This window comes from Curtobacterium sp. MCBD17_008, assembly GCF_003234475.1.
Taxonomy (GTDB): domain Bacteria; phylum Actinomycetota; class Actinomycetes; order Actinomycetales; family Microbacteriaceae; genus Curtobacterium.
Map to the genome: position 1 here is coordinate 1 of NZ_QKTK01000019.1, position 55,895 is coordinate 55,895.

Below are 55,895 nucleotides of genomic sequence, written 5' to 3' on the forward strand. Positions count from 1 at the left end.
TAGCGAGAGGGAAACGCCCGGTCACATTCCGAACCCGGAAGCTAAGCCTCTCAGCGCCGATGGTACTGCAAGGGGGACCTTGTGGGAGAGTAGGACGCCGCCGGACTTCTTTTCACAGAACGATCGAGCCCCTGACCGGGGTGAGCAGCAATGCTCACCCCGGTCAGGGGCTCTTTCGCGTCCCCACACGCCGGCTGAGCGGGCGGTGTCGCGGTCCGGGTAGACCGGAGACATGAAGGTCGTCGGAGTCGGAACGTTCGGAGGGCCTCGAGCCCTCGCCGTCCATGAAGTGCCCGAGGTGCACGCCGGTGCCGGTTCCGTCCGCATCGCCGTCCGGGCCTTCGCGGTCAACCCCACGGACACGGGCGTGCGGGCGGGGGAGCGCGACAGCTCGAAGGCCACGGCTCCGTACGTGCCCGGGATGGATGCCGCGGGCGTCATCGACGAGGTGGGACCGGACGTCGAGGGGTGGTCCGTCGGTGACGAGGTCATGGCGATCGCCCTCCCGCTCACCGGGCACGGCGGTGCGTACGTCGAATACCTCGTCGCCCCGGTCGGGTCGTTCACGCGGATCCCGCGCGGGACCACGATCGAGCAAGCATCCACCGTGCCGATGAACGGGCTCACCGCCATCCAGATGCTCGAGCTCGCCGGGCTCGAGCGGGGGCAGACGCTCGCCGTGACCGGCGCCGCCGGACTCCTCGGCAACTACGTCGTGCAGCTCGCGAAGGCCGCCGGCATCACCGTGATCGCGGACAGCTCCGAGAAGGACCAGGCGCTGGTCCGTTCGCTCGGGCCGGACCACATCGTGCCGCGCGGGGACGACTTCGCTGCCTCCGTGCGAGCCGTCGTGCCCGAGGGGGTCGACGCCCTGTTCGACTGCGCCCTGCAGCGGGACACCGTCGTCCCGGCCATCCGCGAGGGTGGTGTGTTCGTCGACGTCCGCGGCTGGGACGGCAACGGCGCACCCGGTATCCGGTTCGAGCGGGTGTCCGTGTTCAGTGAGTACCGGTCCTTCGACAAGCTCGAGCGGCTGCGCCACGGCGTTGAGAACGGCACGATCGTGCCCCGGGTGGCCGAGGTCCTGCCGGCAGAGCGGGCGCCGGAGGCGCACGAACGCCTCGAAGCTGGCGGGACGCGGGGTCGCTTCGTCCTCACCTGGTGACGCAACTGTCGTGAGCGATTGACGGACGGGAGGTCCGACACCAGCTGGTGCCGGGCCTCCCGTCCGTTCGTCGTGCGTCAGCGGAGGCGGGTCGCCGCGATGCCACCGTCGACGTCGAGCGTCGCACCGTGCATGCCGGAGCGTCGCATCTCTCGCGGGACTACCGGGCAGGCGTACGGGCGGCCGTCGGCGGAGGACGCGACCGGGGCCCGGAAGGCGTCCGCCGCTGCGGGCTGACAACCGGACAGGGGTGTGGTGGCCGCTGCCGAGCGCCGCCTGTGATCCGGTACCAGCGGTCGAGCGTGGCCTCGATCGTGTCCGCGGCCGTCTGGACGTCGTCGTGCTCCCAGACGCGGATGACCCTCCAACCCTCGCTGCGGAGGACGGCGTCGTGCCATGCGTCACGCTGCCGGTTCGCGAGCAGCTTCGTGCGCCACAACTCGGCGTTCGCCTTCGGCAAGTGTGCGTGCTCCTCGCACCAGTGCCAGAAGCAGCCGTCCACGAACACCGCGACGCGGGCACGGGGGAACACGAGGTCGGCACGCGCTCGTGTCCGGGCGCTGATCTGGCGGTCGACGAAGAACCGACGGCCGCGGGCGTGGAGGGTGCGGCGCAGGGCGAGCTCCGGCGCAGTGTCACGGCGCCCGAACCGGGCCATGTGGCGGCTGCGCTCCTCGTCGGCGTCCCAGTGCTGCCTGCCGCGACGCTACCGAGCGAGCGGTGCACCTCGCGGCGCATCGGTGCGATCTGTGGAGGACTCCGGCGGTCAGCCCTCGAGTTCGGCGCGGAGGTACGGCGCCGTGCGGCTCGACGGGGAAGCAGCGACCTCGGCGGGCGTGCCCGAAGCGACGACCTGGCCGCCCTCGTCGCCGCCGGACGGCCCCATGTCGATCACGTGGTCGGCGGCAGCGACGACGGACATCGCGTGCTCGACCACGACGACCGTGTTGCCCGCGTCCGTCAAGCGGGACAGCTGCTCGGTGAGGCGCTCGACGTCGGCCGGGTGGAGGCCCGTGGTCGGCTCGTCGAGCAGGTACAGCGTGTGGCCGGAGCGGGCGCGCTGCAGCTCGGTCGCGAGCTTGATGCGCTGCGCCTCGCCGCCGGACAACTCCGGTGCGGGCTGCCCGAGTCGGAGGTAGCCGAGGCCGACCTGCTGCAGGGCGTTCAAGGCACGTGCGGCGGCGGGGAGGTCGGCGAGGAACGGTGCGGCCTCGTCCACGGTCATGCCGAGGACGTCGGCGATCGTCACGCCGTCGAGGCGGACCTCGAGCGTCTCGTCGTTGTAGCGGGAGCCGTGGCACTCCGGGCACGGCGCCCAACTGCCCGGCAGGAACAGCAGCTCGACCGACACCGAGCCCTCTCCCTGGCACACCTCGCACCGGCCGCCGACGACGTTGAACGAGAACCGGCCGGCCGTCCACCCGCGGGCCTTCGCGTCGTCGGTCGCGGCGAACGCGGCACGGACCGCGTCGAACAGGCCCGTGTAGGTGGCGAGGTTCGAGCGGGGCGTGCGGCCGATCGGCTTCTGGTCGACCTCGAACACGCGGCTGACCTGCGGGTGCTCGGAGGCACGGTTCGCGAGGACGCCACCCACCAGCGACGACTTGCCCGACCCAGACACTCCGGTGACGGCGGTGAGGACGCCGAGCGGCACGTCGACGTCGAGGTCCCGGAGGTTGTGCTGCGTCACGCCCCGCAGTTCCAGGGTGCCGAACCGTTGTCGAGGAGGGCGGGCCTCCAGGCCGGAGGCGCGCGGTTGCAGGAAGCGGCGGGTGACGGACGCCTCGACGTCGGCCAGGCCGTCGACCGGGCCGCTGTAGAGGACCGTGCCGCCGGCGGAGCCGGCACCGGGGCCGACGTCGACGATCCAGTCGGCTCGGCGGACGATGCGCATGTCGTGCTCGACGACGAAGACGCTGTTGCCGCTGGCGCGGAGGTCCTCGAGGACCTGGACGAGCGGCTCGGCGTCGGCCGGGTGGAGGCCCGCGCTCGGCTCGTCGAGGACGTAGACGACACCGAAGAGGCCGCTCCGCAGCTGTGTGGCGATGCGGAGGCGCTGCATCTCACCGGGGGAGAGCGTCGGGGTGGCGCGGTCGAGGCTGAGGTAGCCGAGGCCGAGGCCGGTGAGGACCTCGACCCGGCCGAGGAGGTCTCGCGCGATGGTGACCGCGACCTCGGTCTGTTCACCCGATGACGTGCGGGACGTGGCCGCCGTGGCGTCGGTGAGCTCGGCGACCGGACGGAGGACCTCGGCGACGCCGGACAGCGGCAGCGCGTTCAGCTCGGCGATCGTGCGGCCACCGAACGTCACCGCGAGTGCGGCGCGCGTGAGACCGGTCCCGCCGCAGAGCGAACACGGGCCGGACTCGACGAACTGCAGGACCTTGTTCCGCTGCGTCTCGCTCTGCGAATCGGCGAGCGTGTGCAGCACGAACTGGCGGGCGCTCCAGAACCGGCCCTTGTACGGCTTCGCGACGCGGTCACGCTTCGGGTGCACCTCGACGACGGGCTGCTCCTCGGTGAAGAGCAGCCAGTCGCGGTCCTCCTGGGGCAGCTCGCGCCAGGGACGCTCGATGTCGTAGCCGAGGCCGGCCGTCACGTCGCGGAGGTTCTTGCCCTGCCACGCACCGGGCCACGCCGTGATCGCGCCGTCGCGGATGCTCAGCGACGGGTCGCGGACGGCGGAGGCCTCGGTCACCTCGTGGGCGACGCCGAGGCCGTGGCAGCGCGGGCAGGCGCCGGCGACCGTGTTCGGGGAGAACGAGTCCGAGTACAGCTGGTCCGCGCCCTCCGGGTACGTGCCGGCGCGGGAGTAGAGCATGCGCGTCGAGTTGCTCAGCGTCGTGAGCGTGCCGACGGTCGAGCGGGAGCTCGGGGCGCCGCGACGCTGCTGCAGGGCGACGGCCGGTGGGAGGCCCGTGATCGAGTCGACGTGCGGGGTCGAGCCCTGCGCGATGAGGCGGCGGGCGTACGGGGCGACGGACTCGAGGAAGCGGCGCTGTGCCTCGGCGAAGACCGTGCCGAACGCGAGGCTCGACTTGCCGGAGCCGGAGATGCCCGTGAATGCGACGATGCGGTCGCGGGGGATGTCGACGTCGACGTCGCGGAGGTTGTTCTCGCGAGCGCCGCGGACGCGGATGAAGCCGTCGCGAGTGGTGTCGTCGGGACCGGCAGTGGCGCCGGGACGAGCGGTGGCGCCGAGACCGGACTTGTCTTCGCGGCCCGCAGCGGCGTCGTGGCCCGCGATCTCGTCGGGGGAGGTGGTCGAGGGACGGGTCGTGCGGGGAGCGGGCATCCGTTCGAGCCTAGGCGGGTTGCGGCGGGGCGGTGATGGGGCGGGCCCGGTCCTGACGTGTCGCCCTAGCATCGGGGGCATGAGCAGCGACGTGATGCCCGGCCGGTACCGCCACTTCAAGGGCGGGGAGTACGAGGTCGTGCTCGTCGCCAAGGACGTGGAGACCGAGGAGCCGGTGGTCGTGTACCGGGCCCTGTACGGGGAGCGGGGGCACTGGGTGCGGTCCCTGACGGACTTCACGGCGCACGTCTCGCGTGACGGGTACGAGGGGGCGCGGTTCGTGCCGATCGGGTAGCGATCGGAGACGGGACCCGCGGAGCGTACCCGACGAGAGTCCGCAGTGCTGAGGACCAGCACGCGCGATCTATCATGTGGAGTACCAGTGCCTACGAGACGTGCCCCCGGGGAAAGGAACGCGAACGATGGACCAGGAACCATCCCTTCCGCCGCTCGGCTCCGGCGGGAAACTGGTCCTCATCGCGTTCCTCGGGGCCTCGGTCTTCGTCGTCACCGCGCCGTTGGTGATCGGTGTGGCTTCGGTGGCGCTCATCCCCGACCTCGGCGGACTCCGAGCGGGAGTGTCACCGGTTCTGGTCGCGGGATGGTTGATGGTCACAGTGGTGGTGACGATCTGGTTCGGAGGCCCGCTCGAACGGGTTTCGAGGAGGCCGTTCGGCAGCTACCGCTGGGCAGGGGCCCTTGCAGCGGAGGCCACGTCGCTCGCCTTCCTGTGGTTGCTCCTCCTGCCGATCCTGGCCAGCGGATGGTCTGCGTTGCTGGCCGCCAGCATCAGTGTCCTCGTCTACAAGTGCGCGGAACCGCTCCTCGACCGATGGGCGCGCGAGGAGCGTGCTGACGCCGAGGGATGACCCGGACCACTGGGTTGGCCGGGACGGGAAGGAACGGACGGGAGGGGCGGTGCGCACCGGTGCCGCGCCTCCCGTCCGAAGGGTGCGGACGGGAGGCGCGTGGCGGGCTGGTGCGCTGCCTCCCGGCCGGCCGGTCAGTACGGTGGGTGCGGGGAACGGGGGAGGGACGGTCGACGGCATTGCAGTGGCGGCAGCGTGCACCGTGTACGAACTGCTCGCTGGCGCGCTCGTGGAGTGGACCGGACTCGGGTTCGTGCCGCTGCTGCTGGTCGTGGCGATCAGGACGTGGAACTGAGTCGAGGGGGAAGCATGGCGGAGGACAACGAAACCGCGGGCGGCGGTGCGCCGCAACACGGGCACCGCACGCACGGCGGCGGCTGGATCGCGGGCGGCATCGTCGCGCTGTTCGTCGGCTGGTGGTTGGCGCTGGCGTCGATCCTGTCGACCGCAGGACCGTGGTCGGGCCGGTGGTCGGACGGGGGCATGATGCTCGCCTACGTGATCGCTGCAGCGCTCGGGTTCGGGGTACCGCTCTGGGGCTTCGTCAGTCTTCGTCGGGAGGCGCGTGGCGGCCGGTCGGTCAGCCTCGTCGGTCCGACCGTGTGTCTGCTCCTCATGGCGCTCGGAGGCGTCACGCTCCTGCCGCTGCCCTTCGTCCAGGGGGTGTCTCTGGCGTCCGATGCTGCTGAGCGTGCGCAGCCGCCGACCGACGGGGAGACGGCGCGGACGATCCCGGAGGCACAGGAGGAGCTGCGCGTGCTCGGCGACCGAGTCGTCGCGTCGATGGGCCGGGACAGCTCGGCTCCGGCGGCGGACGTCGAGACAGACTCCTGCCGATTGGACAACCACGACGTGGGCACGATGGTCCGCTACTCGTGGTGGTACGACGGCGGATCGACCGCGGCGTCCCCGTCGCCGTCCGGAGCGGGGTCAGACGCCGAAGGCACCCGGATGAGCGAGCCCGCAGTCCGTCTGCTGCGGGACGAGGGCTACGAGCTGTACCAGCGGTACGACGGCGGTGGCGGCTACCTCTTCGTGCCGGACGACTGGCACGGGCGGGCGACGATCGGGCAGCGCGCCGAGGACGTCCTGCTGGAGAGCGGCTGTCTGGTCGACCCGAACGCGGTCGACGAGGAGTGAGCCGCTCAGCACGCGGTTGATCGTGTTCGCTCGTGCAACCTGCGCTGGATCTGCTCGGTCGAGGGCTCGGGCGGACGCCCCTCGAACAGGTGGTCGCCGCGGGTCACCATCGCGGTGATGATGGTGCAGCGCCGCGCGGGACCGTGGTGCTGAGGAGGAGTGCACGATGCACAACGGCTACGCGGTGATCGACCTGGAGACGACCGGACTCGCTCCGTCGTACGGGCACCGCATCATCGAGATCGGGATCGTCCACGTCACGCCGGACGGCGAGGTGGAGCAGACCTTCGAGACCGTCGTCAACCCGAACCGCGACCTCGGCCCCGTGCACATCCACCGCCTCCGTGGTGCCGACATGGCGGGTGCTCCGACCTTCGCGGACGTCGCCGGTGACCTGGCAGAGCGTCTGCAGGGTCGCGTCGTCGTCGCGCACAACGCCTCGTTCGAGGCGCGGTTCCTGCACGCCGAGTTCGAACGGCTCGGACACCCCTCGCCACTGAAGCAAGCAAGCAGCGCGCTCTGCACCATGCGGCTCGCGCAGGAGTTCCTCCCCGGCTCCGGCCGGAAGCTGGCCGACTGCTGCAGCGCCTACGACATCGAGCTCGTCGACGCTCACGAAGCACTCGCGGACGCACATGCCACCGCCCGGCTGCTCGGCGCCTACATCGGATCGTCCCGCCGTGATCCGCGGTGGACGACCTGGGGCGACGTGGCTGGTGGGCAGCGGTGGCCCGGAGTCCCGCGCAGCGGTCGGGCGTGGATCGCGCGCAACCGCTCGACCGGAGCAGGGCCCCGGACCCGCGTCGACGTGGCGACGGACCGACTGCCCGCCGTCGCCGGCAGCGCGGAGGCGACGCTCTACGCGGCCGTCCTCGACCGTGCGGTCTCCGAGGACCTGCTCGCCGCCAGCGACGCTGATCAGCTCAGCGCCTACGCGACCGAGTTCGGGCTGGACGCGGCTGCCCGTGCGAATCTGCACCAGCGGTACTTCGGCGACCTGGTCGAAGTGGTCTGGGCAGACGGCGTCTTGACCATCCAGGACCACATCCAGCTCGAGCGGGTCGCGCGGTTGCTCGGAGTGACGGACGACGAGCTCGAGCACGCGGTGCACAGCCGGCAGCCCGCCCGCATGGGTGCACGGTCGTTCTCCGCCGCGCAGCAGCCGACGTCGACCGCGGCAGCTGCAGAGCCGTCGATCGACCTGGGCGAGGGCAGCATCGTGACCCTCACCGGTGAGATGCGGCGGAGCCGGCCGGAGATCGAGGCGGACCTCGCGCGGCTCGGCATCAAGTCGGCACCGAACGTCACGAAGAAGACCGCCGTGCTCATCGCGGCGGACGTCGACAGCCTGTCCGGCAAGGCACGAAAGGCGCGGCAGTACGGCATCCCGATCATCGAAGAGGACGTCCTGGAGGCGGCGCTCGCTGCCGCAGGTCAGGGCTCGGCCCGTTAGACGGCTGGCTCCGGTGTCGCCACGGCACCGGCCAGCCGAGCACGCTCCTCGGCGAGCACCTGCGCGATGAGCTGCGACTCGGAGATTTCGAACGCCTGCGCCGACGCGCTCGCCGTCTCGCTCACCGCGGCGAAGTCCGCGAAGGTCCTGGTCTTCCGCGCGAGCATCCGCACGAGCGCAGCGTCGACGCCGTCCTCGGACAGGAGGCGGTGCACCTGCACGACGTCGAGCTGCCCCATCCGACGGGCTCGTGCGATCGCCTGCCACTCCGTCGTCGGCTTGAGCTGCGGCTCGCAGATGACCACGACCGATGCGGCCTGGATGTTGAGGCCGACGCCGCCGGCGATGATCTGCGCGACCAACACGGCTCCCGGAGCTGCTGCGGAGAACTCGTCGATCATGTCCTGACGCCCGGAGGGTGGGGTGGAGCCGCTGAGCGGACCGAAGACGGTCCCGTCGACGGCGGCGAGCACCGCCTCCAGGACGGCGCGGTAGTGGGAGAAGACGATCGTCTTGCGGCCGGTGGCGCGGGCCTCCGCGATGACGTCGCGGAGCGACGCGATCTTGCTCGAGGCGTCACCGTCGAGCATCGCGAGCTGCCGCATGGTGTGGAAGCTGTCGCTGTCGAGCGCCGCGGCGTAGCGCGCGGCCTCGGCCGGGGTGAGGTCGGTCCAGTCCTCGACCTCGACCAGCTCCGGGAGCTAGGTGAGCACGTCCTCCTGGCTGCGGCGGAGGTACACCGGCGCGATCTGCTTCCGGAACGTCAACGGGTCGTCGTCGTCCTCGCCGACCATGAGATCCGGGCGGATGTGGTCGATGAGCACTCGGAACTCCTCGACACGGTTCTCGAGCGGCGTGCCGGACATGAGCAGTGCACGGTCGGCGCGTGCGAGGAGGGCACGGGTGTGCTTCGTGCGCTTGGCGTCGGGGTTCTTGACGTAGTGCGCCTCGTCGACGATGACCGCGGCGAACCGCTGATCCTCGGGCACCTCCGTGCGGAACCACTCGAGCGTCTCGTAGGTGGTGACGGCGACGCCGCCCTCGCGCAGCCAGCCGCTGATGCCGCGCACCCGCTCGTTGCCGTGGATGCGGAACGCCGGCACCGATGTGTGCTTCTCAGTCTCGCGCAGCCAGTTCGCCACCACCGCGGCGGGACACACGACCACGAAGCGGGGCATGCTGTCCGGAGCGGTGGCGGCCAGGTGCGCGATCGCCGCGAGTGCCTCGACCGTCTTGCCCAGGCCCATCTCGTCCCCGATTACGACCCGCTCCTGCACGAGCGCGAACGCCGCACCGAAGCGCTGGTACCCGCGAAGCGATGCGGACAGGAGGGACGTGTCGAGGTGGAACTGCTCGATCTGCTCGATCAGGCCCTCCGGGAGCGACCCGCGGCCGGCCGTCGTCGAGTCGGTGAGGCCGACCTCGTCGAGGAGGGCGAAGTAACTCGCCGGGCGGTCGAGGAAGTCGCTCCAGTCGTCCGTCGTCGCGATGCGGTCGCGGTCCCCAGCTGCACGGACTGCGCGCTGGCGCGCGTCGTCGGCGTCGGCCTCAATCCGCTCGACTGCGCCCTCGGCCGGGTTGAACGAACCGGAGGCCCGTGCGCCCGGCTGGTGCACGATCCCCAGGACGGCGCGCTGCGCGACTGCGTCCGCCAGGGGAGCGAGCTCGTCGACCAGGACTGCGGTGCGGGGGCCGCCGCCGTTCTTCGCGGCCTCCCACTGCCGGAGCGCCGAGACCAACGCGACGCTCGCGGTGTCCTGCCGGCGGGCGTCGATCTGGACGGGGCTGTCCTCGCGGGCCGCGTCCTGCATCGACCGAGCAGCGGCGTTGATGCGCGCGGCCGTGGTCTCGCCGATACCGGGCAACTGGCCGGGGGTGATCGGTGCGCGGAGGAGCTCGCCGACCGTGGTGATGCCCGCGTCGCGGACGGCGCCGAGGCGGAGCTGGTCCCGCGTCACCTCGCGCAGCCGGTCGATGTCCATCGTGTTCAGCTCGCGCCGGGCCGCGACGTCCCGCACACGGTGCCCGGCGTCGAGGACGCGGGTCCGGGCCTCCTGTTCGGTCTCGACGACCGTGCGGAGCGTCGCGATCGTGGTGGGGAGGTGCGACATCGGGGCGAGGTCGATCAGGGCGACCGGGCCGAGGTGTGCGGTGGCGGTGAGGAGCGGGCCCTCGGTGTCGAGCAGGGCGTCGAGTGTGACGTCGGGTCGGGGGACGTGGCGGGTGTCGACGGCCTGGAGCGCGGTGAGGGCGCCGCTGGCGTCGAGCCACGCGCTCGTCTCGGCCAGGTAGTACTCGGCTCGTGCGGCTGCTTCGCGGCGCTCCTTGCCGGCGAAGATGCCGGCGATGCCGGAGGCTGCGTCCTCGTCGGCGAGGGCTAGGGGGACGTCCTTGGACAGGACCGTGAGGACGTTCTCGGCGGGGGCGTCGAGCTGGGGGAGCGTGGCGGCGTGCTGCATCGCGGCGGCGAGTGCGGTGTCGGTGGGGCGGAGGGGGAGGACGGAGCAGGAGAGGGCCGGGCCGGTGATCGTCAGGCGGCGGGTGAGGAGTTGGTCCTTCGCCGATACGGCTGTTTCCTGGATGGAGGCGCGGTGGTGGCGGATCTCTGTGGCCGCCTCGGACAGCGTGTGTAGGCGGTCACGGAGAGCTTTGTCGACCATTGGTGCCCCCTAGGGTCGTTGGTTCATCGTGGCATGGCGGAGATCGACGTCAGACATTCAAAACACGACCGTCAGCCGGTGCAGCCCACCTTGCCAACAGCGCCCACCCACAGCCCGTCGCGCGCCCGGGTCATGCCGACGTAGAGCTCGCGGCGGTCGAGCTCCCGACGCTCACGAACGGCGACGGACTCGGTCTGCGGAGCGTCGGCGAGGAGCTTCGCCGGCACGTGCGGCAGGAGCACTTGCTTGAACTCGAGGCCCTTCGCCCGCTTGATGGTGCCGACGCGGACCTGGTCGGAGCTCTTGCCCGCGTAGTCCTTGAGTGACACCGATGCCACTCCGGCGGAGCCGAGCAGTGCTCGGACCTTGTCCGCCTGCGGGTTGGTTGCCGTGAGGATCCCGACGTCACCACGACCGGTACCGACCAGGCGGAGGACCTGTTCGACGCGAGCCAGCAGCGCCGAGTCGTGGTCCGCTCGGTTCGTGAAGTGGTGCAAGCCGGGTTCTTCGCCGGACCGGGTGACGTCGGAGACCGCGTCACCGACGCCGTCGACGCCTTCGATGTCGACGAACTGGTCGTCGGCCACCATCTGCTTGGCGAAGTCGAGGATCTCAGCGGTGTTCCGGTGGTTGACGTCGAGCACGACACCACGGCCGGCCAGGCTGATGCCGACCTCGCCGAGGGTGTACCCGCCGGGGTAGATCGTCTGCTGGCCGTCACCGATCAGGGTGAGCCCGTCGGGCCGGTCGCCGACGAGCGCGTGCAGCAGCGACACCATGGCGCAGGACAAGTCCTGGGCCTCGTCGATGATCACCGCGTCGAACCGGTCGAGCGGGATCTCGCGCACGGCATCGCGAGCGAGCAGCACCGTGTCCTCGAAGTCGCACACACCACGCTGTCGCAGGTTGCTCGTGTACGCCTCGTAGAGGTCCCAGACCGCATGGCGCACGTCGACGGGCAGCGCGTGCTTTCGGCCAACGCGAGCCAGGTCGGCGTACTCGTCGAAGTGCGTCAACCCCCGGCCCTTGATGACGTACGCGATCTCGTCCTCCCAGTAGCGCCGCGTGAAGCGCGCCGCCTTCAGCGCACTGGAGGCGCTGATCACGTTCCACGCGTCGGAGAAGGCGCGCTCGGCTTCCAGGGTGTCGACGCGGAAGGCGACTTCGCGTTCCTTGAGGAGACGGTTCGCGAAAGCGTGAACGTTGACGAAGTCGACGCGGCCGACCATGTCGGGCGCGAGCCGCTCGAGCAGTGACTCGAGCACCGCGGGGAGGGTTCGGATGTAGGTGGTGAACAGGACGCGGCCGCCGGTGGCGCGCGCGAGGTAGGCGGCGCGGTGCAGGCCGACCACGGTCTTACCGGTGCCGGCGGCGCCGCGGATGCGAGCTGGTCCGTTGAAGTTCCGCCGGACGAGCCTCGCCTGAGCGGGGTCGAGGAAGGCCATCCAGTCCTCGATCGGCGCTTCGAGGACGCCGTCGAGGAGGTGGTCGACGATCTCGTCGTCGAGGGGCTCGACTGGAGGAGTCTGCTGGCGTGGGAGGACCGGTGCGGGCACGACGATCTGCGGTTCGGGCCCCGCGGTGCCGTCGATGACGGGGAAGTGCTGGAGGAGTGCGGCGAGGACCTGGTCGACGCGATCCGAGGAGAGGCGGGCGCCGCGCTTTGTGATGTGACCGATGACGTCGTGGACGCCGAGGACGTCGACCGACGCGACTTGCGCGTGCATCCTCTTCTGGCCTGCCAGCGCCGCGATGGCGTGGACCTCGCCCGGAGCGAGTCCGGTGTTGGCGAGTGCCGCCTCGGTCGAGTACGCGAGGTCGGCGAGGCGGGCGATGTCGTCGGTGACGTCCTCCTGGCCGCGGGTGATGCGGTCGTCGTGGACGGCGACGTCGCGCCAGGCTTTCGTGTCGACGATGAAGACCCCTGCCCTGCCGACGACGACCATGTCGACCTGGGCGGTGCGGCTGCCTGGCCAACGACGGTCGGCGAGGAGGTAGTAGCCGATACCGGCGAGGGGGGCGAGGACGCGGGCGGTCTCGCTCTCGGTGCGTTCTGCAATTTCGAAGCGGGCGGCGCGTTGCTCGGCGTCGTCGGCGCGGCGGTGGTGCTCGGCTGCGAGGGCTCGTTGACGGCGGGCTTCGGTGCCTGCCGATTCTCCGGCCATCGTCATGGTGGTTCCCTGCGGGGATCTTGCTCAGCGCACCGCGCGTCTTCCCCTGGGCGTGCGGTGCTGGATCATCCTCGTGGGTTGCGAGTGTTGCGGGGCAGTACCCGTTCGGGGTGCATTCGGTTGGACCGGAAAGCCTCGATCTCGAATCGGCCGTCTCAGGGTGAGGACGCCCTCGGACCAAGCGGGCCGTGTGCGATCTTCAGCACGAGGTCTGCGGTTCCGTTGGGTCCCGCCTTCGAGGGGTGGAGCAACCTCAACCTCCCGCTTAGGATCGCCCTGACTGAGGGGGACACACATGGACGTGCGTGAGACGACGCTGCAGGAACTGCTCGGCGGTCCGAAGCAGTACCTGGTGCCGCTGTACCAACGGCCCTACGCGTGGGAGGTCCGCCAGCGGAAGCGGCTCTGGAACGACATCCTCGAGCTGGCAGAGACGCGTCGCACCAACCCGAGCGCGACGCACTTCATGGGCTCGCTCGTGCTTTCGACCGGTGCAATCGTGCCGACCGGCATGGAGTTCCTCGTCGTGGACGGCCAGCAACGCCTGACGACGCTGACGATCCTGCTGTGCGCGCTCCGCGACTACCTCCGCGACCACCAGCCGGACCAGCCGATGCTGGCCGACAGCATCCACGAGCAGTACATTGCGGACCGCTTCAAGCCGGGTGACGCGCGCCTCAAGCTCCTCCCAACGCAGGCGGATCGGAACGCATTCCGCGCGATCGTCGACAGTGCTGTTGGCGCAGATTCCTCTTCCGGAGTCGGAGACGCATACTCGTTCTTCCGCCGCGAGCTCGAGCTCGCGGACGACCCGGACGACGCACATGACATCGAGCGGATTCGTGAGGCGGTCCTCGGCGGTCTGTCCTTCGTCTCGATCACGGCTCGAGACGAAGACAACGTCTACCGGATCTTCGAGTCGCTGAACAACACGGGACTCCGCCTGACTCAGGGCGACCTCGTCCGCAACTACCTCTTCATGCGGCTCGGTTCGCGGGGCGAGTCGGTGTACTCGTCGTGGTGGCTCCCGATGCAGCAACGCCTCAGCGTCAACGACTTGGAGCTGATCTTCTGGCTCGACGCCGTCGCAGACGAGCCGCTGCTCAAGCAGGGCGACATCTACAGCTACCAGCAGGCGAGACTCGCCAAGATGGACGACGAGTCCGTCCTGCGCGAGATCGAGCGGTTCAGTCGACTCTCCGAGTACCTCGACCTCGTGCGCGATCCATCTCGTGAAACGGACCCTGCCGTCCGGCGCCACCTGCAGCACCTCGCCGAGTGGGGCTCTGCAACCACCGTTCCCCTGACGTTGCGCCTCCTCGCGCGCCGCGCCGCCGGCACCAGCTCCTCGGAGGAGGTGGCCAGCGCGCTCGCCGCCATTGAGTCCTACCTCGTGCGTCGGACCATCGGAGGCCGTCCGGGGCAGGGCCTGAACCGGACGATCCTGCAGGCGTGCGGCGAGCTCGACGACCGGCCGGTCGACCGCGTGCTGCTTGACTACTTCTCGACGGGGAGGAAGTACTTCGCGACCGACGAGCAGATCCGCGATGCCGTCCGCTCCCAGCCGTTCTACCTCCGGGGGCTCCGCACGCAGCAGAAGCTGATCCTCAAATGGATCAGCCAGTCCCTCAACCCGCGCGAAGAGGTCGACGTCGAACAGTCGACGATCGAGCACATCCTCCCTCAGACAATCACGCCCGAGTGGCGCTCTGAACTCGAGGCCGACCTCGAGGACGGCGAGACCGTCGAGGCGCTCCACGAACAGCTCGTGCACTCCCTGGGCAACCTCACGCTCACCGGGTACAACTCGCAGCTGAGCAACCGACCGTTTCCCGCAAAGCAGACCGACTACCGACGGAGCAGCTTCACCGCCCTCAACGAGCTGGTCCTCGAGGCCGGGCGATGGGGACGACCGGAGATCACCGAACGCGGTGAGTGGTTCGCGGACCGCATCATCGAACAGTGGGTCGGCCCGATCGAGCACGCACAGCCGGTCGCCACCGGACGCGACTGGTCCCTCGTGCACCAGGCCATCATGGCCATCCCTGCCGGACGGTGGTCTTCCTACGGCGACGTCGCGGCCTTGGTCGGGACGCACCCGGTCCCACTAGGTGTGCACCTCGCCAGCACGCCGATCTCCGGAGCGCACCGTGTCCTGCAGGGCGGCGGCACGATCTCGTCGGGCTTCCGCTGGACCGATCCGGACGACGAGCGCGATCCGCGGGTCGTGCTGGAGGAAGAGGGACTCCGCTTTGAGGTGAACGGTGCCGCAGACGAAACTGCTCGGCTCTCGACAGCCGAGCTCGCAGAACGCATCGGCCTCGTCGTGGACGAGGCAACTACCGACCTGGTCGCTGACGGGACGTTCCACGGTCAACTCGCGAGCGCCAACCCACCCGCCGTCGTGGCCGCCGTGGACGCGTTCTTCGCCGAGTGGCGCGAGCTCGGTGGGACGGTGTCCTTCGGCGGTGCGCGAGAGAGCAGCGCGTTCGTCGTGGCTCCGCGACGGTCGGCCACCGGTCTGTCGCACTGGCCCTTCACCGTCTATCCGATCGCCGGTAGCGTCGAAGTCGTCTTCCAACACCTGCGCGTCCGTCCGCCGTTCGACGACATCCCGCTCCGCCAGGAGCTCCGCAGCCGACTCAACGCTGTGCCGGGCATTGACCTCCCGACCAGCCGGATCGACGGACGACCGTCGTTCCCGATCGAGGTCCTCATCAATGAGAGGTCGAGGAACAGTGTTCTCGAAGCGCTGCGCTGGTTTGTCGACCGGGTGCTCGACCGCACGAGCGACGAGGAGCATGCAGCGTGACCAAGAACAACGAGGAGCCCACAAAGTCCGATCAGGTTGAGCTCGTCAGCGACGAAGACGGGATCGCCGTGATCGGTGAGCCCTCAGCGGTCGAACAGTTCCTGCGGACGGAAGGACTCGGCGACATTGGCTCGCAAGCGGTGTCAGACCTGCCGCTTGCTACACTCGGCAGTCTCGGGCAGATCACAGCCGCCGGGATGGCCAGCTCCGGGAAGTGGGTGCAACTCACCGACGAATCCGCTGCCATCGCCCGTAAGTTCGCACTGGTGAAGAACAGCCAGACAGGTCTGAGCATGGGCATCGCGAAGATGCCGGACGGCCGGTTCGTGAAGCACCTGCAGTTCGCATCGGTCGGCTCGGTGGTCAATCCCACGACCATCGCCAGCATCGGCACGATGATGAACCAAATGGCACTCCAGAAGTCGATCGACCGGCTCGGCGAGTACCTCGAGGTGATCGACGAAAAGGTCGAGGACGTCCTGCGCAATCAGCAGGACGCTGTTCTCGCCGACATGATCGGGGTTGACTTCATCATCGAAGACGCCATGACCGGCCGTGCCTCCGCCGGCCGTATGGACGAGGCCACGTGGTCGAAGGTCCAGGGGACCTCTGCCACGCTGGCTCGGACCCAGGCGTACGCGCTCAGACAACTCGACGGGTTGGCGCAGAAGCTTGAGAAGAAGATGAAGTTGAGCGAGCTGGCCGACGCTACGGAGGCCATCGAGCCAAAGGTTCGCGAGTGGCTCGCCGTGATCGCACACTGCCTGCAGCTGCAGGACACCCTCGACGTGCTCGAACTCGACCGTGTGCTCGGCGCGGCACCGGAATATGCAGCCCAGAAGCGCCTCGCGCTCAAGGCGATCCGCGAGAACCGCATGGACCGGATCGCCGGGACCACCAGCCAGCTGATCGAGCGGATGGACGTTGCGGTGACACGGGCCAACTCGAAGGTGCTGCTGCAGCCGATCCCGGCTCGTGCCGTGGTGCGAGCGAGCAACGGGGTCGGGGCTACTGTCGGTTCCTTTCATGAGCGGATCGGGGTCGGGCAGGGGCACGAGAGTATGGACGCCAAGCGTTGGCTGCAGGCCGTCGGGGAGTTGCGTGACCGTGCCGTCGAGGAAAGCGCAGAAGGTCTGGACGCCGCGAAGGTCTTCGGGTCGTTGGCGGTCGGTCGCGCTCGTCTCGCCACAGGGAGAATCGCGGCGGACATCGCGGAGCGGGCGCTGAGGGAGCGAGACGGGGGAGAGCGGGCGTTGTCGGAGAAGCGCGAGGACGGGGAGTAGCGGTCGCTCAGAGCGTCTCACGCTGCTGAGCGCGGCACCCGGAACGCAACCCCATCGATCAGGTGCTGGCAGGCGCTGGGTCGCGACCCAGCGCCTGCAGGGCTACCGCGCGGGCCTGCTGCGTCGTCTCCAAGCAGTCATCTCGGATAAGGACGCCAAGGTAGGGCCGTCCTTCCTGATGCGTGATCTCGACGGCGACGGCGACGGCGTCGACCTGGAGGCCCGGTACGGCCTGGCAGCGCTGCGTCGCCAGGCGACGCCCTCCGTCGCGGACGGGGCCGAAGGTGCCGAAATCGCGGATTGAGCTGCGAAAGGCGGACCAACCGACGTTGTACCGGATGCCGCGCGAGGCCGCGGCCGGTCTCGTCGCCGCGCGGATCGCCGATGTCTCGCCGACCTTTGTCGGCGACGGGTACCGCGTCAGCAATGTGCGGAAGGTTGGCGTCATCCGGATCGCCGGGCATGGCGTGTGGACTCGGCCGAAGACGCCGGTTCGGCGGCTCTTCTCTATGCTCGGCTACGCGCGAGCAGGAAGCGCGATCTGGGAGGACGAGGACTTCTGCTTCGCGGCCGACGAGGACTTCGTGCCGGCGCTGGCGCACGCATTCGAGCGGCAGGCCTCGAGGGCGCTCGCCGGTGGCGCGCTCCGCGGGTAGGTGAGGCGGACCGATGCGCTGCCGCTCGTGCGGGGCCGGTGGCGAATCGGTGATCAACTCACGCGGCGGGGCGGGCAGCCGCTGCCCGTCGAGGTGTCGTTTGACAACTACGGGGAGGACATCGCGGAGAACCGGATCGTGCTGACCGCGGCCGTGCGCTTGCTGCGGCTTCCGGGGGTGCCGGCGGACGTAGTCGGGCGACTGCGGCGGGTGGTGCGGATGCTCGACGAGGTGACGGTGATCCCGGTCAATGCGCCCGTGCCAGCGGTCCGGTCGGACCGTCGTAACGCCCGGTACTCCGCGGTGCTACCGCCGGCCTCGCTGGTACTGTCCGGCGCCTCAATTGAACAGCGCGCCGGGTCGCTCGTCGGTGCCGGGTTCCTCGTCGACATGTGGTCGGTGTTCGAGGACTTCGTAACCGTGGCGCTCCGGGAGGCGTTCCGGCCGCACGGGGGAGAGCTGGTGGCGCAGTACGTGTCGACGTTCCACGTCGAGGGCACGGTGAAGATCGCGCCGGACCTCGTGTGGCTCGTCGACGGAGGGTCCGGGCGTGCATCAACGTGAAGTACAAAGGTCGAGAAGCACGGACAGTACCCGAACGCTGACCTGTAGCAGATGGCGGCGCACTGCCGGAGGTCCGGGTCGGACGTCGGGCATCTGGTTTACGCGGCTGTTCAAGGACCGGAGGAGGGCTCACAGTTCCGCAACGGTCCGTCAGTCCGGCGGCACGCGCTGCGGGTCGACGCTGCCCCTCGTGTCCTGATCGAACAGATCGGTGACCTGGCCCAGCTAGTTGCGCGCCCGCTATGCATACCCGCGTAAACCCTTGGACCGCGATTACAGGGTCACGTTGACGTCGGCATCACCTGGCGGCGGCACCCCTCGGCTCGGCGCATCAGGCGCGCCGCTCGCCGACCCGATCGCTCGGCTGCTCGGCCCGTTCCAGCACCTGAAGACGTTCGGGTGCTGCTTGCCTCTCATTCGCCGTGGAAGCGTCCTTCGCCTGCTGAGGATCAAGCAGGCTTGACTTAGGACAGCCGCATCTGCCGGCGCCATTACCTTGGTCGTCGCCTCCGCAACCGCCTTGCTCTCCGGGGGCGTGACACAGTACTGGCCGTTCGACTGACTCGCCCGCGTGCTCTAAGCCAGCGACTGTCATCTGTTCGCTCCCTTCAAGCTGCGACGAGCATGACCCCCGGACGTTACACCAAGGAGAACGAGGCTCGGCGATTACGCCGTCGGCTGGGGCGCCAACGGCTGCATCGCTGCTCGCGACGCCACAGCCGTTGTTTCGCTGTTAGTTCCACCTCATACGTGAGTGCTGAACTGAGCGTCCGGCGGCGGGGCCGTCACGGCTCGGGCAGATCAACCGCGAGTGACGGTGGCATACCGGCGGATAATGACCTTCGATGAGGAGCAGATTATCGGCATTACGGTGCGCGCCAATACTCGCGAGTCTTTGAGTCGTCTTTTGTATGCGTTGTTTGCGTGAATTAGGCGCCCTACTCCATTGGCTTCACGCGCGCCTCGATAAACTCGACCTCTGCCGCATCGAGTTTGTACTTCGCGTACAGCTGGTGGTCGATATCGAGGATCGAACTGCTCCAATCGATGTCTGATGTCTCCGTGAAGTTCTGTAGCGGAACGTGCTTCCAAACCTTCGCTGGGTTGTGCTGCGTGATCTTCAAGATACCGAGCATGGCGCGGGCAAATTTGGTTTTCACGTAATTGAGGCAGGCTCGGGCGTGGGCATTCTCCTCAAATGCTCCGATCGTTATGAAAGTCTGGGTAACGGCGACCTCGGGCTCCGCCACAAGCGGATTTGAAAGCACTTCACCAAGAGCTCCGGAACCATTCGCTGCCGGCACAACGACCTTGAATCTATGAAAGCTCGCTGGCCCGGTAATGTACTCCTTGCGGATCCAGCGCGTGAGCCGGCGGTTCTTGACAAGACCAAGTACGCGAACATAATCGTTTCCGTTTTCGGGCTGTATTGCCCGATACAGGAATGAAAACTGCTCGAACGTGTTCGTGTTCACCAAAGCTGCGTTGCCATCCGGGCGGAGCGCTCGCGCCTGAGGGTGCTCCGCATACAATGCATCGGTGTAGCGGAAGGAGCGCGAACTTGTGATGGCAGGGGCGATCGACCTGTCGTCGGCCGCGTTCACCTTGTGGAGTATTTGGTTGAGCTCGGGGTAGCTGGTGAACGTGTCAATCGGCTCATCGTCGCGCTCTTCGTCCCAGTAGGTGACTGCGATTCCACCCTTGATGTCGGTCCCCGGAAAGAGGTCGTTGCTGTTGGGTACGTAGTGCGGAACGCTCAGGTGCCGGTCTGCGAGCATCTTCTCGTTCCACGCCTTCGGAGTGAAACCGGCGTTGAAAAGGAAGCGGGCCGGCGTGATGAGGACTGCTTTGCTGGCGACCTCGTAAGCCGCGTTCATGAACTGGTGGTAGACGGGCGTGTCACGAGTACCGTCTCCCTGCGCTTCCTCTTGGTAAGGAGGGTTGCCGATCACGACATCGAACTTTCTGCCCATGATCAATTGCCGTCCTTCAGCATGTCGTCGATTGCTTGGGCGCGCTGCGCGCTGGTCATTTTGGCGAGATTGCCGATTTTGAAGTGGCCGGAGTCCTTGAGCCACCGCTTGCGCTTGGCCACCCCGCCGGAGACCGCCTCGAGGGTGATCTCATGAAGAATTCTGTTGTGGCTCATTTCGAATAGTTGCGAGGTGAGGATGTGCCTGAGCCGCTCGTCTTGGTCCGGTATTCGGTCGGCGAGGCCACCATCGAGGCGACGCACGAGCTCCATTAGGAACAGCCCAGCGGTGGAGAACAGGTCGGCAAAGGTCCTCTCCGGATCCGCGAAGATACCGGGGTTCTCGGCCTCGAGGATGTCGACCATTCGCTTCACGACCAGTTGCGGAGTGAAGACGAGCGAGGTCTTCTGCTGCGGAATGTATGCAAAGATGCTTTGCGTCTGCGCGTCGTCGAAGTAGTCGGCGAGGGCTTCCTTCTTGTCGAGGAACTCCTGGATCGACTGGTCAAACACCGCCTGGTCGAAGAGCCCAGGAATGTTGAAAACGGTGCCGTCCTCCTCGGTCACATCCTGCCCGTCGCGCAGCAGACGGAACTCCGCCTCGCTAATGCCGGTGATCTCCTCGAAGACGTCGTCGGGGGTGTAGTCGTCGAAGTTCGACAGGTGGATGCCGCGGTCACCATAGGCCATGAGGAACATCGGAATCGTACGAGCGAAGCCACGCAGGTGCGAACGGGCATCGTCCATGATCTTGTCGGCGCGCCTTTGCTCCTTCTTTCTCTCCTCGCGCTCGACGACGGTCCGGGTGATTGCCTCGGTCGTCTCCATGAGGATCTTGGCGATGCTTTCCTGGAAAGCCTTCTCCTGCTCGGCCTTCTTCGCGACGAGCACGGCGGCGCCGACCTCGGTGGGAACCTCGGCCAGCTCGTCGGCGAGGTGCTTCGAGGCAATTTCGTACTCGACACGTACGCGTTGATACTTGCGCACGACCTCTGACTCGGTGGCCTTTTCATCGCGTTCAACCTGCTTGTCCGTCAAGCCATATTCAGCCTGGAGTTTGTCGCGAGTGTCGCGCGTCTTCCCGGTGACGAGCTTCGCGAGCTTCGCCGCTACTTCGACTATAGGAGCTTGCGGGTCGGTCGTCGGGACCTCTTCGACGCGCCACACGGGAGCGCCCAGCTCGGCGATCTTGGGATTGATGACGGTCTCGACGTCAACCTCGGCGTTGCCGTCGCGGTCGACGTGCGGCAGCGGTTCGGGAAGGTCGAGTTCTTTCTTTTTGAGCTTGCCCTGCTCGGCGGTCGGGAGTTTGTCGAGGATTTCCTTGACGTGCTCGGAATAGCGGAAGATTCCGGCGACGTTCGTGAACAGCAAGTTCGACAAAAAACCGCGGCGCACGACCTCTCGGGCCTTGAACACCTTGGGAAACGTGAGGATCTGCGAGGCGTCGAGCTCGGCCATCCGACCCTCGGCGTCCTCGCCTAGCACCGGGAAGAAGTTCAGCAGCGTGCGGATGTTTTGTTGCCGCACGGCCGGGTCGCTCGAGGAGTTCGTGTGGAGGTTGTTCGCGAACTCGTCGAAGATCGTGAGCGTGCGCTCGGGAGCGAAGTCGAAGATGTAGGCGTTCTTTTTTTGGAGGACCTTGTCGCCCCGCTCGAAGGTGCACGGGTTTTGCGCGCGGAAGGCAGCCTGCATATACAGCGCCGGCGAAGTTACGTTCGAGAGCATCACGACCGCCGTCCACTCGGGAACGGTCACACCCGTGGTGAGTTGACCGACCGAGAGCGTGATCGTCCGACCGCCGGTCTTTTCGGCCTCGGCGATGGCCTCCCGGACCGTCGTCAGGGATGCCCTCGTGGCCACCAAGTCGCTGTCATCGTCAGCGCCGCGCCCATCGCCGGCGGCCAGGACGACCTGATAGTCCCTGAACACTGGATGCTTATTCAGCAGACGCCGCAGCGCCTTCGCCGACGCCACGCGATCGAGCAGCCAGAACGAGTGCCGAATTTCGTCACGTAGCTCGGGCGTTGAGAACGGGTACTTTTCATTTGCAGACAGCCGGTCGAGGAACACTTGCACGTCGGCCTCGTGCTCAAAGAACCCGTTGTCCTTCGTGCGGAAAAACTCGCCCAGGTCGAAGGCGTAGTCGATGTTCGCCTCATCCTCGGCGATTGCCACGCCCTCAGCGAGACGGTCGCTAATCATTCGCGAGACCTGGTAGGTGAGCATGTTGAGCGTAGGCAGCGCCTCGTAGGGATTCTCCTGGTTTGGATCGTCCCACGTCGCGCGTGCGGTCTGCTCGTCCTCATAGGTCCAGTTGAAGATCTGGTCCTCGTCGAACCTTCCCGAGGCCAAAGCCTTGAACGGCGTGCCCGAGAGGTGCAGCGTCCACTTACGCCTGACCTGGTCGAAAGCAACGTCGGTCTTCGTTGTGTCGACACCTTCGTGAGCCTCATCGATAACGAGCAGGTCCCAATTGAACTGCGCAATGTGCTTGAGCTTGTCAAAGCTCCCGCCGAAGTACATCGAACCCTTCAGATCCTGCAGCGACAGAAATTCGACAATGCGGGGGTCGTCGTCGAGGTGCTCGCGCGCGTAGGAGCGCCATTGCTCCCTCGTCATCGTCGGGCGGCCGCTGAGCGAAGGGGACTCGGACACGAAGCGATAGGTTGTTTGGTGACCGACGAAGCGCAGGAAGTCGTCGAGCCATGCGTTCGCGACAGCCGGGCGATTTGTCACGATGAGCACCCGGCGCGCGTCGAGCTCACGCATTAGGTCGTACGTCGTGAGGGTCTTGCCGAAGCGCGGTTTGGCGTTCCACAGCACCTCGGCCTTCCCGGCGCCGAACGCCTCAAGCGCCTTAGCGACAGCGTCTTTCTGCTCGGGACGGAGCTCGTAGTCTTGGGCCACGACGCCCGAAAGATCCATCTCGAAGTTGCCCGAAGCGAAGTCGAGGAAGTAGTCGCGCGAGCTCCTCGGAGCATCGCTGAAACGGTGCCACTCGGTGCGCTTCGGTCGGCCTTCGGTCGCCGGGACGCCGTCGCGCTCGATGCCTTGCTGCTTGAGGAACGCGTGGAAGTCGTGGTCGGTGAACCTCCCCGCGTCGGGCGTCATGTAGGTCGCTTTGAATACCCACTCGATCTTCTTGCTGATCGACAGTTGCGAGGCCTGCTGTGCGATACGCGCCTGTGCGCCGCCCTCTTGCTCCGTGTAGCCGATTTTTTCCCAGCCGTCGTATTTGGGAAGGTCAGTCGTGCTCCACGAGTAAATCTGCGGCGTGATCTCCCGGAACGTACTAATCGTCGGGTTAGGCATGTGATCTCGCTTTCTTATGAACGTGGCGGACCGGGCACGGTTCGTAGGAGGTATAAACCCGAAAGTCGAAAGTACCGTCCTCGCGCAGCGAATTGAAAGTAAACGGCTCTCTCTTCACCATCGTGGGGTCGTCCGCCTGGCGGGTCCACCATGAGAACTCGATTTCGTCGCCGTTCGGCGTACGACCGGTCAGCGTGTTGCCACGCAGGATGTTCGTTTCGACGAGGAAGGCGGCAGCGCGGTAGAGGTCAGTGCGCGGCGAACAGGGAGTGCCGCTCGAGGCGTGGAACATTACAAACTCGCCCAACAGCGCGGCCTGGGCGTCCCGGTGGTTGTCTCCGAGTAGCTCGATCGCGTAGATCGACGCGAGCGCGAACAGCGATTCCCTCTGCCAGGCTGACGCGTCCGAATAATTTCCGATCGCGGCGAGCTTGCGCTGGAGGATTGCGACGATGAAGTTACCGTCGCCGGCTGCTGGCTCGAGGAAGGTGCTGTCGACGAAGGCCTGGCCGCCCTCGAGATCGCCGCTGACGAGATCGAGCATTCGGTCGACCATCGAGCGTGGTGTGAACACTTCGCCGTACCTCTTGACGCGGTGCCGCGACTTGACGACGAGGCGATCAACGTAGGGCTTGCTCATGGCGATCTTCCATCGGTAGGAAACGACCGACGAGGGAGTGTCGTCGTTCGACGACAGAATATCGCGCGTAGGTGCCGTGGTCGTGCCGAAGCGGCTGTCGGTGCTGCGCCGCTCGTACACCGAAGTCGCCACCGGCGGAGCAGTCACGAGTGCGGTCGGGGGCATGAAACCTTCTCTTCAGGTGTCGGGAGTCGTGCTTGCATGCGCAAGATGATGGAGAACGTCGCTATCTTGATCATGGATCTAGGTGAGCTGCCGGGACGGTGCTGCTCAGGCGCGGGAGATGTTGCGCAGCGATGGGAATGACCCGCCTGAAACTCGGCTGAATCGGTACACGTTAGCGTCTCGAACGGCCGTCCGACCTAGACGTCGGGTGCGACGTGGACGAGACCGACCTCGATGATGCGGTGCCCGTGGACCGGAGACAACCTGGTCGTGCGGAAGTCGGTGGCTGCGTACCCGTCGTGCATTGCGTTCCCCGTCCCGCCAGGTGCTCGCGTTCCCCAAGCGCTCCGCCTTCCATTCTCGTAACGTGACGGGCGCAGCTCGACCACCAGTTCGGGGGGGGGGTAACCATCGGAAGCTACCTGATCCGCTCGACCTCCTCGATGAGGCGCCGACTGCCGCTACAGCAGGAACGTCGGCTCGGCGCCAGATCACAGGCGGATGTGAATGTTCTTCTGCGGGCCGCTCGACTCATCCTCGCGCCGCAGGATCTCCCCGACCGGAAACCAACGTGCGAGCGGACCCTTTCCAAGCGCGTGGGCGTTGACCCAGAGAACTTCGGGCGGGAGGCATAGGCGCACGCCGACCTCGAGGCGCCCACCCGGCCGACTCCTGCTCGGTCGCGCGTACCCGAGGACGATGTCGGCAGCTTCGAGATTCTCCTGGTCGGGCAGGTAGGTCGCGAACTTCTTGAGTAGCACCGCTGAGGCATCTGTGTACGGCATGCGCCACCGTCCTCTCGCGCCGGGGACATGGACGCGGGTGCAACCGATCTACCGGGCGAACGAGGTTCCGATCGCGAAGCGAACCCGACGAAGGCGGCGACGGAGACCCGCGCGAAAACAGCAGACCAGCCGGCGTTGCGGACGAGGTCCGGCAGCTACCAGCCAGACGTACATCAGGCACCCGATGCAGACGTCGAACGCGGCGTTGAGGAACGCGGCGACCAATGCGACGGCAGCGCCGACCGGTGCGGCGTACGGGACGCCGATCAGCGCGAGAACGAGCGCGCCCCCGGTCACCGCGAGCCCGACCCGCTGCGCGAACGTCGGGGCTCGGGAGCCTCGAGTTCTGTAGGCGGGCCGAGCCGCGGGCGCACCAGGCGACGGAACAGGGCGCCGTACGGGTGCAGCGCGATGCCCGCGAAGCCTCGCCGGGCGAAGAGCACGGCCATGACGGCGAGCAGCACGATGCCGATCGTCCGAGTGCTCTCGTTGAGGGTGAGGACGATGTCGAGCGCGAGCAGGACCGTCGTGATCGCGGCGCCGAATCGGGGCGAGCGCGGGTCGATCTCGCGGGACGGTGCGGGAGAGGTGGTCACGGGTGCTCCTCGGTGAGGACGGCGTCGAGCGCGGCGATGAGTTCGGGCTGGCGGGGTGGTCCGCCGAAGCGGGCGCGGACGGTGTGCGACCCGTCCACGAGGAGCACGGTCGGCGTCTGCATCACGTCGAAGCGGCGGGCGAGTTCCGGTCGTTCTGCGAGGTCGATCTCTATTTGTCGGACGCGGTCGGGACCCTGCGCTGTTGATCTCGATATGGCGACCGCGTCGAGCTGCCTCGCGGTGGCGGGGCAGCGTGCGCAGGTGGGCGTGGAGAACTGAAGGAGCGTGGCGGCGGTGCCGAAAACCTCCCGGCTGGCGAGGTCGGCCACCGTCGTCGCGTCCCTGGCCCGGGAAATGACCACGCGTGCTCGACCGGTCTGGCTGCGCAGCAGCAAGCCGAGGACGGTCGCGATGGCAAGGACGCCGGCGACGATCGCGAGGGAGCCGGCGAGGGTCATTTCTGGACCCTACGTCGCACTCGCGCTGAGAGCGAGGGCGTTGAGTCCCGGTACGACGGCGGTGTTGATTGACGCCGTTCACCTCGCGGGCGTCATGAACTGTTCGATACGAGCCCGTTACGTGATGTTGATACATCAATGACTGCTCTACACCAAGTTGGAGGAATGAAGAGCAACACGAAGAAGCGCGGTCTCCCATACCGTCTCGCCCTCACCCTGGCCGCCGGATCAGTGGCGGTGGGTGTGCCAGTGGCCGGGCCAGCAGGTCAAGCTCAAGCGGCCCCTGCCCCGGCCCCGGCGCTGGTCAGCTCAGCTGCGAGCGACGGGATCACGGTCGACCGGTGGTCCTACGTCTGGCAGCGCTGGGACGGCACCAACTACTCGTCGCAGGCGACCTGCCTCGCACGCGGACGCACCATCACGAAGCACTACCGTGACGTCAAAGCGATCTCGTGCCGGAAGCCCTGCGGTCGCTGGTGGCTCCACACCTACCGACAGCAGTGGGTGTGATCACGTGGGGGTGATGCGCGCCGAAGCGTTCTTCGTGCGCCGAGCCGGCGTCGCCGTGGCTGAGCCGACTGGTGGAGTGAACCAGTGGCAACCGTCCGCCGATCCGCAACGCTGGTGGGCAGAGATCGATCCTGACGTGACCTTCGTAGCTACCGAGCATCGCCGCTTGGTCGAGATCGAGGTACCGGGCACCTTCCCTGATCACGGGAGGATCGGGCGGCTGATCCGCGATGCCGGCCGAGCAGCGCCTCGTGATAACGCCGATCGCAGACGCTCGTCGGACGTCGACGGGCTGTTCGACTCCCTGGATCGAGTGCCCGAGTCCTGGCTCCCGTACGAAGTGCGAGTCAGCGAAGTACCGGGGTCAGGGCTCGACGCCTTCGTCGGGACGCTGCTTCCGGTTCCGACGTATGAGATCCGCGACGTCCTGGGAACGGGGTGGTGTGATGTGATCCGGGTCGAGCCCTGGCTCACGCCGAATTGACCAACATGATCGCGGTCACTCCGGGATGCCGAGCGACTCGCACTTCGCCCACTGCTCCGGACGGTGCTGCGCGAGCCACGCTGTGAACTCGGCGTAGCCGCGGTGGGTCGTGTAGATCCGGAACTGCTTCTTCTGCTGGTCGTTCCAGCCCGTGAGGCTGATGTAGACCGTGCCGTTCTGGCTTGACTGGCGCCCGAAGCGGAGCTTGTCCAGGTCCTTCACATCACGGCGACGCTTGCGACCCAGGCCGGGCCGGACGTCGTACCGCTCGTCGTAGACCGTGATGCGGCTGCGGTTGAGGATCAGGCCGATGGGCAGGGTCGGGATGCTGGCGCCGATGAGCATCGCGAACACCGTGCCGTCAGCGTCCGGCGCGATGCTCGACTGCAGGATCGCGCCGAGCAAACCGATCCCGAATGCTCCGAGTCCGAGCCACATGATCAGCGTCGAACTGATCCACGATCGCCGCACGATGAACCGTGGCTTCGCAGCGGCCTTCGTGACGGTTCCACCCCAGGTGTTGACGTTGCTCATCGTTCCCCCTCCGACGAACACGGTACCGGGCGGAGGTCGGCAGTGCTCCGCTCCACGATGGCGGCCACTGGTTGAGTGCGTGTTCGACGCGGTGGACGGTCACGACCGGGTCGTCGTGCTCCCTGGCGCGCGCGACCGGGCAGCCCCCAGCGGACAGGATCCGCTCCGTCGCGGACGTCACGCTGCCCGTTGGCGAAGAACCTGTGTCGCGACAGTGCTGCGATCGCTTGGTCAACCTGACACCGATGCGACCTCGACGTAACGCCGGGCTCGCCGCGAGCTCTGCAGGAGCAGCGGAGTCACCACCGCCGCCGCTACGACGAGCAGTGAGCAGAGAACGCGGCCGATCCAGACGGAGAACATCTCGTCGCGGATCAGCAGCGGCAATTGTGGCCCGATGATCCCGAGGTAGAGGAGCAGGAACTGTCCGAGCGCCAGCGGCTGGTAGACCGCTATGAACCGCGCTTGGTCGAACGCGCGCCAGCCGAGCTCGGAGCCCGCCGGTTCGATCGGGACGCCCGTCTTGATGGCTCGCCCGATCATCTGCCGCTCGGGACGAGGGAGGCCCTGCATCGGCGCCTGCATCTTCATCGCGATGCGGAAGCTCGTCGCCATGACGGAGAAGGCGCCGGCGATGCCGCCCAGCGAGAACGCGAAACCTGTCGTCGTGAACACCGTGGTCACTAGTGACTCGCCGTGGCTCACCAGCCATCCGAAGACCCCGCCCACGATCAGACCGACGGCGACGATGACGGCTGTCCGACGCCATGTCCGGCGCGCGACTCCCTGGTACTCGTCCATTGCTCCAACACTAGGAGGACAGGCGTCGATCGGCGCGTGCTCGAGCCTCGGTTCCGATGATGCCCGCTGCGCATGCCCGCTCGTGAGGGCGCTCCTGGTGCGCGGCAGCGACTCAACGCTGCCCGGCGACTCTCCGCACGCTGAGGGCCACCGCCGCGAGGACGACCACCAGCGGGAACACCCAGTACTCCGGCTCGCTGCTCGTGGTCACCACGCCCGCCCAGGCGGCGGGGTGCCCCGGAGCCTCCCGGCCGAACAGTGCCGCGAGGAACAGGTACACCACGCCCGGGACGGACTGGTGCCGTGCGTCGAGCCACTCCCGAGCCACAAGTGCGAGGCCGAGGAACGTGCCGGTGTTGCGGACCGTCGCCAGCGCTGCAGAGCTCTCGGCACCAGCCGCCAGTGCGATGCCCGACACCGCGACGACGAGCACGAGGACGAGCGCGATGGCACCGAGTTCCAGCAGGTCCGTCCGCCGCACTGCCGCCCGCGCAAACGCTCGATCGAGACACGTCGTCGTGATGATCGCGAGGACCAACGGCAGGACCGCGGCGACGGGGATCGAGGCGAACGGCGTGGTGCCGCCCAACGCGGGGAACAGCAGCGAGAGCGACCCCGACCCGATCGACAGCAGGGTGAGCACGACCGCGGAGACGACCACGAGCGGCAGCCGGTGGACGCGCAGCCACCACCTCATGCTGACGGCACCGGGAGCGGACGAGCCGAACAGGCGGTCAATCGGTCCGTCGTCTGCGTGATCCAGCGCACCTGCTCCTCCAGGGGAGCGCGTTCAAGGGCGGCGAGCGTTCTCGGGTTCTGCATCTCGACGGCGGGTTCGACATCTCGCGGTTCGACGATCCCAACGGAGGCGACGTCGATCAGCCATCGGTCGACGACCGCGGCCTCCTCGAGCCGCTGGTCGTAGTCCCGCTCGGATCCGCAGTAGCTGGCGACGGTGTCGGGCAGCAGCGCAGTCGTGATGCTGTGCACGAGATCGGCCTCGGACATGTCGACCTGCACGACCATGTTCAGCGTCGTGGAGGTCGACGGCTCGTTGCTCGTCCGGATCGTCGCGGGGAGTGACACTCCGGCCGCTTCGAGGTTGCGCGCCGCCGAACGGATCACCCGTTCCGGGTCCGCACGCAGCAGCTGCTCCGGGAACAGGCAGATCGTGGGCCGTGTCCCCGAGCAGGTGGCTTCAGCCCGTGGCCGTTCGACGATCGGACTGGCTCCGAGTCCCGCCCCCGCCAGCAAGGACAGCACCGTGGTCGTGGCCATGAGCGCGCTCCCGACCAGGAGCCCGTGCCGGCGAATGACACTGCCGGTGGCGCGGTCGCTCACGGCGACGACGAGCAGTGCAGCACCACCGAGCACGCTGTAGAACAGCGCGATCGTGGGTGCGCGGCCGTCGAGCGCGGTCTCGACCGAGCAGCAGTCCGACATCGTGAGCCCGGCCAGGTACCGGAGCGGGAAGGAGTCGACGGCCCAGGTGAAGCCCAACCAGCAGTACGAGACCAGGAGTGCGGCCGGCAGGCCGGCGACCGGCGGAAGCCAGCGGCCGCACACGAAACCGAGGCAGTTGTGGAAGAAGATGATGCCGACGTACGCGAGCAGGACGACGGGGGACGGGCCTCCCGGCGAGTCCCAGGAGTGCGCGCTCGCGATCGCGACGCCGAACAGTTGCAGGAGGAGGCCGGCAGCCATCGGCGACCAGAGCAACTGCACGAGGACCGCGGACACCAGCCGCCCACTGGTCCTGACGCCGATCAGCAGTGATCGGTAGCGCCTTCCCTCCCATGCGCCGGCGACCGCCGCGACCGCGCACGAGAAGATGAGGTAGATCGCAGCGGCTGCCGTCGCGGCCGGCCAGTATCCGACGACCGTCGTCTCGGACCCGAACTGCGCGGTGTAGCCGACCACTCCGGCCAGCCCTGGCAGGGTCACCCACACTGCGGCTCGGCTCCGCCAGGGGACGAGCGGGCGCATCAATCCTCCCCGTCCGCGAACTGCGTGTAGGCGGCGACGACCGCAGCCGCCGGATCCCGGCCGTCGAAGGGGCGCGTGAAGTCAGCGACCGTGCCGGTGAACGGCACCCGCCCGTCGACCAGGACCGTCACGTGTTCGATGGTCGCCACGACGTCGTCGGTCTGGTGGGTCGAGATCAGGACCGAGACGTGATCCGGGAGGCCCTGCACGACCTGGGCGAACCGGTTGCGTTGAGCGGGATCCAGCCCCGCGGTCGGCTCGTCGAGCAGGAGCCAGGACGCTCCGGAGACGAGCGCGCTCGCGACGCCGAGGCGTCGCATTTGCCCGCCGGACAGGGTCGAGGCTCGCTGATCGGCTCGCGTCCCGAGATCGACGGCTGACAGTGCTCCTTCGGCACGGTCCCATGCGTCCGCCCGGGTGAGGCCCTTCAGCCAGCCGCTGTAGGCGACGTGCTCGCGGACGCTCAAGCCCGGCATCGCGACACTCTGCTGGGGGAGCCAACTGATTGTCTGTCGGAAGCGGCGGCGGTTGCCCTTCGTCGACGCCGAGCCCACCGGGCCGACGGTGATGGTGCCGCTGCGTGGTCGCAGAGCGTCGGCGATCAGTGCGAGGAGGGTCGACTTCCCGGCGCCGTTCGGCCCGAGCAGGACCGACCTGCCGGTGGGGACATCGAGCGAGAGGTCGGTGAAGAGCGGTGGCCTGCGCGGGTGCGCGAAGGAGAGGTCGCGAAGGGTGATGGTCATGAACACTGATTCCTTGCATTGAAATGTCAGCGAACACTAGCATCGCGACCACTGGGGTCAGCCGATCCCGGACCACGACGGCTCCGGCTGAGCCGCCACTGAAGCAAGGAACACGATGAAGAGCACGATGAACCGCCGCGCGCTGGCGCTGGTGGCCGCCACGACCCTGGCCGGGACCGTCTTCGCCGCGACACCTGCCTTCGCGGAAGGGGCCTGGTCGTCGCGCCTCACCAATTCGGCGATCGGCAAGAGCTCGCGCAGCTGGCAGGACTCGCACAAGGACGCTGTGCGGACGACCACGACGTTCAGCAGCTGCCGTATCTCCGGGAACGCGACGGGGTTCGCCTCAGCGACTGTGACGCTCTACGACGAGCGCGGTCTGCTGCCGGATCAGAGCAAGGGCTCCAAGACCAACCGATGTGGCAAGAGCGACTGGGGCGTGATGACCCGGTCCGATCGCTACCACTGGACGATCTCGAAGCTCAACGGCACGTCGTACGCCCCTGCGCTGCGGCTCTCGGTGAACTCGCTCCGACAGACGTACTGAGCGCGTGCGCCCGGTCGCCGTCATGGTGACCGGGCTGCGCCATTGGCCCGTGCCGCTGACACCTGGCGGCATCGCGCGGAGAGGGACCGGCGCCCAGCGGATACAGCTTCCCTGAGTCAGAGAGCCCCTTATGATGCTCACCAAGGGGGAGATTCGTGGATGTTGACTGGATCGGCGCTCTGATCGGCGCTGTTGCGGGCGCCGTCTTGACGGCATCGGCTGCTTACGTCGTCTATCGATATGAGCGACGGCAAGTCGAGGAAGCCAGCATTCGCGAGTTGATGCTCAACCTCAGCGAACGCCGTGCTTTTCGAATCGAACACCCGGCGGTCGTGCCGGGCGCTGCGGACCTTCAGGACTTCCACCGGCTGAGCCGAAGCGTCATCTCGGCCAGGGAAAGCATCCGCATGACCCGAAGTGCGCTCGTGCGTCACGGCCAAGCGCAGCGCTCGCTCACCCGGATGATCCAAGAGTGCAATCTGTACCTCGAACGCAGTGATGCAGAGCCGGAGCGCTATTGGTTCTTGGCAGCGGATCTGCGAGACACTCTGCATGAGCTTCTGGCTGACACTGGGTTGAAGAGCGCGCAAAACGCTCCCCGACCTGGTGACGACGCCTTTCCCCGCTGACCCGGTCGGTGGCCGCCCCTAGAGTTCGAGGGCACCATCGACACGGACAACGGGAGCGCAGTGCAGATCACCGAGGACGGCCGAGCCCTGCTCAGCCCGAGCGACCTCACCACGTGGGCGACTTGCGAGTGGGCGTTCCTCCGCCGCCTCGACGTCAAGCTCGGCCGCGGCGAACCCCTGCCGGACGAGCACGACGACATGCTCGACCGGACGGCCCGCCTGGGGGACCAGCACGAGCTCGACTACCTCGAGATCCTGAAGCAGACCCACGACGTGGTGGAGTTCGACCGCCCGGCCCCGCCGCAGTACGCCGAAGCCGCCGAACGAGCGCGAACTGCGATGCTGGACGGCGCCGACGTCCTCTTCCAGCCGACGTTCCACGTCCCCGCGTCCGCAGACGGCACGGGCTTCATCGGCTTCGCCGACTTCATCATCCGCAACGACCGCGGCGAGTACGAGGTCTACGACACCAAGCTCGCCCGCCACGCCAAGATCAGCGCCCTGCTGCAGCTCGCCGCCTACGCCGAACAGATGCGGGCGAACGACATCCCGACCGGGCAGCAGGTGCACCTGGTCCTCGGCGACCGGACGACGACCACGCACGACCTGGCCGACATCGTGCCCGTGTACCGCACGCAGCGGGCCGAGCTGATCCGCGTGATCGACGAGCGACTCCACGCACAGGACGCCCTGCAGTGGGGCGACCCGCGCTACTCCAGCTGCGGCCGGTGCTCCGCCTGCCAGCAGGAGGTGCAGCGACACCGCGACCTGGTCCTCGTCGCCGGCATGCGCCTCGACCAGCGGACGAAGCTGATCCGGCAGGGCGTCCGGTCGATCGACGACCTGGCGGTCCGGACCGCGCCGGTGGCGACCATGTCGAAGACGACGCTGGACCGTCTGGTGCGGCAGGCGAGCCTCCAGATCGAGACGGAGCGCGCGGCCAACAGCAGCGACGCTGCCAGCCCGACCCGCGGGCCGGCCTTCGACGTCCTGGACGCACGGGCACTCGACGCGATCCCGGCACCCGATCCCGGCGACGTCTTCTTCGACTTCGAGGGCGATCCCCTCCACACCGAGGACGGCCTGCACTGGGGGCTCGACTACCTGTTCGGCCTCGTCGATGACCAGGCCGAGTTCCGCGCGTTCTGGGCGCACACCATTCGCGACGAGCGCCAGGCGCTGCTGGACTTCCTCGCGTTCATCGCCGAGCGCCGCGAGCGGTACCCGGACATGCACATCTACCACTACGCCGCGTACGAGCGGACGCACCTGCTGTCCCTCGCCGCCCGGCACGGGGTGGGGGAGGACGCGGTGGACGACCTCCTCCGCGCCGGCGTCCTGGTGGACCTGTACCCGATCGTGCGGAAGGCCCTGGTCGTGGGGAGCCGCAGCTACTCGATCAAGAAACTCGAGCCGCTGTACATGGGCGACGACCTCCGCCTGAGCGACGTGACGAACGCTGCCGACAGCATCACCGCCTACGTCGACGCGATCGAGGAACTCCGCACCGGCGACCCCGCCGAGGGGCAGCGACAACTCGACCAGGTCGCCGACTACAACGCCTACGACTGCCGGTCGACACTGCGCCTCCGCGACTGGCTGCTCGGCCTCCGCGCCGAACACGCGCCGGACGCCACGACCACGGTCGAGCTGGAGGGCCTCCCGCCCATCCCGGTCGAGCGCGAGCCGAACCCGGTGACCGTCGCGCTCACCGAGTACCTCGGCGACGTCGACGCCCTCGACCGCACGCCGGACCAGACCGCGCTGGCGCTCGCCGCAGCCGCGATCGACTACCACCGCCGCGAGGCGAAGACGTTCTGGCAGGACCACTTCGACCGGCTCCGCAACCCGGTCGACGAGTGGGCCGACACCCGGGACGTCCTGGTCGTCGAGCGCGCGTCCGTCGAGCGGGACTGGGCGACGCTGCCGCGCGCCCGCTCGCTGTCACGGGAGATCCGGTTGTCGGGGACCCTCGCGCCCGGCTCGCGGCTCCGGCCGGGAGGCTCACCCCACCTCGTCTACGACGACCCACTCCCGGCGTCCATCACCGCCCCGGGCCCCGGCTCGAAGGGCGCGACGGACCGCGCCTCGATCCTGGAGGTCTGGGACAACGGCGACGCCACCGAGGTGCTGCTCCTCGAACGCATGCCGGTCGGCGGGGGAGAACCGCACACCGACTTCCCGGTCGCGCTCGCGCCCTCGTCGCCGCCCCGGGCGAAGCCGCAGCCCGAGGCCATCGCCGAGTGGGGCGCCGAGGTGCTCGACGCCCTGCCCGAGATGCTGCCCGACCCGGCGCTCGACCTCCTCCGGAGGGTGCCCCCGCGCGGAACCCTCGAGCCGGTCGTCGGCGACGACACGGTGGGTTCCGTGGTGACGACCCTGCTCGGACTGGACCGGTCGTACCTGGCGATCCAGGGGCCTCCCGGCACGGGTAAGACGTACGTCGGGTCGAACGTCGTCGCGACGCTCGTCCGCGAGCACGGGTGGCGGGTCGGCGTGGTCGGGCAGTCGCACGCGACGAGCGAGAACTTCCTCGACGCCGTCATCGCCGCCGGCGTGCCGGCGGAGCGGGTCGTGAAGCAGCCGAAGAGCGGTGCCGACGCCGAGGAGATCGAGGCCGCACGGTGGACCCCCGTGAAGAACGGCGCTGCCATCGCGGCGTTCCTGCAGTCCTGCGCCGACACCGGTACCGGGGGAGTCGTCGGCGGGACGGCGTGGACGTTCGCCAACGATGCGACCATCGGCCGGCGTTCCCTGGACCTGCTCGTCGTCGACGAGGCCGGGCAGTTCTCGCTCGCGCCGACCATCGCCTCCGCGATCGCCGCCTCCCGGCTCCTCTTGCTCGGCGACCCGCAGCAGCTGCCCCAGGTCTCGCAGGGGTCACACCCCGAGCCGGTCGACGAGTCCGCGCTCGGGTGGCTGGCGGACGGCGAGCACGTGCTGCCGCCGGAGTTCGGGTACTTCCTCGCGAAGACCCGGCGGATGGAGCCGGCGCTGACCGCGGCGGTGTCGGGGCTGTCCTACGACGGGCAGCTCGCGTCGATGGTGTCCGGGCGGCACCTGGACGGCATCGACGCCGGCGTCCACCCGGTGCCGGTCGTGCACGCGGGCGACACGACCTCGTCGCCGGAGGAAGCGGCGCAGGTCGTCGCCCTCGTCGCGGACGTCGTCGGCCGCACCTGGACGGACGAGCACGGCACGCGGGCGCTCACCGACGAGGACGTGATCGTCGTCGCGCCCTACAACGCGCAGGGGGCGGTGATCCGGGACGCGCTCGACCGGGCGGGCTTCCACGGGACGCAGGTGGGGACCGTCGACCTGTTCCAGGGCCGGGAGGCGGTGGTCTCGATCACCTCGCTGGCCGCGTCCTCCGCGGCGGACATCCCGCGCGGGCTCGACTTCCTGCTCATGCCGAACCGGCTCAACGTGGCGCTGTCACGGGCGAAGTGGGCGGCCTACCTCGTGCACTCGCCGGCGTTGACGACAGCGCTGCCGCCGTCGATCCCGGGGCTGGCGCTGTTGTCGCGGTTCATCGAGTTGGTGGCGCCGCGGGTCTGACCGACCGAGCGGTGGCTCGCCGAGGTTCGCCGGGCGCGCGGCGGGTCACACCGCTCCTGCACCGCCTGTCGCCGCAGCCTGCGCCGCCAGGACCGACTTGACCGCCGGCGCGACCCAGTCACCCTCGGTGATGCGCCGGACGACGGCCCGGTCCACCTTGCCGAACTGCTTGCGAAGCGTGCCGGTGGCGTCGAGCAGGCCGATGAGGGCGGCGGTGAACGGCGTCGGGAGCAGCCTCCCTTCCAGCACGTCCGCGATCCCCGCGCGGAGGGCTCTCTCCGGGCCGCCGTCCCGCTCCGGGTAGACCGTCGACCGGAAGACGCCCAGGGCCCGACGCTCTTCTCGGTCGAGGATGCCCCGCTCGGCCAGCCCGTCGAGGACGGCGATGCGGAGAGGGTTCTTGCCGAAGCGACCCACCCAGAACCCGGCCCGTCGGGTCTTCGGTGCGGCCACGATCTCGGTGAACGGCCCGTCGAGCAGCGGATCGCCGGTCAGCGGTGCCTTCCGGGCGATGACGTGCGGGTGCTCGTACGTGAGGAGCCCGCGGAGCGCGAGCTCGCCGACGACCGCACCGCCGAGCCCGACGGTGATGCCCTGCTCGGTCAGGCCGACCTTGCCGTCCGGGCGGACGAGCAGCAGGGCGAGCGCCTGCGGGAGGGTGAGTTGCTCAGCCATGTCCGCATGCTGCCACACGCGGTCGACGGAGGCCGGTTCAGCTGGAAGACGACATGGGACCCACCGCACCCGCGCCGATCGTCGTGGACGTGTGACGAGTCTGGACGACCGACTTCACCGCATCGGCGACCCAGTCGCCGGTCGTGAGTGCCTTCACGCGCTGGCGGTCCACAGCCCCGAACTGCCCGCGTAGCGAGTTCGTCGCGGAGAGCAGCCCGATGAGCGCGGCCGCGAAGGGCGACGGTGCGACACCGTCGTGCAGGACGTCGGACAGTTCGACACGGAGCAGCTTCGCCGGTCCGCCGTCCCGCTCAGGCCAGCGAACGGAGGGGAAGATGCCGAGCACCCTGTGCTCCTGCCGTGCCACGACACCGCGGCCGACGAGTCCGGTGAGGACGGCTCTCCCGACCGTAGCGTTCGCATACCGCGACACCCACGTCGCCGGCCGACGCGGCGAGGAAGAGGCGTCGATGCGCTCCTTCATCCCGTCGATCACGGGGTCCCCGACAGGAGCGGACTTCACCGGGATGACCTTCCGGCCGTCGAACTGCACGAGTCCGCGGAGCGCCAGGTCGCCGAGGACTGCACCTGCGACTCCGGGGTCGAACGTCTGCTCAGCGTCCGTGAGCTTGCCGTCCGGACGGAGGAGCAGCAGTGCGTACGCCTGGGGGAGCGTCAGGTGGGCGGACACGGTCAGTCCGCTTCGGTCTCGAGCGGAACGGTGCCGCTCATGCCCGCCCGGAGCCCGGCGAGCACGTCGGCCTGCAGGAAGTTCGCCGCCTGCGCGCTGGTCGGGTCGACGACGATCCCGAACTCCTCCGGCAGCGCGGTGACGAGTTCGGCCATCGGCATCGCGCGTGCTTCCAGGCCCGGGAGGCTCGTCCGCAACTCAGACGGGTCGGTGAAGACCGGGACGAACTGACGCTCGCGGATGACGACGTGCGCGACGCTGCCGTCGGCGTCCTCGCCGTCGGTCTTCCACGGCACCCACGCGGCGCTCGCGAGGAAGCCCTCGGCCGAGGCGCTCATGCGCCGTCGCAGCTCCCCGGCGTCGTTGGGTACCGCGTCCTCAGCACCCGGGCCGAAGCTGGACCCGGTCGTTCCGTTGGCGCTCATCGCGTTCCCTCCACCGTCGTGTCACCGGCCATGCTGCCACGCAGGGCGGGCGGAACGGGCGGGGCGCGCCTCCCGTCAGGAAGGCGCGCCCCGGTGACCCGGACCGTGTGGGTCAGTACTTGGCGGACTGCCCGCCGTCGATCGGGACGACCGCAGCGTTGATGTACGACGCGTCGTCGGAGAGCAGGAAGGCGACGACCGCGGCGATCTCGGGGGCCTCACCGTAGCGCTTGGTGGGGTTGACCTGGATGAACTCCTCGGCGGCCTTGCGCGGGTTCTCTGCGTCGATCTGCTTCATCGAGTTCTCCACCATCGGCGTCCAGATCGCGCCCGGGGCGATGGCGTTGATGCGGATGCCGTACTGGCCGTACTCGACGGCGGAGTTGCGGGTGAGGCCGACGACGCCGTGCTTGGCGGCCGCGTAGCCGGACTGGTTGCCGACGCCACGGATGCCACCGACGCTGGCGGTGTTGACGACCATGCCGGAGCCCTGCTCGCGCATCACGGCGAGGACCTTCTCGAGGCCGAGGAACACCCCGCGCAGGTTGATCGACACGACCTTGTCGAACTCGGCGGCGGTGAACGACTCGGTGGGGTTCTGCTTGCCCTCGATGCCGGCGTTGTTGAAGAAGCCGTCGATGCGGCCGAAGCGCTCGCGGGTGGCGGCGACGTACGCGTCGACCTGCGCCTCGTCAGCGACGTCGGCGATGGTGGTGAGGACCTCGGCGTCGGGTGCGGCTTCGAGGACGGCGGCCTTCGTCGCCTCGAGGCCCTGTTCAGAGACGTCGACGAGCGCGAGCTTCGCGCCCTCGGTGGCGAGACGGACAGCGGTGGCGCGGCCGAGGCCGGAGCCGCCGCCGGTGATGAGGACGACGCGGTCGGTGAAACGCGTGCTGGTGGAACTGGTGCTGGTCATGAGGGCCTCCTGCGGTCTTCGACGATGAAGGGCTCGGGGTCCGGAAGCGGTGCGCTGGGTCGCGGCACCGGGCGGCGAGTCCGGTCCGACGGGCGGCCGCCGGACACGACTTACGCTACAGGTGTTGTCTGACCGGGAGTGGTGCGACGAGGCCCCTCAGCAGCTCGAGAGCACCCGCTCCATCGCGTCACGCTCGGCCGGCACGACCCAGAGCCGGTACTCCGCCTTCACCGCGATCTGGTGCTCGACGTACTCGCAGCGGAACCCCTTCGCCGCGGGCAGCCACGTCGCGGCGTCGGACGAGCGCTTCTGCGAGTTCGAATGCCCGTCGACGGCGAACAGGTTCTCCGGGTCGTTCGCCAGCGCCTCGCGTTCGTCCTGCGTGAGCCGCTGTGCACCGGTCCGCCACGCGTTCTCGAGCGCGACGACGTGGTCGATCTGCACGAGGGTCGAGGTCGTGTTGCCGCGCACGAACGCGACCTCGCCGCCGGTGTACGGGGAGACGAGCTTCCCGGACATGACCTTGCACGGCCCCTGCCGGACGATGTCGGTCAGGTCGCGGGCCAGGACGTCGTTCCGGGTGTCGCAACCGTTGTGGTCGACGTCGAGCCAGGCGGTGCCGAAGTCCGCCTCGCGGTCGTAGCCCGTCGCGGGTGCCTTCCCCTTCACCGCGAGCGTGGCGAGGGTCGCACGGGCGGCAGCGGCGGCCTCGGTGCTCCCCGCGTCACCGCTGGCCGGACTGGAGGGTCGGCTCGCTTCCGCCGGATCGGCAGTCGGTGTCGAGGTGGTCGATCCGGTTGTGGGTCGCGTCGTCGTCGCGATGGTCGGTTCGGTGCCGGTGCCGGTGCCGGTACCGGTGCTCGTCGGCTCGCCGGTGGTGGCGTCGGTGCCGCTGGCGAGGACTCCCGACGAGAGGAGCGCCCAGACGCCGAGGGCGACGGCGAGGGTGATGATCGAGGTCTGGACGGTGGTGCGGGTGCGGCGTCGGCGGGACGTCATGTGCAGTGGTGCTCCTGGTGGTGCTCGGCGGACTCGTCGATCCTGGCGGAAGACCCCGACACCTCCCGGCTCGCCGCTCCGCACACCTGGGTCCGGTCGTCGACCGCGGGCGTAGCAAGGGAGCATGACCGACTACGCACAACCGTCCGTACCCGTCACCGGAGGGTCGATGCCGCTCCTCGGCTTCGGCACCTGGCAGATCGAGGAGCCCGACGCTCCCGCCGCGGTCGCCGCAGCGCTCCAGGCCGGCTACCGCCACATCGACACCGCGACCGGCTACCGCAACCAGCGCGGTGTCGGGAAGGCGATCGCCGACTCCGGCCTCGCTCGCGAGGACCTGTTCATCACCACGAAGCTCCCGCCGGACAACGCGGACCGCGTGCGGGAGACGATCGAGGAGAGCCTCGACCAGCTCGGCCTCGACCACCTCGACCTGTGGCTCGTGCACTGGCCGCCGAACGGGGAGGCCCGTCCGGACGTCTGGCAGCAGCTCGTCGAGGCGCAGCAGGCCGGCCTGACGAAGGCGATCGGCGTGAGCAACTACTCGCTCGACCAGATCGACGAGCTCATCGACGCGACCGGCGCGACCCCGGCCGTGAACCAGATCCGCTGGAGCCCGGTCGAGTTCGACCGTGCCGTGGCTGACGGCTTGCGCGACCGGGGTGTCGTCCTCGAGGGCTACAGCCCCTTCAAGGCGAGCAACCTGCAGGACCCGACGCTGGTCGAGATCGCCCAGGCGCACGACGCCGACGCCGCGCAGGTCATCGTCGCGTGGCACGTCGCGCACCAGTTCGTCGTCATCCCGAAGTCGTCGAACCCGGACCGCATCCGGTCGAACGCTGCCGGGGCGACGCTCGAGCTGAGTGCGGACGAGATCGCGCGGATCGACGGCCTCGGCAACTGACCGACCGCAGTACCGTCACCGGCCTGGTGGGACCCGCTCCCACCAGGCCGGTTCTCTGTCTGCCGCAGAGCCGGTGTCCGCGCCTTCGGACCCGACGTGCTCGGAGTCGAGGTCGTCGGCAGGTGCATCGACGACCGGGAAGTCCAGTCTCCGCGCGACGGCCGCAAGCTTCTTGTCGAGGGTCGCGATCGCGGAGCTCGCCCGCATCGCGACGGCCAGGACGGCCGCGTCCGGACCGCGTAACCCGTGCTCAGCGGTCAGGTGGGTCATCGTGCGCACCGCTTCGCCGTCGACGCCGATGAGGTGGACGCCCAACTCGGTCACGGCGGTGAGGCGGTCCTGGTACACGCCCTGCCGGGCGGGCCGGACCAGGACCTCCGCGAGGGTCATCGTGGACGTCGCGAATTCATCCCATTCGTGGGAGTCGAGGATGTCCACCGCAAGGACATGACTGGCGTCTTTCCGGCTCAGCCAGGCGATCAAGATGTTGGCGTCGATCGTCAGCACTCGCCGGTCGTCCGCAGTCGCTCGAGGTAGCCCGGTGGGTAGTCTCCGGCGCCGTTGCCGGCGAAGAGACGGACGCGTCCTCCGTTCGCGAGGAGGATCTCGGTTGCGCCGGCGCTGCGGCGGCGGATACGTCCCGGGCCGGTGGTGGTGGCGAGGCGGTCTGCGGGCCAACGGTCGAGGTCGTCACCGACGCTGATGGCCTCTGTGGAAGGGCTTTCGAGCAGCATGCCGTGACGGTAGCCATGCAGCACCGCCGTCGCCAAGAAGTACGAATGTCGTATTCCGGCCGCCTGTCACGCCAACAGCGACCGGATGTCCTCCGCGCTCAACCCCTCGGCGAACAGCGCGTCGTCGTCGATCATCGTCGCGAACAGCTGCGCTTTCCGCTGCGCGAGCGCGAGCACCTTCTCCTCGATGGTGTCCTCCGCGATGAGCCGTGCGACCGTGACCGACCGGGTCTGTCCGATCCGGTGCGTCCGGTCGACGGCCTGGTTCTCGGCGGCCGGGTTCCACCACGGGTCGAGCACGAACACGGTGTCCGCTTCGGTCAGGGTGAGCCCGAAGCCGCCGGCCTTGAGCGAGATGAGGAACGCCGGGGCGGTGCCGTCCCGGAAGCGGTCGATGACGGCTCCTCGGCGCCGGGTGGAACCGTCGAGGTACTCGTACGCGACTCCGCGGTCGTCGAGGGCGGTCGCCACGATCTTGAGGAACGACGTGAACTGGCTGAACACGAGCGCCCGCCGCCCCTCTGCCGCGAGCTGTTCGAGCTCGTCGAGCAGCAGGTCGAGCTTGGCGCTCGGCACGTCGTCGTGGTCGTCGGACACGAGCGCGGGGGAGAGCGCGAGCATCCGGAGCAGGGTGAGGGACCGGAAGACGATCATGCGGTTGCGGTCGAGGTCGTCGACCAGGTCGAGCACCTTGAGCCGCTCCCGGTTCAGCGTCGTCTCGTACAGGTCGCGGTGCGCCGGGTCGAGGGTGACGCGGACGACCTGTTCGACCTTCTCGGGCAGGTCCGCGGCGACGCTCTCCTTCGTCCGGCGGAGCATGAGCGGGCGGATCCGTCGTCGGAGCCGGTCGGTGAGCTCCTTCCGGGCGGCGCCGCGGAGCTCGGGTGAGGCGAGGGGCTTCACGTAGTCCTCGCCGAACCGCGTCCACGACGACAGCAGCCCGGGCGCGACGATCGAGAACAGGGCCCAGAGGTCGGACAGCCCGTTCTCGAGCGGCGTCCCCGTCACGGCGATCTTGACCGGAGCGCGGAGCTCGGCGGCGACCCGGTGCGTCTGCGACTGCGGGTTCTTCACGAACTGCGCCTCGTCGAGCAGCAGCGCCGACCAGTGCAGGTCGAGGTACGCGGCCGCGTCGAGCCGCAGCAGGGCGTACGAGGTCACGATGACGTCCGACGCGGCGGCCGCGCGTGCGACCCGGGCGGGGTCCTTCAGCGAGGTGGAGGCGATCGTCGTGACCCGCAACGACGGCACGAACTTCGCCGCCTCGTCCGCCCAGTTGCCGACGACGGACGTGGGCGCGACGACGAGGAACGGGGGAGCCTCCGGTGCGGCTGCCCGACGCCCGGCGATCATCGCGAGTGCCTGCAACGTCTTGCCGAGGCCCATGTCGTCGGCGAGCACCCCGCCGACCCCGTGCTCGACGAGGAACGACAACCACGCGTACCCGTCACGCTGGTAGGGCCGGAGCTCGGCGTGGACGGTCTCGGGGACCGCGAGGTCGGCGGGCGCGGTCGCGTCGAGCAGGCGCCCGGCGATCTCCTGCCACCGCTCGTCGTGCTCGGTCTCGTCGGCGAGCTGGTCGAACTCCGCCCACAGCGCGGCCCGGTACGGCGTGACGCTGAGCGGCTGGTCGGGCTCCCACTCCTCGAGCTCGCGGGCCTCCTCGATGACCTCCTTGAGCCGGTCGAAGGCCGGATCCGCGAGCGACAGGTACGAGTTGTCGACCAGCTTGAGCCGCCGGTCCCGTTTCGCGAGCGCCCGGAGCAGCGGCGTGAACGGGATCTCCTTGCCGTTGACACTGACGATGATCCCGAGGTCGAACCAGTCGTGCTTGTCCGACGGCATCGTCGTGACGCGGATGTGCGGTCGGCCGCTCAACCGCTCGTAGTCGACCCGCTCGCCCTGCACGACGACGCGGACGCCGCGGGCTGGCAGCGCGGGCAGCAGCTCGGTGGCGAGCACGGCGACGTCGGCGCCGTCGATCGTCCCGTCCTCGAACCAGCCGAGTCCGCCACCGGGACCGGGTAGGCGCTCGGGGGCATCGGTCTGCTCGGCGTGGTCGGCGTCCGGGACGGGAGGCCCGGACCGCTCCGCCGTGTCGTCGGACGTCGCCGAAGTGGCCGGGTCCGACTCGTCCGCAGCAGCCGACGTGGCCGGAGCGTCGTCGGCGGCGAGCACGCTGTCGAGGTCGGGCAGCGGTCCGTGCAGCGACACCGGGTCCTTCCGCCCGTCGACGCTCCACCGCCACTGCAGGTGGGCACGGTCGTCCGTCCGGGGAGCCCGGGCCGGCTCGAACGTCACCGTGAGCACGAGCTCCGGCGGGGTCCGTTCGGGCAGCTCGAGCGAGCCGTCCGAGCTGACGAGTCCGAGCGAGCCGCGGAGGCGCGGTGACCAGTCCGCCAGGAACTCGTCGACCTCGTCCGCGGGCACGGTGATCCGGGCAGCCTCGACGAGCATCCGCCGCTGGTCCTCGGCGACGGGCGACGGTGTCGGCGCGAGGGTGACGTGGAACTCCGGCGACTCCCGGAAGGCGTACACGCCGTGGTCCCCGACGACACGAGCGGCACCCTCGGCGACTGGTCGCCCGTCGATCACGGCGCTCGCGCCGATCACGAGCCCGTCGGCGGTGCGGACTGCGTCGAGCAGCACGCGGCCGTCCGTGCCGAGCTCGACCCCGCCCTCGCGCTTGCCGGTCACGAACGCGATGCCGAGGGGCCCGGCCTGCCGCAGCAACGGCCAGAGGAGCGGACTGCGGAAGTCGTCGAGGTGGATCCAGTCGCTCTCTCCGGGCAGACCGGCGAGCTGTCCGGCGCGGTGCAGCGCCGCGAACTGCATGAACCAGGCGTGCTGCTCGGGCTCGAGGCCGAGGCGGTTCATCGAGTAGGGGAGCGCACCCCAGGTCAGTTGTCCGCGCACCCAGTTGGCCGCCGCGCTCCGGCTCACCGGACGGACGCCGAGCCGCACCGCCCGCGAGGCGACCGGCAGGGTGCGGCCGGCCGCGCGGGCGCGGCCGGCGAGCCTGGCCGGGACCGCGTCGCGGAGTTCGAACTGGAGGCCCATCCCACCTGCCGCGCGAACGGTGCCGGACCCGACCGGGTCGTCGTCGTCGTCGCCGGCGAGGCGGGCGAGGTCGCGCCTCCAGTCCGGGGTCGGCGGGGTGGGCGCCTGTGTCCTCGGGCCGGCCTGCGCGGCGAGGGCCCGGGCGTTGATGGTGAGGAGCGCGGCGGCGACGTGCTTGCACTCGCCGCCGAGCGGGCACGTGCAGTGGCTGCGGACGGGGCGGACGAACTCGCCGCGGGCGATCGTCGTGTCGACCTGCACGTCGTAGGGGTCGTCGGCGCTGCCACTGACGGTCGCGGTGATCGAACCGTCCTCGTCGTGCCAGGTGGCGTCCTCGACGAGACCGGCGCGGACGACGTCGCGGGCCCGCCCGAACGTCTGCGGCCCCACGAATCGGATGACGTCGACGGCGTCGATCATCGGAGCAGCTGGCACAGGGACATCGTGCCAGGCCCCGCCGACGCTCTGCCCCGTTCTGGGGACCTCACGGAGCCGCCGGAAACGAGAAGATGAATCATCATGCTGCAGTCACTCGTTTACATGAGCTCGGCCACCGAGCACTTCGACGGTCCCGCACTCGACGCCGTCCTGGAGCGCTCGCGTGTCCGGAACACCGAGGACGGGTTGACCGGCCTCCTCGTCCACCGCGAGGGTCGGTTCATGCAGCTCCTCGAGGGGCCGCACGACGCGGTGATCTCGACGTACGGCCGGATCGTCGGTGACCCGCGTCACGACGAGGTCCGTCTGCTGGTGGAGGAGACCATCCACACCCGCCGGTTCCCCGAGTGGTCGATGGCCTTCAGCCGGGACACGGACGTCGAACCGCCCGAGGGCTTCAGCGACTTCCTCACCGGCGACACCAGCGCGGACGCGAGCAAGGCGCGCGAGCTGCTCCGGTGGTTCCGCAACCACCCGATGGCGGCGCCGACGGCCTCGCTCGGGAAGCACCGGCGCGACTGACGTCAGCGCTGCTTCGCCAGCTCGCTGTGCTTCCGCGAGTAGCCGAAGTACACGCCGAGCCCGATCGCGAACCAGATCCCGAACCGCACCCACGTCTCCCACTGCAGGAACGAGACGAGCCACAGCGACGCCAGGACGCCGATCGCCGGGACGACGGGCATGAACGGCAGGCGGAACTGCCGGTCGAGGTCCGGCTGCCGGTAGCGGAGCACGATGACCGCGGTGCAGACGACCACGAACGCGAGCAGGATGCCGATGTTCGTCAGCTCGGCCACCACGCCGATGGGCAGCACGCCCGCCAGGACCGCCGACGCGATGCCGAGGATCCAGGTCACCCGGGTCGGGACGTGCCGCTTCGGGTCCGTCTTGGCGAACCACTTCGGCATGAGGCCGTCGCGGCTCATCGAGAACCAGACGCGCGAGGCACCGAGCATGAAGGTGACGAGGACCGTGACGATGCCGACGATCGCACCGATCGCGATGACGTTCGCGATCCCGCCGAGGCCGACCGACGCGAACGCCGACGAGAAGCCGGACGCGGGGTCGATGTCCTTGTAGTCCTGCATCCCGGTCAGGACGAGGGTCGCCAGGACGTACAGGACCATCGAGATCCCGAGGGAGAGCAGGATCGCCTTCGGCATGTGCTTCCGGGCGTCGGTGGACTCCTCGGCCGCGGTGGACATCGCGTCGTAGCCGAACACGGCGAAGAACACGGTCGCCGCACCGGTCATGACGCCGCCGAAGCCGAACGGGAAGTACGGCGAGTAGTTCGCGCTGTCGATGTGGAAGACACCGAGCACCACGATGAGGACGACGAGGGCGACCTTGATGCCGACCGCGACGAACTCGAACCGGGCGGCGCTCCGGATGCCGCGGGTCAGGACGAACGCGGTGAGCAGGCAGAGCAGGATCGCGAAGACGTCGACGACGTGTCCGTCCCCGGTGCCCGGGGCGCCGAGCATCCACGCCGGCAGGTCGATGCCGAACTGGCCGACCAGGAAGCCCACGTAGCCGGAGATGCCGATCGCGACCACCGCCACGATCGCGGTGTACTCGAGCAGCAGGTCCCAGCCGATGAACCACCCGACGATCTCGCCGAGCACCGCGTAGCCGTACGTGTAGGCGCTGCCGGCCTTCGGGATGAGGCCGGCGAACTCGGCGTACGACAACGCGGCCGCAGCGCTGGCGACCCCGGCGACCAGGAAGCTGATGAGGACGGCGGGTCCGGCGACGCCGTTCGCGACCGTCCCCGCCAGCGTGAAGATGCCCGCGCCGATGATCCCGCCGATGCCGATCGCGGTGAGCTGCCACAGACCGAGGTGGCGTTTCAGGCCGCCCTCGGCTCCGGCGTCGTCGTCGATCGTGTCGATCGGCTTCCGGCGGAACAGGGTGGAGGATCGCGGCGTCGGTGCCATGCCGCCATCCTGCACCCGCCGCGGCGGATCGGCACGTCCCTCGTGCCCGCGGACCGGACCTCCGCTGCCGACGCTGGCCGGGCCTCCCGTCAGCGCCGCGCGTACGGCCACCAGAACGGCGGCGGCAGCGCGCCGCCGGTCAGGATGACGAGCCCCTGGTAGGCGAGCATGCCCACGCCGAGCATCCCGAGGACGGCTGCGGCCCATGCCCACCGCCGAGCCGCGCGTCGGCGCCGACCGATCCGGATCGCCCGCCACGCCGACAGCAGACCGAGTCCGCCGAACAGGAAACCGATCGCGAGGTGCCGTCCCACGCCCTCCGCCGGCAGGATGAGCCCCTGCAGGAAGGCGAACCCGCAGAGCAGCACGGCCGCGGTGGCGGGAGCGGCAGGGGGTTCGTGGTCGCGGGCACGGGCCATGCCCCGACCGTAGCGGCAACGGGCGTCCCGTCGACGAGGCACGATGGTCCCATGCGTTCCTCCGCCCGCGTGCTCCTGCGCCCCGTCCTCGTGCTCGCGGCCGCCCTGCGGTCGGTCCGCACGCGCCGCCGCCGATGACGTCGGGAGACCCGGACGGCGGGGTCCGGCACGACGGCGCAGCCCAGGACGGTGCGGTCCAGGACAGCCGGGAGGCCCGGTCCGGTGGACGCCGCGGTCGTCGCGTCGCGGACGTGGTCGCCTCCGTCGTCCTGCTGGTGGTCGGGGCGCTCGCCGCGCTGACCGCCGGGTGGGGGATCATGCTGCTCGCGATCGGGTTCGGTTCGTGCGACGCACCGGGCAACCGCTGCGACGAGGGGCTCGGCGGGACGGTCGTGACGCTCGGGCCGGTGCTCGTCGCGCTGGTGTTCCTGGTGGCGGCCGTCGTCTGCGTGCTCCGGCTCGTCCGACGCCGGACGGCGTGGCCGGTCGCGCTGCTCGGCCTCGGGCTGGTCGTGGTGGTGTTCCTGGTGGCGCGGCTCGTCGTGGGCGGCACGGTGACGATCGGCATCTGAACCGGCTCTCCTGCACAGGGCCGCCGGACGTCGTGGTCGTCCACAGATGGGCCATCGGAGGGGCCCGTCGGCGGGTCGGACGGCGACGCTGAGGGCATGCCAGACACCGACGTGCTCGACCGACTCGAGCGAACCGCAGTCCGAACCGACGCCGACGTGGTCGACCTCGTCGTCGCCCTCCTCGACGCGCCCGTCCGGCGACAGTGCTGGGTGCTGTTCCTGGGGGAACGGGGCCTCCCCGTGCACCTGGTGATGCCGGTCGCCGACCTGCCCTACGAACCCGACGACCGGGTGCCGGACTTCGGCGCACTCGTCGAGGACGTGGTCGCGCAGGTCGGCGCCGCACAGGTGGTCCTCGCGTGGGAACGACCGGGGGCGAGCGGGCTGTTCCCCGTCGACTGGGCGTGGGTCGACGCGATGGCCTGCACCCTCGACGAGCACGGCGTCCGGCTGCGCGGGCAGGTCGTCGTGCACGAGGACGGGGCGTCGATGATCGAGCTCGACGACGACGAACCCGTCGACTCGGCCGCCTGACCTAGCCCTGGGGTGCGACGTCCGGCACGGTCTCGCCGGTCAGACCCTCGACCACGCGCTTCGCGGTCGGCCAGTACTTGGCGTAGTGGTCGGGGTCGGCGTTCACCTGCACCGCGTGCGCCATCTGCGTCGGCGTCATGGTCTTCCACCCGGGCACCTTGACGAGCTTCGCGTAGAACATCGACGCCGCCGTGTACGGGTCCATCCGCTGCTCGTACGTGCCCCACGCGCCGTTGTCGCGCTGCTGGAACAGTCCGCGGCTGTCCGGTCCGGCGGCGTCGCCGTGGTCGATGTTCACGAGCCCGGACTCGCCGATCGCGGTCATCACGCCGACGGCCTGCGTGTGCGGTCCGATGCCGAGGGCGCGAGCGGCGCGGATGACCTCGGCGGCGTTCACCAGACGGTCCTGGCAGAACCCGCCGATCGGACCGGCCGGCACCACGACGCCGCCGACGGTCTTCGCCGGTGCTGCCGGGCAGGTGAGCGCCCGGGGCGTCGCCGAGGACGACGCCATCCCGGTCAGTGAGTTCACCGCGACGACGATCAGGACGATGACCCCGATGACGGCGGCGACGACACCGACGCCGAAGACCGACGCGAGTGCGATGCCGGCACGGCGCATGGGGTCGTTCCTCCGTCGGGGTGGGCGGGACGAGCGGCCGGGGAGCCGCTCACCACAGAGAGGCTAAGCGCTCCCGCTGGACGTGGGGCGTGCCGACATGCCCCCGGTTCGCGGCACTACCGTGGACAGCGGAGGGAACGATGGACACAGCGATGCAGGACCGGGCGCTCGGCGCCGTGCTGGCGAGTGCGTGCGGGGACGCGCTCGGAGCCCCGTACGAGTTCGGCCCGCCTCTGACCGCGGACCAGCCCGTCGAGATGCGCGGTGGTGGACCGTTCGGCTGGGAGCCGGGGGAGTGGACCGACGACACGAGCATGGCGATCCCCGTCCTCGAGGCGGTCGCCAACGGTGCGCGCTGGAACGAGGCGAGGACCCACGGACGCCTCCTCGCGGCCTGGTCGGACTGGGCGCAGGACGCTCCCGACGTCGGCGCCCAGACCCGTGCCGTCCTCGGCCGGATGACCGCGAACACCGAGGAGGCCGCGAAGGCCGCCGCCCGCGCCGTGCACGAGCAACGCGGTCGGTCGGCGGGGAACGGTTCACTCATGCGGACGACGCCGCTCGTGCTCGGGTTCCTCGGCGACGGGGCCAAGCGCCCCCTCGCCGTCGCCGCCCGTCGGGTGAGCGACCTGACGCACCACGAGGAGGACGCCGGTGACGCCTGCGTGCTCTGGACGGTGGCGATCCGGCACGCGGTCCGTCGTGGCCGGCTCGACGTCCGTCGCGGTGTGCCGCTGCTGCCGCGGGAGCGCCGGACCCTGTGGCTCGACCGGATCGCCGAGGCCGAGGCCTCCACGCCCGCGGACCACACTGAGCGCAACGGGTGGGTCGTCGCGTCGCTGCAGGCCGCGGTGGCGGCGATCACCTCCGGTGACGGCGTGGTCGACACCCTCGAACGTGCCGTCCGCGGTGGCGGGGACACCGACACCGTCGCGGCGATCACCGGCGGACTGGCCGGGGCGCTCGCCGGGGCGTCGGCGCTGCCCGAGCAGTGGACGGTCGTCGTGCACGGGTGGCCGGGCAAGCGCCTCGACTGGGTCCGGTCCCTCGCCGTCCGGGCGATCGACCGGACCCCCGGGCCGCTCGGCCTCCCCGCCCGCCGGAGCTGACCCCGGTACCGCGCGCGTCCCCGCTCGACGGGCCACCCTGGCCGTCGGGCGGGGACGCGCCTCGCCGCTCGGTCAGTGGTGGTCGTCGCGCGGGTCGCGCTGCACCGCGGTCGGCTCGGTCACGAGCCCCGTCGGCGCCTTGTCCGCGACCTTCCGCCCGTGGGTGAACCACGTCACGAGCCAGAGCACGACGCCGAGCGCGAGCAGTGCGCCGGCGATCTGGTACTGCTCCGCAGCACGACCGGACGAGAACGGCAGCACGAGCCACAGGCAGGCCACGACACCGATCACCGGGAGGACGACCCCCGCCCGGAAGTGCTTGTGCCCGACCCGGTCCCGCCGCAGCACGAGCACCGAGGTGTTCACGACCGCGAAGACGGCGAGCAGCAGCAGCGAGGTCGTCCCGCCCAGGATCACGACGATCGGCGACTCCGGGTCGAGCGAGACCCATCCGATGAGCAGCAGCGAGATGACGGTCGTGAAGACGATCGCGGTCGACGGGGTCCGGCGGGTGGGGGAGACCCGGCCGAGGAAGCGCGGCAGCACGCCCTGCTTGCTCATGCCGTACAGCAGCCGGGACGCCATCATCATGTTGATGAGCGCGGTGTTCGCGACGGCGAACATCGAGATGAACGGCAGGATCGACCCGATCGGGAAGTCCGGGGCCGCGGTCTGCACGACGGTCACCAGCGGCGTCTCGTTGCCGGCCAGCTCGCCGATCGGCACGACGGCCACGGCGCAGATCGACACGAGGACGTAGATGACGGCCGTGATGCCGAGCCCGGTCAGCATCACGCGGGGGAAGATCCGCGACGGGTCCTTCGTCTCCTCGGCCATGTTCACCGAGTCCTCGAACCCGACCATCGCGAAGAACGCCAGCGAGGTCGCCGTCGAGACGCTGAGCAGCAGGCTCTTGTCCTCCGGCGTCTCGAACACCACGACCCGCGAGAAGTCCGCGTTGCCGCCGGCGATGGCGTAGAAGCCCACGAGGATGACGAGCACGAGGCCCGAGAGCTCGACGAGCGTGAGCACGACGTTCGTCTTCACGGACTCGCTGACACCGCGGAAGTTCACCGCCATGACGGCGAGCATGAAGGCCATCGCGATGAGCATCACCACGACGTTCGGCAGCTCGAGCCCGAACCCGACGCCGAGGTTCGCCGCGAAGGCCCGGGACGCCGTCGACGCCGACGTGATCCCGGAGCACATCACGATGAAGGTGACGATGAACGTCACGAAGTGGATGCCGAACGCCTTGTGCACGTACAGCGCGGCACCGGCGGTCTGCGGGTACTTCGTGACGAGTTCCAGGTACGAGAACACCGTGAGCAACGCCACCGAGAAGGCGATGAGGAACGGGAGCCACGCGGCCCCGCCGACCTCTGCGGCCACCTGCCCGGTGAGCGCGTACACGCCGGTGCCGAGGATGTCGCCGACGATGAACAGCAGGAGGAGTTTCGGACCGATGACGCGGCGGAGCTCGGTCTGATGCCCCGCGTCGTGTTCGGCCTTCGTGGTGGTCGCCATGCCCCACCCTGTTCCTGCTGACCGCTTCCTGTCCAGTCCCACAGGCGAATCGGCGCGTCGGGCACGTGCAGCCGCCCCTCGGTACGCTCCCTGCATGGACGAGGAGTCGACGACCACCGAGGAACCCATCGAGTTCGCGGACTTCAACGCGAAGCTGCTCGTGCTCGACGTGCTCTGCTACGACCTGGACGTCATCGAGCCCTACGACGGGGACGACGACGAGGAGACGGTGGTGGACGAGGACGACGTTCCGGGACAGGACGACCGGGCGCGTGCGTACTACGACGACCTCGACCTGCTGCCGTCGCAGCTCGACCTGGTCACCGAGCTGACGGTCGACTCGGACCTCGAGGTCCTGCAGGACGTGCACCCCGGGTGGGACGGCTCCGACGACCGTTACGACCCGCAGAACTGGGACGACGTCATCGACCTGCCGGCCCTGCGCATCGTGTACGCCGCCGCTCCGCTGCCGGCGCACGTGTCCGAGGCGCTCGCCGCCAAGGGTGTGGACGTGCGCTCGGCGTAGTCCCTCAGCGGAGCTCGGCGAGCTGCGCGGTGAACCGGGCTGCGCCGCCCTGGGCGGGGTGCCGCACCGCGATCGCGTCGATGCCCGCGGCGGCCAGCGCACCCTGGGCCTTCCGCCCGACGGCCACGAAGCGCCGCGCTCCGACGGCCTCGGCCAAGGCCAGTGCGACCGGAGCACCGTCCCGCACCTCGGACGGACGCGGTGTGCGGTTCGTCAGCCGGTCCGGTGCGACGAACGGGTGGTGCGGGAACACCGCCCAGAGCACCGGCAGGGGGCCGTGCCACCCGCGCAGGGCTGCGTGCACCACACGGGACGACGCCTCCCACGGTGCGGTCGGGTCCTCGGGCACCGCGAACGGGACGTCGGCGAAGAGCCCGTCCGGGTCCTGCAGTTCGCGCATGCTCGTGAAGGGCACACCGGTGTTCGTCATGCCGCGCCACCCGGGTGCCTCGGCGACCAGGATCGTGTCGGCCGCCGGGCCGAACCGCCGGAGGTAGCGGTCGAGGTTCGCCCGACGCAGCGCTCCGGCCCCGCCTGCACCGGCACCAGCGCCGACGCGGTCACCCCCGCCCACGGCAGTCCCGCCCACGGCAGCCCCGGTGCCGTCGTCGAACAACCGCTCGGCGTCCGCCGCTGCCGGGACCGCGTCGAGCGCCGCCCAGAACGCGGCCAGGTCGATCGGTGCAGGCTCGGGCGTCACGTCGTCCTCAGCGCCCGAGCACCCGCAGGTACACGCGCTCCAGGCCGACCGCCGATCGGTCCCAGCTCAGCCGCTCGGCGTGCTCACGACCCGCGGAGGACAGCGCGACGGCGTACTCCGGCTCGGTCAGGACGCGCTGGATCTCCGCGGCCCACACCGCCGGGTCGCGGGACTCGAGCACGACCCCGGTCTCGCCGTCGAGCACCGCTTCGCGCAGCCCCCCGGCAGCGGCCGCCACGACCGGGACACCAGACGCCGAACCCTCCAGCGCCACGAGCCCGTACGTCTCCGAGTGCGACGGGACGAGCACGGCCGCTGCCCCGCGGAACAGGAAGGCGAGGTCGGCGCGCGACTGCGGCCCGATGAAGGTGACCCGGTCGGCGATGCCCCGCGACTCGGCGAGCCGACGCAGTTCGGCCACGTGGTCGCCGGCCTCGCTCGACGCGTCCCCGGCGATGACGAGGGTGGGACGGGCCTCCCGGTCGATCCCGGCGATGGCCTCGATCGCCAGGTCCAGGCCCTTGAGCGGTTGCACGCGTGCAGCGGCGACCACGTACGGCGCGGTCGCCCGGCGGGCACCGACGCCGGCCGGACGGAAGACCGACCCGTCCACGCCCGGCGGGACGATCCACACGCGCGACGCATCACCGCCGAGCCGTGTGCGGACGGTCTCGGCCTCGGCCTCGCTCACGACGACGACGGCGTCGGACTCCCGGGCCAGGCGCTGCTCGCCGGCCATCCGGCCGGCGGACTCGGGGCGCTCGCCCTCGGACAGCGGCGTCTCCGCGTCGGCGGCGATCGAGTGGAAGGACTGGACGTGCGGGACGCCGCGGTCACGGGCGACGGGGAGCGCTGCGGCACCGGAGAACCAGTGGTGCGAGTGGAGCACGTCGAACGGTCCGAGTGCGGCGAGCCCGTGTCGGAACGGTTCGATGAAGGCGTCGTGTTCGCCCTTCGGCACGGGCTGGGCGGGCCCGGCGGACAGGAACCGGAGGCACACGCCGGGGACGAGCGCGACCGAGTCCGGCTGCGTCGGCGACGAGCGTCGCGTGATGATGTCCACCTGGTGGCCGCGGTCGGCCAGGGCCTCGGCCTGGTGCCGGACGACGACGTTCATGCCGCCGACCTCGCCGGAACCGGGTTCGTCGCCGGGGGAGGTGTGCAGCGAGACGAGCCCGATGCGCAGCGGTTCGGTCGTCGTGCTCACCGGGCCAGCCTAGCGAGCGGGACGCTGCGCCTCCCGCGCCGGTGCGACGAGGGCCGGCAGCCGTCCGGCGGTGTCGCGCGGGTCGGACGGGAAGGAGTCATCGCCTCCGAGCACCTGCACCCGTCGGTCGCCGTGCCGCTCCCAGAACGCCGCCGTCCAGGCGCAGAGGACGCCGTCCAGCAGGTCCTCCCGGTGCTTGTGCGTCGGTCCGTGCAGCACCGACGGCTCCGCCAGCGCCCGGGTACGCGGATCGCCGTCGAGGTCGAGCGGCGGATCGAGCGGCCTCGTGCGGACGCGCCGGACCAGTTCGTCGAACGCTTCGGCGCGGCGCTGACGGGCGACCGCCGGGGGCACCGACGGGTCGAGCCGCTTGTACCGGGGGCGTTCGTCGTCGTAGCCGAACTCCTCGACGCCGACGAGGGTCGTGTACGGGTAGCACTCGAAGACCGCCGGGCCGCTGCGGTCGCGCATGCTCGCGGTGTCGCTGACGTAGGTGATGCCGAGCGCGGTGAGCCGGTCGAGCAGGCGTGTGCCCGCGCTCGCGGCCGAGGCGAGGCTCGTCGGGTTCGCGGCGACCCTCCACCGGCCGTAGCGCTGGCCGACCTGCCGTTCCACCTGGCGCATGCCCGTCGGGTTCGTGACGACGAGGGAGGCGTCCACGGCGACGAGCGTGCGGGGGCCGAGCCGGTCGGCGATCCATGCGGTGACCGCGTCGACCCCGCGGGCACAGCCGGCGTCGACCACCCGTCCCGCGTCGTCGAGGGCGGCGAGGCCGGTCTCGTTCGGCGCCCGACGCTCGGTCCCGAGGCCCCACGCCAAGTCGACCCCGAGGTACGCGTTCACGGTGCCATCCTGCCCGTGCGGACGCGCGGCACGCACTCCGCGGGTGCGGGGGAGTAGGTTCCGCAGCATGGCGACACCGGCGACGACGTTGACCGTACCCGGACCCGAGGGCGACCGGGAGGTCCGGATCTCCAGCCCGGCACGCGTGCTGTGGCCGGACCTCGGCATCACGAAACTCGACCTGGCGCAGTACCTCGTCGACGTGGGGGAGCCCTTCGTCCGGGCGAACGGCGACCGACCGATCTCGCTGCAGCGCTTCCCCGACGGTGTCGACGGCGAGCAGTTCTTCTCGAAGAACCCGCCGAAGGGTGCGCCCGACTACGTCCGCGCGGTGACGGTCACCTACCCGAGCGCCCGGAGCCACCCGCAGCTGGTGGTCGACGAGCCGGCCGTCGCGGTCTGGGCGGCGCAGATGAACACCGTCGTCTTCCACCCGTGGGCATCCCGTGCCGAGGACAGCGACCACCCGGACCAGCTCCGGATCGACCTGGACCCGCAACCGGGCACGGACTTCTCCGACGCGGTGCCCGCGGCCCACGAGCTGCGGAAGGTCCTGGCCGACGTCGGGCTCGAAGCGTGGGTGAAGACGAGCGGCAACCGCGGCCTGCACGTCTTCGCGCCGATCGAGCCGGCGTACGAGTTCCTCGACGTCCGGCACGCCGTGATCGCGGCAGCCCGGGAACTCGAGCGGCGGATGCCCGAGCAGGTGACGACCGCGTGGTGGAAGGAGGAGCGCGGGCAACGCGTCTTCGTCGACTTCAACCAGGCGAACCGCGACCGGACGATGGCCGGCGCCTACAGCCCCCGTGCGCTCCCGCACGCTGCCGTGTCGACCCCGCTCGCGTGGGAGGAGCTCGACACCGCGGACCCGACCGTCTTCACGATCCGCACCGTCCCCGGTCGGCTCGCTGCCACCGGCGATCCGTGGGAGACGATGTCCGCCGCGCCGCGGAGCATCGATCCACTACTGGAGTGGTGGGCTCGCGACCTGGAGCGTGGTGAGGGGGAGCTGCCGTTCCCGCCGGACTTCCCGAAGATGCCCGGCGAGCCGCCGCGCGTCCAGCCGTCCCGGGCGAAGAAGGGCTGACGGGACCGCTGAGGCGCCCCCTGGGACGGCGCCCCCTGGGACGGCGCCCGCTCGGACGGGGCCTCAGACGAGCGAGGAGGCGTCCTCGGAGCGGAGTCCGTCGTCCTCGACGCGCGAGGTCTGCAGCGGCAGACCGACCGTGGCGGTGTGCAGGCGGGTGAGGCGCGACCACGTGCGGC

The 55,895-nt window shown here is 69.5% G+C and carries 51 protein-coding genes, 1 rRNA gene and 3 pseudogenes (1 of these 55 running past the window's edge); 23 read left to right on the forward strand and 32 right to left on the reverse strand.

Annotated features, from left to right (window positions below):
* Together rrf and DEI95_RS14650 are read left to right on the forward strand one after the other, a co-directional pair.
* Positions 1-106 (forward strand): 5S ribosomal RNA (gene rrf / locus DEI95_RS14645); the annotation flags it as partial.
* A 126-nt stretch (positions 107-232) separates the two neighbouring features.
* Positions 233-1,165 (forward strand): NADP-dependent oxidoreductase, encoded by a 933-nt coding sequence (locus DEI95_RS14650; protein ID WP_111060691.1) that lies wholly within the window; start codon positions 233-235, stop codon positions 1,163-1,165.
* 160 nt (positions 1,166-1,325) lie between these two features.
* Here DEI95_RS14650 and DEI95_RS14655 read toward each other — a convergent pair.
* A pseudogene (locus DEI95_RS14655) lies at positions 1,326-1,832 on the reverse strand (very short patch repair endonuclease); the annotation flags it as partial.
* Between the two features lie 99 nt (positions 1,833-1,931).
* Positions 1,932-4,460, reverse strand: a complete 2,529-nt coding sequence (locus tag DEI95_RS14660; RefSeq protein ID WP_111060693.1) for an excinuclease ABC subunit UvrA — start codon at positions 4,458-4,460, stop codon at positions 1,932-1,934.
* 79 nt (positions 4,461-4,539) lie between these two features.
* Between DEI95_RS14660 and DEI95_RS14665 the strand changes: the two genes are divergently transcribed.
* From DEI95_RS14665 to DEI95_RS14680, 4 genes are all read left to right on the forward strand, one after another.
* Positions 4,540-4,755: a DUF1653 domain-containing protein gene (locus DEI95_RS14665; RefSeq protein WP_111060694.1), complete on the forward strand. Its 216-nt coding sequence runs from the start codon at positions 4,540-4,542 to the stop codon at positions 4,753-4,755.
* 127 nt (positions 4,756-4,882) lie between these two features.
* Positions 4,883-5,329 (forward strand): hypothetical protein, encoded by a 447-nt coding sequence (locus DEI95_RS14670; RefSeq protein ID WP_111060695.1) that lies wholly within the window; start codon positions 4,883-4,885, stop codon positions 5,327-5,329.
* 309 nt (positions 5,330-5,638) lie between these two features.
* The gene (locus tag DEI95_RS14675; RefSeq protein ID WP_111060696.1) at positions 5,639-6,469 is read left to right on the forward strand and encodes a hypothetical protein; all 831 of its coding nucleotides are present in this window, start codon (positions 5,639-5,641) and stop codon (positions 6,467-6,469) included.
* 166 nt (positions 6,470-6,635) lie between these two features.
* Positions 6,636-7,922, forward strand: a complete 1,287-nt coding sequence (locus DEI95_RS14680) for an exonuclease domain-containing protein (protein ID WP_111060697.1) — start codon at positions 6,636-6,638, stop codon at positions 7,920-7,922.
* On the opposite strand, the gene DEI95_RS14685 is transcribed toward DEI95_RS14680, so the two are convergent.
* From DEI95_RS14685 to DEI95_RS14695, 3 genes are all read right to left on the reverse strand, one after another.
* Positions 7,919-8,527: a C-terminal helicase domain-containing protein gene (locus tag DEI95_RS14685; RefSeq protein WP_111060698.1), complete on the reverse strand. Its 609-nt coding sequence runs from the start codon at positions 8,525-8,527 to the stop codon at positions 7,919-7,921. The genes DEI95_RS14680 and DEI95_RS14685 overlap by 4 nt on opposite strands.
* Before the next feature lie 96 nt (positions 8,528-8,623).
* The gene (locus DEI95_RS14690; protein ID WP_111060699.1) at positions 8,624-10,582 is read right to left on the reverse strand and encodes an SNF2-related protein; all 1,959 of its coding nucleotides are present in this window, start codon (positions 10,580-10,582) and stop codon (positions 8,624-8,626) included.
* 71 nt (positions 10,583-10,653) lie between these two features.
* Entirely contained in the window at positions 10,654-12,753 is a 2,100-nt protein-coding gene (locus tag DEI95_RS14695) for a nuclease-related domain-containing DEAD/DEAH box helicase (RefSeq protein WP_220036660.1), read from the reverse strand.
* Positions 12,754-13,048: 295 nt separating this feature from the next.
* Here DEI95_RS14695 and DEI95_RS14700 point away from each other — a divergent pair, with 295 nt between their 5' ends.
* From DEI95_RS14700 to DEI95_RS14715, 5 genes are all read left to right on the forward strand, one after another.
* Positions 13,049-15,565: a DUF262 domain-containing protein gene (locus DEI95_RS14700; RefSeq protein WP_111060700.1), complete on the forward strand. Its 2,517-nt coding sequence runs from the start codon at positions 13,049-13,051 to the stop codon at positions 15,563-15,565.
* A complete protein-coding gene (locus tag DEI95_RS14705) occupies positions 15,562-16,848 on the forward strand; it encodes a hypothetical protein (RefSeq protein WP_111060701.1) in 1,287 nt (428 codons plus the stop codon). Before DEI95_RS14700 ends, DEI95_RS14705 begins: the two co-directional genes overlap by 4 nt.
* 178 nt (positions 16,849-17,026) lie before the next feature.
* Positions 17,027-17,152: a hypothetical protein gene (locus tag DEI95_RS17025; protein WP_258367622.1), complete on the forward strand. Its 126-nt coding sequence runs from the start codon at positions 17,027-17,029 to the stop codon at positions 17,150-17,152.
* Positions 17,133-17,504, forward strand: coding sequence for a hypothetical protein (locus tag DEI95_RS14710; RefSeq protein ID WP_146243686.1), 372 nt, complete (start codon positions 17,133-17,135; stop codon positions 17,502-17,504). Before DEI95_RS17025 ends, DEI95_RS14710 begins: the two co-directional genes overlap by 20 nt.
* Entirely contained in the window at positions 17,505-18,068 is a 564-nt protein-coding gene (locus tag DEI95_RS14715) for a hypothetical protein (RefSeq protein WP_111060703.1), read from the forward strand. It abuts the gene before it with no gap.
* Positions 18,069-19,006: 938 nt separating this feature from the next.
* Here DEI95_RS14715 and DEI95_RS14720 read toward each other — a convergent pair.
* The 6 genes and pseudogenes from DEI95_RS14720 to DEI95_RS14750 all read right to left on the reverse strand — a co-directional run bounded on the left by DEI95_RS14720 (position 19,007) and on the right by DEI95_RS14750 (position 25,999).
* Positions 19,007-20,041 carry an Eco57I restriction-modification methylase domain-containing protein gene (locus DEI95_RS14720; RefSeq protein ID WP_111060704.1) on the reverse strand — a complete coding sequence of 345 codons (1,035 nt, stop codon included), beginning with the start codon at positions 20,039-20,041 and terminating at the stop codon, positions 19,007-19,009.
* A 2-nt stretch (positions 20,042-20,043) separates the two neighbouring features.
* The gene (locus tag DEI95_RS14725; RefSeq protein WP_111060705.1) at positions 20,044-23,355 is read right to left on the reverse strand and encodes a DEAD/DEAH box helicase; all 3,312 of its coding nucleotides are present in this window, start codon (positions 23,353-23,355) and stop codon (positions 20,044-20,046) included.
* Entirely contained in the window at positions 23,348-24,160 is an 813-nt protein-coding gene (locus DEI95_RS14730; protein ID WP_111060706.1) for a hypothetical protein, read from the reverse strand. Before DEI95_RS14730 ends, DEI95_RS14725 begins: the two co-directional genes overlap by 8 nt.
* Positions 24,161-24,651: 491 nt before the next feature.
* Entirely contained in the window at positions 24,652-24,945 is a 294-nt protein-coding gene (locus tag DEI95_RS14740) for a hypothetical protein (RefSeq protein WP_111060707.1), read from the reverse strand.
* A gap of 48 nt (positions 24,946-24,993) precedes the next feature.
* Positions 24,994-25,541, reverse strand: a pseudogene (locus DEI95_RS17135) (DUF4395 domain-containing protein).
* The gene (locus DEI95_RS14750; RefSeq protein ID WP_111060708.1) at positions 25,538-25,999 is read right to left on the reverse strand and encodes a co-chaperone YbbN; all 462 of its coding nucleotides are present in this window, start codon (positions 25,997-25,999) and stop codon (positions 25,538-25,540) included. Before DEI95_RS14750 ends, DEI95_RS17135 begins: the two are co-directional and overlap by 4 nt.
* Positions 26,000-26,164: 165 nt before the next feature.
* On the opposite strand from DEI95_RS14750, the gene DEI95_RS14755 reads away from it, so the two are divergent.
* A complete protein-coding gene (locus DEI95_RS14755) occupies positions 26,165-26,509 on the forward strand; it encodes a hypothetical protein (RefSeq protein ID WP_146243687.1) in 345 nt (114 codons plus the stop codon).
* A gap of 13 nt (positions 26,510-26,522) precedes the next feature.
* Entirely contained in the window at positions 26,523-26,993 is a 471-nt protein-coding gene (locus tag DEI95_RS14760) for a hypothetical protein (protein ID WP_146243688.1), read from the forward strand.
* Positions 26,994-27,008: 15 nt separating this feature from the next.
* Here DEI95_RS14760 and DEI95_RS14765 read toward each other — a convergent pair whose 3' ends face one another.
* From DEI95_RS14765 to DEI95_RS14785, 5 genes are all read right to left on the reverse strand, one after another.
* The gene (locus DEI95_RS14765; protein ID WP_110911765.1) at positions 27,009-27,527 is read right to left on the reverse strand and encodes a hypothetical protein; all 519 of its coding nucleotides are present in this window, start codon (positions 27,525-27,527) and stop codon (positions 27,009-27,011) included.
* Positions 27,528-27,758: 231 nt separating this feature from the next.
* Positions 27,759-28,328 (reverse strand): hypothetical protein, encoded by a 570-nt coding sequence (locus DEI95_RS14770; protein WP_111060711.1) that lies wholly within the window; start codon positions 28,326-28,328, stop codon positions 27,759-27,761.
* A 112-nt stretch (positions 28,329-28,440) separates the two neighbouring features.
* Positions 28,441-29,025, reverse strand: a complete 585-nt coding sequence (locus tag DEI95_RS14775; RefSeq protein WP_111060712.1) for a hypothetical protein — start codon at positions 29,023-29,025, stop codon at positions 28,441-28,443.
* The gene (locus DEI95_RS14780) at positions 29,022-30,314 is read right to left on the reverse strand and encodes a hypothetical protein (protein ID WP_146243689.1); all 1,293 of its coding nucleotides are present in this window, start codon (positions 30,312-30,314) and stop codon (positions 29,022-29,024) included. The genes DEI95_RS14775 and DEI95_RS14780 overlap by 4 nt, the downstream gene beginning before the upstream one ends.
* A complete protein-coding gene (locus DEI95_RS14785) occupies positions 30,314-31,057 on the reverse strand; it encodes an ATP-binding cassette domain-containing protein (protein WP_146243690.1) in 744 nt (247 codons plus the stop codon). The genes DEI95_RS14780 and DEI95_RS14785 overlap by 1 nt, the downstream gene beginning before the upstream one ends.
* A gap of 115 nt (positions 31,058-31,172) precedes the next feature.
* On the opposite strand from DEI95_RS14785, the gene DEI95_RS14790 reads away from it, so the two are divergent.
* From DEI95_RS14790 to DEI95_RS14800, 3 genes are all read left to right on the forward strand, one after another.
* A complete protein-coding gene (locus DEI95_RS14790) occupies positions 31,173-31,604 on the forward strand; it encodes a hypothetical protein (protein ID WP_110901756.1) in 432 nt (143 codons plus the stop codon).
* A 155-nt stretch (positions 31,605-31,759) separates the two neighbouring features.
* Entirely contained in the window at positions 31,760-32,233 is a 474-nt protein-coding gene (locus DEI95_RS14795; RefSeq protein WP_111060715.1) for a hypothetical protein, read from the forward strand.
* Between the two features lie 60 nt (positions 32,234-32,293).
* Positions 32,294-35,791, forward strand: coding sequence for a bifunctional RecB family nuclease/DEAD/DEAH box helicase (locus DEI95_RS14800; protein WP_220036661.1), 3,498 nt, complete (start codon positions 32,294-32,296; stop codon positions 35,789-35,791).
* A 45-nt stretch (positions 35,792-35,836) separates the two neighbouring features.
* Here the strand turns inward: DEI95_RS14800 and DEI95_RS14805 are convergent, their stop codons facing one another.
* The 5 genes from DEI95_RS14805 to DEI95_RS14825 form a co-directional block, all read right to left on the reverse strand.
* A complete protein-coding gene (locus DEI95_RS14805; protein ID WP_111060716.1) occupies positions 35,837-36,466 on the reverse strand; it encodes a GPP34 family phosphoprotein in 630 nt (209 codons plus the stop codon).
* Positions 36,467-36,503: 37 nt separating this feature from the next.
* Positions 36,504-37,157 (reverse strand): GPP34 family phosphoprotein, encoded by a 654-nt coding sequence (locus tag DEI95_RS14810; protein ID WP_181436370.1) that lies wholly within the window; start codon positions 37,155-37,157, stop codon positions 36,504-36,506.
* Positions 37,158-37,159: 2 nt separating this feature from the next.
* Positions 37,160-37,582, reverse strand: a complete 423-nt coding sequence (locus DEI95_RS14815; RefSeq protein ID WP_111060718.1) for an SseB family protein — start codon at positions 37,580-37,582, stop codon at positions 37,160-37,162.
* A gap of 112 nt (positions 37,583-37,694) precedes the next feature.
* Positions 37,695-38,498 carry a glucose 1-dehydrogenase gene (locus tag DEI95_RS14820; protein WP_111060719.1) on the reverse strand — a complete coding sequence of 268 codons (804 nt, stop codon included), beginning with the start codon at positions 38,496-38,498 and terminating at the stop codon, positions 37,695-37,697.
* Between the two features lie 156 nt (positions 38,499-38,654).
* Positions 38,655-39,497 (reverse strand): HNH endonuclease family protein, encoded by an 843-nt coding sequence (locus DEI95_RS14825; protein ID WP_111060720.1) that lies wholly within the window; start codon positions 39,495-39,497, stop codon positions 38,655-38,657.
* 124 nt (positions 39,498-39,621) lie between these two features.
* Here DEI95_RS14825 and DEI95_RS14830 point away from each other — a divergent pair, with 124 nt between their 5' ends.
* Positions 39,622-40,401, forward strand: coding sequence for an aldo/keto reductase (locus tag DEI95_RS14830; protein ID WP_220036662.1), 780 nt, complete (start codon positions 39,622-39,624; stop codon positions 40,399-40,401).
* A gap of 15 nt (positions 40,402-40,416) precedes the next feature.
* Here the strand turns inward: DEI95_RS14830 and DEI95_RS14835 are convergent, their stop codons facing one another.
* The 3 genes from DEI95_RS14835 to DEI95_RS14840 form a co-directional block, all read right to left on the reverse strand.
* A complete protein-coding gene (locus tag DEI95_RS14835) occupies positions 40,417-40,908 on the reverse strand; it encodes a PIN domain-containing protein (protein WP_181436379.1) in 492 nt (163 codons plus the stop codon).
* A complete protein-coding gene (locus tag DEI95_RS16760; protein ID WP_181436381.1) occupies positions 40,902-41,135 on the reverse strand; it encodes a hypothetical protein in 234 nt (77 codons plus the stop codon). Before DEI95_RS16760 ends, DEI95_RS14835 begins: the two co-directional genes overlap by 7 nt.
* A gap of 66 nt (positions 41,136-41,201) precedes the next feature.
* Positions 41,202-44,630 carry a DEAD/DEAH box helicase gene (locus tag DEI95_RS14840; protein WP_146243691.1) on the reverse strand — a complete coding sequence of 1,143 codons (3,429 nt, stop codon included), beginning with the start codon at positions 44,628-44,630 and terminating at the stop codon, positions 41,202-41,204.
* A gap of 84 nt (positions 44,631-44,714) precedes the next feature.
* Here DEI95_RS14840 and DEI95_RS14845 point away from each other — a divergent pair, with 84 nt between their 5' ends.
* Positions 44,715-45,155: a BLUF domain-containing protein gene (locus DEI95_RS14845; protein WP_111060724.1), complete on the forward strand. Its 441-nt coding sequence runs from the start codon at positions 44,715-44,717 to the stop codon at positions 45,153-45,155.
* 2 nt (positions 45,156-45,157) lie between these two features.
* Here the strand turns inward: DEI95_RS14845 and DEI95_RS14850 are convergent, their stop codons facing one another.
* A complete protein-coding gene (locus DEI95_RS14850) occupies positions 45,158-46,570 on the reverse strand; it encodes an amino acid permease (RefSeq protein WP_110901747.1) in 1,413 nt (470 codons plus the stop codon).
* Positions 46,571-46,659: 89 nt separating this feature from the next.
* Complete coding sequence (locus DEI95_RS14855; RefSeq protein WP_111060725.1) at positions 46,660-46,989, reverse strand: hypothetical protein; 330 nt, start codon at positions 46,987-46,989, stop codon at positions 46,660-46,662.
* 77 nt (positions 46,990-47,066) lie between these two features.
* Here DEI95_RS14855 and DEI95_RS14860 point away from each other — a divergent pair.
* Both DEI95_RS14860 and DEI95_RS14865 read left to right on the forward strand, forming a co-directional pair.
* A pseudogene (locus tag DEI95_RS14860) lies at positions 47,067-47,561 on the forward strand (DUF6264 family protein); the annotation flags it as partial.
* Positions 47,562-47,657: 96 nt separating this feature from the next.
* Positions 47,658-48,095 carry a hypothetical protein gene (locus DEI95_RS14865; protein WP_110891448.1) on the forward strand — a complete coding sequence of 146 codons (438 nt, stop codon included), beginning with the start codon at positions 47,658-47,660 and terminating at the stop codon, positions 48,093-48,095.
* A 1-nt stretch (position 48,096) separates the two neighbouring features.
* Here the strand turns inward: DEI95_RS14865 and DEI95_RS14870 are convergent, their stop codons facing one another.
* A complete protein-coding gene (locus tag DEI95_RS14870) occupies positions 48,097-48,717 on the reverse strand; it encodes a hypothetical protein (protein ID WP_110826084.1) in 621 nt (206 codons plus the stop codon).
* A 140-nt stretch (positions 48,718-48,857) separates the two neighbouring features.
* Here DEI95_RS14870 and DEI95_RS14875 point away from each other — a divergent pair, with 140 nt between their 5' ends.
* Positions 48,858-49,826 carry an ADP-ribosylglycohydrolase family protein gene (locus DEI95_RS14875; RefSeq protein ID WP_111060727.1) on the forward strand — a complete coding sequence of 323 codons (969 nt, stop codon included), beginning with the start codon at positions 48,858-48,860 and terminating at the stop codon, positions 49,824-49,826.
* A gap of 72 nt (positions 49,827-49,898) precedes the next feature.
* Here the strand turns inward: DEI95_RS14875 and DEI95_RS14880 are convergent, their stop codons facing one another.
* Positions 49,899-51,353, reverse strand: a complete 1,455-nt coding sequence (locus DEI95_RS14880) for an APC family permease (RefSeq protein ID WP_111060728.1) — start codon at positions 51,351-51,353, stop codon at positions 49,899-49,901.
* 94 nt (positions 51,354-51,447) lie between these two features.
* Between DEI95_RS14880 and DEI95_RS14885 the strand changes: the two genes are divergently transcribed.
* Positions 51,448-51,879 carry a DUF6892 domain-containing protein gene (locus tag DEI95_RS14885; protein WP_110901743.1) on the forward strand — a complete coding sequence of 144 codons (432 nt, stop codon included), beginning with the start codon at positions 51,448-51,450 and terminating at the stop codon, positions 51,877-51,879.
* 4 nt (positions 51,880-51,883) lie between these two features.
* On the opposite strand, the gene DEI95_RS14890 is transcribed toward DEI95_RS14885, so the two are convergent.
* The 3 genes from DEI95_RS14890 to DEI95_RS14900 are packed head-to-tail and all read right to left on the reverse strand — an operon-like array spanning position 51,884 to position 54,629.
* Positions 51,884-52,579, reverse strand: a complete 696-nt coding sequence (locus DEI95_RS14890; RefSeq protein ID WP_181436383.1) for a uracil-DNA glycosylase — start codon at positions 52,577-52,579, stop codon at positions 51,884-51,886.
* A gap of 7 nt (positions 52,580-52,586) precedes the next feature.
* Positions 52,587-53,786 carry a glycosyltransferase gene (locus DEI95_RS14895; protein WP_111060729.1) on the reverse strand — a complete coding sequence of 400 codons (1,200 nt, stop codon included), beginning with the start codon at positions 53,784-53,786 and terminating at the stop codon, positions 52,587-52,589.
* 9 nt (positions 53,787-53,795) lie between these two features.
* Positions 53,796-54,629: a DUF429 domain-containing protein gene (locus DEI95_RS14900; RefSeq protein WP_181436385.1), complete on the reverse strand. Its 834-nt coding sequence runs from the start codon at positions 54,627-54,629 to the stop codon at positions 53,796-53,798.
* A 67-nt stretch (positions 54,630-54,696) separates the two neighbouring features.
* Here DEI95_RS14900 and ligD point away from each other — a divergent pair, with 67 nt between their 5' ends.
* The gene (gene ligD, locus DEI95_RS14905; RefSeq protein ID WP_110826079.1) at positions 54,697-55,716 is read left to right on the forward strand and encodes a non-homologous end-joining DNA ligase; all 1,020 of its coding nucleotides are present in this window, start codon (positions 54,697-54,699) and stop codon (positions 55,714-55,716) included.
* 63 nt (positions 55,717-55,779) lie between these two features.
* On the opposite strand, the gene DEI95_RS16765 is transcribed toward ligD, so the two are convergent.
* Positions 55,780-55,895, reverse strand: partial view of a hypothetical protein gene (locus DEI95_RS16765; protein ID WP_181419600.1) — the 3' portion only. Its footprint extends 34 nt past the window's final position; 116 of the gene's 150 nt are visible here — the last part of the coding sequence; its start codon lies beyond the right edge, outside the window — the gene reads right to left on this strand; it ends in the stop codon at positions 55,780-55,782.

Coding starts and splice junctions, on each gene's coding strand:
- DEI95_RS14875 (WP_111060727.1), top strand. CDS start 48,858: ATGGACACAGCGATGCAGGACCGGGCGCTCGGCGCCGTGCTGGCGAGT.
- DEI95_RS14730 (WP_111060706.1), bottom strand. CDS start 24,160: ATGCCCCCGACCGCACTCGTGACTGCTCCGCCGGTGGCGACTTCGGTG.
- DEI95_RS14695 (WP_220036660.1), bottom strand. CDS start 12,753: ATGACGATGGCCGGAGAATCGGCAGGCACCGAAGCCCGCCGTCAACGA.
- DEI95_RS14865 (WP_110891448.1), top strand. CDS start 47,658: ATGCCAGACACCGACGTGCTCGACCGACTCGAGCGAACCGCAGTCCGA.
- DEI95_RS14850 (WP_110901747.1), bottom strand. CDS start 46,570: ATGGCACCGACGCCGCGATCCTCCACCCTGTTCCGCCGGAAGCCGATC.
- DEI95_RS14805 (WP_111060716.1), bottom strand. CDS start 36,466: ATGGCTGAGCAACTCACCCTCCCGCAGGCGCTCGCCCTGCTGCTCGTC.
- DEI95_RS14650 (WP_111060691.1), top strand. CDS start 233: ATGAAGGTCGTCGGAGTCGGAACGTTCGGAGGGCCTCGAGCCCTCGCC.
- DEI95_RS14690 (WP_111060699.1), bottom strand. CDS start 10,582: ATGGTCGACAAAGCTCTCCGTGACCGCCTACACACGCTGTCCGAGGCG.
- DEI95_RS14885 (WP_110901743.1), top strand. CDS start 51,448: ATGGACGAGGAGTCGACGACCACCGAGGAACCCATCGAGTTCGCGGAC.
- DEI95_RS14680 (WP_111060697.1), top strand. CDS start 6,636: ATGCACAACGGCTACGCGGTGATCGACCTGGAGACGACCGGACTCGCT.
- DEI95_RS14725 (WP_111060705.1), bottom strand. CDS start 23,355: ATGCCTAACCCGACGATTAGTACGTTCCGGGAGATCACGCCGCAGATT.
- DEI95_RS14870 (WP_110826084.1), bottom strand. CDS start 48,717: ATGCGCCGTGCCGGCATCGCACTCGCGTCGGTCTTCGGCGTCGGTGTC.
- DEI95_RS14845 (WP_111060724.1), top strand. CDS start 44,715: ATGCTGCAGTCACTCGTTTACATGAGCTCGGCCACCGAGCACTTCGAC.
- DEI95_RS14755 (WP_146243687.1), top strand. CDS start 26,165: ATGAAGAGCAACACGAAGAAGCGCGGTCTCCCATACCGTCTCGCCCTC.
- DEI95_RS14880 (WP_111060728.1), bottom strand. CDS start 51,353: ATGGCGACCACCACGAAGGCCGAACACGACGCGGGGCATCAGACCGAG.
- DEI95_RS14785 (WP_146243690.1), bottom strand. CDS start 31,057: ATGACCATCACCCTTCGCGACCTCTCCTTCGCGCACCCGCGCAGGCCA.
- DEI95_RS14765 (WP_110911765.1), bottom strand. CDS start 27,527: ATGAGCAACGTCAACACCTGGGGTGGAACCGTCACGAAGGCCGCTGCG.
- DEI95_RS17025 (WP_258367622.1), top strand. CDS start 17,027: ATGCGTGATCTCGACGGCGACGGCGACGGCGTCGACCTGGAGGCCCGG.
- DEI95_RS14770 (WP_111060711.1), bottom strand. CDS start 28,328: ATGGACGAGTACCAGGGAGTCGCGCGCCGGACATGGCGTCGGACAGCC.
- DEI95_RS16760 (WP_181436381.1), bottom strand. CDS start 41,135: ATGCTGCTCGAAAGCCCTTCCACAGAGGCCATCAGCGTCGGTGACGAC.
- DEI95_RS14665 (WP_111060694.1), top strand. CDS start 4,540: ATGAGCAGCGACGTGATGCCCGGCCGGTACCGCCACTTCAAGGGCGGG.
- DEI95_RS14780 (WP_146243689.1), bottom strand. CDS start 30,314: ATGCGCCCGCTCGTCCCCTGGCGGAGCCGAGCCGCAGTGTGGGTGACC.
- DEI95_RS14830 (WP_220036662.1), top strand. CDS start 39,622: ATGACCGACTACGCACAACCGTCCGTACCCGTCACCGGAGGGTCGATG.
- DEI95_RS14855 (WP_111060725.1), bottom strand. CDS start 46,989: ATGGCCCGTGCCCGCGACCACGAACCCCCTGCCGCTCCCGCCACCGCG.
- DEI95_RS14720 (WP_111060704.1), bottom strand. CDS start 20,041: ATGGGCAGAAAGTTCGATGTCGTGATCGGCAACCCTCCTTACCAAGAG.
- DEI95_RS14815 (WP_111060718.1), bottom strand. CDS start 37,582: ATGAGCGCCAACGGAACGACCGGGTCCAGCTTCGGCCCGGGTGCTGAG.
- DEI95_RS14825 (WP_111060720.1), bottom strand. CDS start 39,497: ATGACGTCCCGCCGACGCCGCACCCGCACCACCGTCCAGACCTCGATC.
- DEI95_RS14750 (WP_111060708.1), bottom strand. CDS start 25,999: ATGACCCTCGCCGGCTCCCTCGCGATCGTCGCCGGCGTCCTTGCCATC.
- DEI95_RS14740 (WP_111060707.1), bottom strand. CDS start 24,945: ATGCCGTACACAGATGCCTCAGCGGTGCTACTCAAGAAGTTCGCGACC.
- DEI95_RS14820 (WP_111060719.1), bottom strand. CDS start 38,498: ATGACCAGCACCAGTTCCACCAGCACGCGTTTCACCGACCGCGTCGTC.
- DEI95_RS14685 (WP_111060698.1), bottom strand. CDS start 8,527: ATGCGGCAGCTCGCGATGCTCGACGGTGACGCCTCGAGCAAGATCGCG.
- DEI95_RS14760 (WP_146243688.1), top strand. CDS start 26,523: ATGCGCGCCGAAGCGTTCTTCGTGCGCCGAGCCGGCGTCGCCGTGGCT.
- DEI95_RS14775 (WP_111060712.1), bottom strand. CDS start 29,025: ATGAGGTGGTGGCTGCGCGTCCACCGGCTGCCGCTCGTGGTCGTCTCC.
- DEI95_RS14660 (WP_111060693.1), bottom strand. CDS start 4,460: ATGCCCGCTCCCCGCACGACCCGTCCCTCGACCACCTCCCCCGACGAG.
- DEI95_RS14675 (WP_111060696.1), top strand. CDS start 5,639: ATGGCGGAGGACAACGAAACCGCGGGCGGCGGTGCGCCGCAACACGGG.
- DEI95_RS14790 (WP_110901756.1), top strand. CDS start 31,173: ATGAAGAGCACGATGAACCGCCGCGCGCTGGCGCTGGTGGCCGCCACG.
- DEI95_RS14700 (WP_111060700.1), top strand. CDS start 13,049: ATGGACGTGCGTGAGACGACGCTGCAGGAACTGCTCGGCGGTCCGAAG.
- DEI95_RS14670 (WP_111060695.1), top strand. CDS start 4,883: ATGGACCAGGAACCATCCCTTCCGCCGCTCGGCTCCGGCGGGAAACTG.
- ligD (WP_110826079.1), top strand. CDS start 54,697: ATGGCGACACCGGCGACGACGTTGACCGTACCCGGACCCGAGGGCGAC.